At 67.0% G+C, this 57,671-nt stretch carries 35 protein-coding genes and 1 tRNA gene (2 of these 36 running past the window's edge); 18 read left to right on the forward strand and 18 right to left on the reverse strand.

Annotated elements, in window-relative coordinates:
- A protein-coding gene (locus tag DESTE_RS06060) for a PAS domain-containing protein (protein WP_035066051.1) crosses the window boundary here: on the reverse strand, positions 1–1,458 show its 5' end (the start). 1,701 nt of this gene lie to the left of the window's left edge; 1,458 of the gene's 3,159 nt are visible here — the first part of the coding sequence; the start codon lies at positions 1,456–1,458; its stop codon lies beyond the left edge, outside the window.
- A 255-nt stretch (positions 1,459–1,713) separates the two neighbouring features.
- Complete coding sequence (locus tag DESTE_RS06065) at positions 1,714–2,364, reverse strand: DedA family protein (protein ID WP_035066053.1); 651 nt, start codon at positions 2,362–2,364, stop codon at positions 1,714–1,716.
- Positions 2,365–2,937: 573 nt separating this feature from the next.
- Between DESTE_RS06065 and DESTE_RS06070 the strand changes: the two genes are divergently transcribed.
- The 5 genes from DESTE_RS06070 to DESTE_RS06090 all read left to right on the forward strand — a co-directional run bounded on the left by DESTE_RS06070 (position 2,938) and on the right by DESTE_RS06090 (position 7,628).
- Positions 2,938–3,384 carry a flavodoxin gene (locus tag DESTE_RS06070; protein WP_035066055.1) on the forward strand — a complete coding sequence of 149 codons (447 nt, stop codon included), beginning with the start codon at positions 2,938–2,940 and terminating at the stop codon, positions 3,382–3,384.
- A 136-nt stretch (positions 3,385–3,520) separates the two neighbouring features.
- Positions 3,521–3,781, forward strand: a complete 261-nt coding sequence (locus DESTE_RS18175) for a hypothetical protein (protein WP_035066057.1) — start codon at positions 3,521–3,523, stop codon at positions 3,779–3,781.
- A gap of 601 nt (positions 3,782–4,382) precedes the next feature.
- Positions 4,383–5,087, forward strand: a complete 705-nt coding sequence (locus DESTE_RS06080; RefSeq protein ID WP_035066059.1) for a hypothetical protein — start codon at positions 4,383–4,385, stop codon at positions 5,085–5,087.
- A 421-nt stretch (positions 5,088–5,508) separates the two neighbouring features.
- A complete protein-coding gene (locus DESTE_RS06085) occupies positions 5,509–5,769 on the forward strand; it encodes a hypothetical protein (protein WP_035066061.1) in 261 nt (86 codons plus the stop codon).
- Positions 5,770–6,071: 302 nt separating this feature from the next.
- On the forward strand, positions 6,072–7,628 hold the full coding sequence (locus tag DESTE_RS06090) for an L-lactate permease (protein ID WP_035066063.1): 1,557 nt from the start codon (positions 6,072–6,074) through the stop codon (positions 7,626–7,628).
- Positions 7,629–7,718: 90 nt separating this feature from the next.
- On the opposite strand, the gene DESTE_RS06095 is transcribed toward DESTE_RS06090, so the two are convergent.
- Positions 7,719–8,630, reverse strand: a complete 912-nt coding sequence (locus DESTE_RS06095) for a sulfite exporter TauE/SafE family protein (RefSeq protein ID WP_051384343.1) — start codon at positions 8,628–8,630, stop codon at positions 7,719–7,721.
- Positions 8,627–9,091, reverse strand: coding sequence for a carboxymuconolactone decarboxylase family protein (locus DESTE_RS06100; RefSeq protein WP_035066065.1), 465 nt, complete (start codon positions 9,089–9,091; stop codon positions 8,627–8,629). The genes DESTE_RS06095 and DESTE_RS06100 overlap by 4 nt, the downstream gene beginning before the upstream one ends.
- A gap of 172 nt (positions 9,092–9,263) precedes the next feature.
- On the opposite strand from DESTE_RS06100, the gene DESTE_RS06105 reads away from it, so the two are divergent.
- Positions 9,264–10,292 (forward strand): LysR family transcriptional regulator, encoded by a 1,029-nt coding sequence (locus tag DESTE_RS06105; protein ID WP_035066067.1) that lies wholly within the window; start codon positions 9,264–9,266, stop codon positions 10,290–10,292.
- A 222-nt stretch (positions 10,293–10,514) separates the two neighbouring features.
- On the opposite strand, the gene DESTE_RS06110 is transcribed toward DESTE_RS06105, so the two are convergent.
- Together DESTE_RS06110 and DESTE_RS06115 are read right to left on the reverse strand one after the other, a co-directional pair.
- Complete coding sequence (locus DESTE_RS06110; RefSeq protein WP_245590752.1) at positions 10,515–11,951, reverse strand: cytochrome c peroxidase; 1,437 nt, start codon at positions 11,949–11,951, stop codon at positions 10,515–10,517.
- 358 nt (positions 11,952–12,309) lie between these two features.
- A tRNA-Leu gene (locus DESTE_RS06115) sits at positions 12,310–12,396 on the reverse strand.
- A gap of 392 nt (positions 12,397–12,788) precedes the next feature.
- Between DESTE_RS06115 and DESTE_RS06120 the strand changes: the two genes are divergently transcribed.
- The 6 genes from DESTE_RS06120 (at position 12,789) to DESTE_RS06145 (ending at position 20,473) form a co-directional block, all read left to right on the forward strand.
- Positions 12,789–13,952 carry a DUF1786 domain-containing protein gene (locus DESTE_RS06120; RefSeq protein ID WP_156925279.1) on the forward strand — a complete coding sequence of 388 codons (1,164 nt, stop codon included), beginning with the start codon at positions 12,789–12,791 and terminating at the stop codon, positions 13,950–13,952.
- A gap of 115 nt (positions 13,953–14,067) precedes the next feature.
- Entirely contained in the window at positions 14,068–15,372 is a 1,305-nt protein-coding gene (locus tag DESTE_RS06125; protein WP_035066070.1) for a phenylacetate--CoA ligase family protein, read from the forward strand.
- 172 nt (positions 15,373–15,544) lie between these two features.
- Positions 15,545–16,054 (forward strand): DUF456 domain-containing protein, encoded by a 510-nt coding sequence (locus tag DESTE_RS06130; protein ID WP_035066072.1) that lies wholly within the window; start codon positions 15,545–15,547, stop codon positions 16,052–16,054.
- 274 nt (positions 16,055–16,328) lie between these two features.
- Positions 16,329–17,129: an RNA methyltransferase gene (locus DESTE_RS06135; protein ID WP_051384344.1), complete on the forward strand. Its 801-nt coding sequence runs from the start codon at positions 16,329–16,331 to the stop codon at positions 17,127–17,129.
- Positions 17,130–17,432: 303 nt separating this feature from the next.
- A complete protein-coding gene (locus tag DESTE_RS06140) occupies positions 17,433–19,853 on the forward strand; it encodes a methyl-accepting chemotaxis protein (protein WP_035066074.1) in 2,421 nt (806 codons plus the stop codon).
- 173 nt (positions 19,854–20,026) lie between these two features.
- Positions 20,027–20,473, forward strand: coding sequence for an arsenate reductase ArsC (locus tag DESTE_RS06145; RefSeq protein ID WP_245590753.1), 447 nt, complete (start codon positions 20,027–20,029; stop codon positions 20,471–20,473).
- A 157-nt stretch (positions 20,474–20,630) separates the two neighbouring features.
- On the opposite strand, the gene DESTE_RS06150 is transcribed toward DESTE_RS06145, so the two are convergent.
- The 4 genes from DESTE_RS06150 to DESTE_RS06165 all read right to left on the reverse strand — a co-directional run bounded on the left by DESTE_RS06150 (position 20,631) and on the right by DESTE_RS06165 (position 28,264).
- The gene (locus DESTE_RS06150) at positions 20,631–22,838 is read right to left on the reverse strand and encodes an HD domain-containing phosphohydrolase (RefSeq protein WP_035066077.1); all 2,208 of its coding nucleotides are present in this window, start codon (positions 22,836–22,838) and stop codon (positions 20,631–20,633) included.
- Positions 22,839–22,982: 144 nt separating this feature from the next.
- Positions 22,983–24,125, reverse strand: a complete 1,143-nt coding sequence (locus DESTE_RS06155; protein WP_245590754.1) for a transglutaminase-like cysteine peptidase — start codon at positions 24,123–24,125, stop codon at positions 22,983–22,985.
- A gap of 296 nt (positions 24,126–24,421) precedes the next feature.
- Positions 24,422–25,711 carry an HlyD family type I secretion periplasmic adaptor subunit gene (locus DESTE_RS06160; protein WP_051384586.1) on the reverse strand — a complete coding sequence of 430 codons (1,290 nt, stop codon included), beginning with the start codon at positions 25,709–25,711 and terminating at the stop codon, positions 24,422–24,424.
- Positions 25,712–26,023: 312 nt separating this feature from the next.
- Entirely contained in the window at positions 26,024–28,264 is a 2,241-nt protein-coding gene (locus tag DESTE_RS06165) for a type I secretion system permease/ATPase (protein WP_035069860.1), read from the reverse strand.
- Positions 28,265–30,210: 1,946 nt separating this feature from the next.
- On the opposite strand from DESTE_RS06165, the gene DESTE_RS06175 reads away from it, so the two are divergent.
- A complete protein-coding gene (locus DESTE_RS06175) occupies positions 30,211–37,761 on the forward strand; it encodes a Calx-beta domain-containing protein (protein WP_084559377.1) in 7,551 nt (2,516 codons plus the stop codon).
- Between the two features lie 461 nt (positions 37,762–38,222).
- The gene (locus tag DESTE_RS17150) at positions 38,223–43,220 is read left to right on the forward strand and encodes a beta strand repeat-containing protein (RefSeq protein ID WP_198015331.1); all 4,998 of its coding nucleotides are present in this window, start codon (positions 38,223–38,225) and stop codon (positions 43,218–43,220) included.
- An 88-nt stretch (positions 43,221–43,308) separates the two neighbouring features.
- On the opposite strand, the gene DESTE_RS06185 is transcribed toward DESTE_RS17150, so the two are convergent.
- The 5 genes from DESTE_RS06185 to DESTE_RS06205 form a co-directional block, all read right to left on the reverse strand.
- Positions 43,309–44,034 carry an ABC transporter ATP-binding protein gene (locus DESTE_RS06185; RefSeq protein WP_035066084.1) on the reverse strand — a complete coding sequence of 242 codons (726 nt, stop codon included), beginning with the start codon at positions 44,032–44,034 and terminating at the stop codon, positions 43,309–43,311.
- Entirely contained in the window at positions 44,034–44,801 is a 768-nt protein-coding gene (locus tag DESTE_RS06190) for an ABC transporter ATP-binding protein (protein ID WP_035066087.1), read from the reverse strand. Before DESTE_RS06190 ends, DESTE_RS06185 begins: the two co-directional genes overlap by 1 nt.
- A 12-nt stretch (positions 44,802–44,813) precedes the next feature.
- The gene (locus DESTE_RS06195) at positions 44,814–45,890 is read right to left on the reverse strand and encodes a branched-chain amino acid ABC transporter permease (protein ID WP_035066090.1); all 1,077 of its coding nucleotides are present in this window, start codon (positions 45,888–45,890) and stop codon (positions 44,814–44,816) included.
- A 30-nt stretch (positions 45,891–45,920) separates the two neighbouring features.
- Positions 45,921–46,841 carry a branched-chain amino acid ABC transporter permease gene (locus DESTE_RS06200; protein WP_035066092.1) on the reverse strand — a complete coding sequence of 307 codons (921 nt, stop codon included), beginning with the start codon at positions 46,839–46,841 and terminating at the stop codon, positions 45,921–45,923.
- Between the two features lie 285 nt (positions 46,842–47,126).
- Complete coding sequence (locus tag DESTE_RS06205; protein ID WP_035066095.1) at positions 47,127–48,290, reverse strand: ABC transporter substrate-binding protein; 1,164 nt, start codon at positions 48,288–48,290, stop codon at positions 47,127–47,129.
- Between the two features lie 349 nt (positions 48,291–48,639).
- On the opposite strand from DESTE_RS06205, the gene DESTE_RS06210 reads away from it, so the two are divergent.
- The 3 genes from DESTE_RS06210 (at position 48,640) to DESTE_RS06220 (ending at position 54,293) form a co-directional block, all read left to right on the forward strand.
- Positions 48,640–49,596, forward strand: a complete 957-nt coding sequence (locus DESTE_RS06210; RefSeq protein WP_245590755.1) for a histidine racemase CntK family protein — start codon at positions 48,640–48,642, stop codon at positions 49,594–49,596.
- A gap of 297 nt (positions 49,597–49,893) precedes the next feature.
- Complete coding sequence (locus tag DESTE_RS06215; RefSeq protein ID WP_035066101.1) at positions 49,894–52,953, forward strand: hypothetical protein; 3,060 nt, start codon at positions 49,894–49,896, stop codon at positions 52,951–52,953.
- A 335-nt stretch (positions 52,954–53,288) separates the two neighbouring features.
- Positions 53,289–54,293, forward strand: a complete 1,005-nt coding sequence (locus DESTE_RS06220; protein ID WP_035066104.1) for a quinone oxidoreductase family protein — start codon at positions 53,289–53,291, stop codon at positions 54,291–54,293.
- A 31-nt stretch (positions 54,294–54,324) separates the two neighbouring features.
- On the opposite strand, the gene DESTE_RS06225 is transcribed toward DESTE_RS06220, so the two are convergent.
- The 3 genes from DESTE_RS06225 to DESTE_RS06235 form a co-directional block, all read right to left on the reverse strand.
- Positions 54,325–55,140 (reverse strand): C-GCAxxG-C-C family protein, encoded by an 816-nt coding sequence (locus tag DESTE_RS06225; RefSeq protein WP_051384346.1) that lies wholly within the window; start codon positions 55,138–55,140, stop codon positions 54,325–54,327.
- A 132-nt stretch (positions 55,141–55,272) separates the two neighbouring features.
- On the reverse strand, positions 55,273–55,794 hold the full coding sequence (locus DESTE_RS06230; protein ID WP_035066107.1) for a rhodanese-like domain-containing protein: 522 nt from the start codon (positions 55,792–55,794) through the stop codon (positions 55,273–55,275).
- Positions 55,795–55,864: 70 nt separating this feature from the next.
- Positions 55,865–56,377 carry a MauE/DoxX family redox-associated membrane protein gene (locus DESTE_RS06235; protein WP_245590756.1) on the reverse strand — a complete coding sequence of 171 codons (513 nt, stop codon included), beginning with the start codon at positions 56,375–56,377 and terminating at the stop codon, positions 55,865–55,867.
- A gap of 178 nt (positions 56,378–56,555) precedes the next feature.
- Here DESTE_RS06235 and cbiD point away from each other — a divergent pair, with 178 nt between their 5' ends.
- Positions 56,556–57,671, forward strand: partial view of a cobalt-precorrin-5B (C(1))-methyltransferase CbiD gene (cbiD, locus tag DESTE_RS06240; protein ID WP_084559379.1) — the 5' portion only. 369 nt of this gene lie beyond the right edge of the window; 1,116 of the gene's 1,485 nt are visible here — the first part of the coding sequence; the start codon lies at positions 56,556–56,558; its stop codon lies off the right edge, out of view.

A 57,671-nucleotide genomic window follows, 5' to 3' on the forward strand; every position in this document is an offset into this window, starting at 1 on the left:
CAGATGCGACCACAGCACGCCGTCCGCCGTCACCCGTCCGTCGTCCACCAGGGCAAGGTAGCCCAGTTCGCTGCCGGTCAGGCGCACGGCCTGCTCCAGGGCAAAGCGCATGATCGACCGTTCTGGCGCCGCGTCCATGCGCGACAGGCGGTGCAGGGCCGACAGCCGCGCCGCGCTCAGCCTGCGTTCGCGCCGGGCGTTGCGGCGTTCGGTGACGTCTGCGGCAATGATGGCGAACTGGCGTTCGCGCACCCGGTACACGGTCATCTCCAGCCACTTGCCCATGTTGCGGGAATAGCGTTCGGTATGCAGCGGCTCGCCGGTCAGGGCCACCCGGCCCAGCACCGCGATCCATGCCGGATCCTGCGGACCGAACAGTTCGCTGGCCGTGCGCCCCAGCACTTCTTCGGCCCGGCGGCCAGCCATGGCCTCGAAGGCCGGGTTCACCGTCAGAAACCGGAAATCCACAGGCCGCCCGGCGTCGTCCAGCAGCGCCTCGTGCACGGCGAAACTGGTGATCAGCTTGCGGAACAGGGTACGGAAATCATGCTCGGTGGAACGCTGGCGGGTCACGTCGCGCAGCAGACTGAGCACCGAGGCCACGCCCCCGTCCACCCCGCGCTCGGGCACCAGCCGCCAGTCGAACAGCACCCGCCCGGCGGGCCCGTGAAACACGTAGTCGGTCTGCACCGGACGGCCCGATTCCAGCACACCGCGCAACTGGCGTGCCCAGAATTCCGCCACCTGGGGGGCAAGGCCCAGTTCCGCCACCCCGCGCCCCATGAGCGCTTCCGGCGGCCCCAGGTAGGGACTGATGGCGGCGTTGACGTAGGTCAGGCGCAGGTCGCCGCCAAAGCGCATGATGATGTCCGGGGTGTTTTCCACCAGGGCGCGGTACTTTTCTTCTCCGGCGGCAAGGTTGGCCAGGGCCATGTAGCGTTCGGTGACGTCCTCGTAGATCAGCAGCAGGTCGCCCGAATCGGCACGGCTGATGAAGTAGTGACGCCAGCAGCCGCGTATCTTGTCGCTGTACAGGAAGGAGGGAAGATGCTCGGCAATGCCGCTGCGCCACGCACGGGCCAGGGCCTCGCGCAGGGTGGCGGCCACCGGGGCGGGCAGCAGACCGGACAGCAGGCTGCCGGTGCACTCCGCGCGGGTCAGGCAGCTCAGCCGTTCGCCCGCGGGGTTGATGTCCAGCAGGGTGAAGTCGGCGCAGTCGTCCCCATGGGCATGCACGGGGCGCAGCACCATCACGCCCGCGTTCATGTTGCGGAATACGCCGCGAAACAGTTCGGCGTCCCGGCGCGCCTGCTCCAGCGAACCGGCGGGCTGCCCGTCCGGACCAGCCGCCACGTTCTGCCCGGCCTGCCCCGACTGTTGATCGGCCAGTTCCGTCAGTTCCGCCAGCTCCGTGCCTTCCGGACATTCGCGGCTGCCCGCGCCATTTCCAGCCTGCATTGCATCGGCCCCTTGCGTCCTGCCGCGCCCGATTCCCCCCGAAACCGGCGCAGCCATATCCGACGATGTCACACTACTCAAAAGCCATGCAGCGTCAACGGGAAAACCGCACCAGTACGATGCGGTCCCGCAACATCACCCGGCGCACGCAAGGCAACCGACTGGCATCATGACGAACGCCGCACCCCGCCCATGCAGGCAGGATGCGGCGCAGGCAAGTAAAGAAGCATTCACTTACACACTGTACCCATGCCGTCAGCGTTCCCTGCGCAGCCTGGCCCGGACGTATTCCACCACGATGGGCAGCACGGACACTGCAATGATGCCGTAGACGACCAGACTGAAATTACGCTGCACCAACGGCATGTTGCCCAGGAAGAATCCTGCCGTCACCAGCAGGCCGACCCACAGCAGGGCGCCGCTGGCGTTGAACAGCAGAAATCGCCGGGCGTCCATGGCCGCCACCCCCGCCACGAAGGGCGCAAAGGTGCGCACCACCGGCACGAAACGGGCCAGCACGATGGCCTTGCCGCCGTGGCGTTCATAGAATTCGTGCGCCCGGTACAGGTGCTGGCGGTTGAGCAGTCGATAGTTCCTTTCGAACACCGGTGGGCCGATGTACCGTCCGATGCGGTAGTTCACGCCGTCGCCGATGATGGCGGCGGCCAGCAGCGTGATCGCCAGGGGGAAGTATTCCAGGTGCCCGGCCCCGGCGATGGTGCCCGCCGCGAAGAGCAGCGAATCACCGGGCAGGAACGGCGTGACCACCAGCCCCGTCTCGCAGAACACGATCAGGAACAGGATGGCGTAGGTGTACATGCCCCAGTTCGAAACCAGTTCGAACTGGTGCTTGTCCACGTGCAGCAGGAAGGAAGCAAAGGCGGAAAGAATGCCCAGGATGTCCACGGAAGGCTCCGGTGCCGGTATTTCGGCGCGTTGCGGTCTGGCCATGGCCGCGGGGATGCGGCCATGCCTCTCTACGCCACGCCGCGACCCCGCGCAAGCAGCGCGCAACATCCTCCAACAATTTGGAAAAACTTGCAAAATATGACTGCCCGCACCCAGTATGGCGTGGCGACCGAAAAGGAGTCCGCACGGTATCCGGCCTTTTTCACGAGGCGTTGCGCTTTTTACTTGAAAAGGATTTTCATTTTCACTATGATCCCTTCAACGAACAACCCACAACGACGCCCCACACATGCCCATGTCACTCCCACGCCTTCCAGCCTCCGGCCTTTCCCGCCCGTTCCGGCCTTGCAAACCGGGGCGGGCGAGGAATGCCATCCCCAGCGCGAACGCGGCGCACTCCGCGAGAGCCACGCGATCCGCACGTTGCGCACGCCCCCTCCGGCCCGCCCTGTCCACCCGGTCCGTCCTGTCCACCGGTCCCCACCTCCAGGCGGCACAGTGTAGTCGGGCCGCCTGACGGGTGGCCCGACACGGACACGCACACAGATACCATCCATCCGGAGGATTCCCATGGCCAACGTGCTCATCGTCTACGGTTCCACCACCGGCAACACCGCCTGGGTCGCCGAAACCGTCGGCCGCGACATCGCCGAAGCGGGCCACAGCGTCGAAATCCGCGACGCGGGCCAGGTAGAGGCGGAAGGCCTGTGCGAGGGCCGCGACCTCGTGCTGTTCGGCTGCTCCACCTGGGGCGACGACGAAATCGAACTGCAGGACGACTTCATCCACCTGTACGAATCGCTGGAAGCCACGGGAGCGGGCAAGGGCCGCGCGGCCTGCTTCGGCTGCGGCGACAGCAGCTACACCTACTTCTGCGGCGCGGTGGATGCCATCGAAGAGCGCCTGTCCGGCCTTGGCGCGGACATCGTGGCCGATTCGCTGAAGATCGACGGCGACCCGCGCACCATGCGCGACGACGTTGCCGCCTGGGCCGGGCGCGTGGCGGCCGCCCTGTAGGGCAGCCCGCGTTCGCACGCCCGTCCATCGTCGCGCCGTCCATCGTCACGCCCATGGCCCGGCTGTGCCCCGCCCGTCACCATGCCGGCGGGGCCAGCACGGCCCGCTGCATAGCAACCCCACGGAGGACCATGCCATGACCCTTGCCTGCTCCATCGGTTCCGGCCGCGTGGTGGCCCGGCGTTTTGCCGGTTCGCTGCGCCGCCTCATCACCAGTGACGACCGCAGGGAACACGATCTCGCCCTTACGGGGCGGCTCGGCCTTAACAGGGCGGACAGGGCGGACAAGGCGGACGGGGCGGACGGGGCGGACGGGGCTGACAGTGCCGACGCCCCCTGCGGAGCGGACGGGACAGCCCGGTCCTCCACGGCGGCCATGGCGCGCCACGGCGCGTGACGCGACAATACGGAACGGGCGGGACGGGACAGGCGGAACGGGGCGGCGTCTTGCCACCCGCCTTCCGCGCAGCACACCAGCCCATGACCGAGCCGGACGGGCGCAATACCGCACCGCCCGGCACCGGAGACACGCCATGAAAGACCTTGCCCTGCTCATCACCGCCGCGCTGCTGCTGGAAATCACCGTGGCCACCCTGCTGATGCGCTGACCCGCATCGCCCCTTCCCTGCGCCTGCCCTCCTCTCCCCGAACCATGGGGATGGCGCCGGGACCTTCTCCATGCACGCGGGGCACGGCCATTTCGCCCCAGTGGCGGCAGCCTTGCCCTTGTCGCCCGCACCAGCCTACCTCTGCCCCCTCCATATCCGTCCCACCTCGCCGACGGCACATCGCCGTCGCGCTCTCCGCCCGTGCCCGCCATTCCAACCGCTCCAGATCCCCAACATCAGCTTCTTTACATTTCTTAACCAAATCACGGGTTGAGCCGCGCCGGATGCGGACGATAGCATCTTCATGCACCGGCCCTGCGCGCCACGGGATGCGGCGGAGATCCGCACATGCCGACGCCCTTGGCGTGGCCGGGTATCCAGGAGATGAAAATGTTGCCAGCCACTGTCCGCACCGGAACCTGCGTGGCCCTGCTGCTGGCGGGCATGGCCCTTGCCGCCGTGACCGCCCGTGCCGTGGGGCCGTTGCACGCCGTCTTTAGACCCGACGCCCGACTTGACGCCGGGCACGACTACGGGCCCCCGCCCCCGCCGCCCCCGGCTTTCCTGAGCATGGGGCTTCCCCCGGCGCCGCCGCCCGCCTTCTCGGCAGGCGTTCCCTATGGCTCCCCGCCACCGCCAACGCCGCCCACGGCGGAACAGCGTTCGGTCATCCGGGACATCCGCGCCGCGTTCGCCGCACGCTTCGACGCCTTGCGCCAGGAACAATACGCCGCATGGGTTGCGCTGGAAGCCGCGCTTACCCGCGACACACCCGACCCGGATGAAACCGCCCGCAACGCCAGCACCCTGCGAGACGTGACCGCAAAACAGCAGGATCTGGCCATTGAAATGCGTCAGCGCATCATCCGGGAAACGGGCATCCGCACTCCGCTGCCCGGCCACCTGCCCCCGCCGCCGCCCGCGGGCATGGCGGGCAATGTCGCCCCTTCTGCGCACCGAGGTCCTGCCCCCGGCATGACACCGGACGGGACGCCCGCCCCCGGCGCCAGCCCTGATGCGGCCACAGACATCGGCGCGCCACCCACCGGGCCTCAGGGCGCACAGCCGCAGCATCCCGCCCCGCCACCGGCGTAAGGCCCGGCAGACATTTGCCGTCCGGCACCCCGGCCCCACCGTGCGGGGCCAGTGCCGGATACGGCCAAGGCGCGGCGTTCCGGTGGTCGGAACGCCGCGCCCCATTCTCACGCGCCCCATTCTCACGCATCCGTCACCCGGCGCGATGCACCAGCGGCAGCACCCCGCCACCCCATCCCACAGCGCTCACGTTTTTGTGATTTCAAAGCTTTTCCGCTTGCCTTCCCACCCGGTCCCGCCTATTCTCGCTCCCATCCCGCCGAGTAGCGCTTCGCATGTTTGCAGCGCCGCTCTCGGAACAAGCCGCAGCCGCCCCACACCCCGCGCCGCACGACATGGCCCGGGCGCAAAGGATGGCGCGGCCCCATGGAAGACATGGCCACGCCATGTCCTGGCCCCCGACAGCGTACGCAGGTACCGCATGACCGCCAGCACCGAACACCGCCCCGCAACGCGGCCCACCATGGCCGCCGCGCCCAATGCCCCCCTTCGTCCGGCGCAGGACCCCGCCGACGCGGGCCGGGGATCGGTTTCGGCTTCCGTGGCCCTTTCCGCCCCGTGTGCCAAACGCACCGTGACCGCTTCGTCCCGCCAGCCCCTGGCCGCCACTCCTGAAGTATTCCTGGCGCCCCGTTCCACCGGGGCGTTTTTTTACTTCTATTACGTTTGCCGGGCAGCTTAGGCGGGCGTCTCGCATGGCATGCATGGCCGGGCGCACCGCAGGTGCACCCGGCTTTTTTCATGCCGCGCGGCAGCCATGACCGTAACGCCACGAAAGGAAAGGTACATGACCACAAGGATTCGGCCACAGCAGCCCGCACACCCCGCCAGCGGCAGGCGTCGCCCCATGGCCGCCGCAGGCACGGGACGCGGGACACCGCAGGCCGACCGGCCCGCAACGGCACGCCGCACCGGACATGTTCCGGCAATGCCGCTCCGCCGCCGGGACCGGTAGGAACATTTCACGAGGAGGTCCAGCACCCCATGTATGCCCTGTCCGTTCTGCTTGCCTTCATGCCCGTCATCGCCATTTTCGTGCTGCTGCTCGTGTACCGGGTGGCGGCGGACACCGCCGGGTACATCGGCTGGGCAGTGGCCGCCGGCATCGCCTGGCTGTACTTCGATACCGCGCCCACGGTCATCCTGCTGTCCAGCGTGGCGGGCCTTGTGGCCTCGCTGCCCATTGCCCTGGTCATGTCCGCCAGCATCCTGCAGATCACCGTCATGCAGGAAACCGGGGCCGTGTCCCGCGTGGTGGCGCTGATGAAAAGCGTGGCCCCCGGCCAGCAGGCCGTGCAGATCATGCTGATCAACGTGGGCTTCGGCATCCTGCTCACCTCGCTGGGCGCGGTGACGGTGTCCATCCTGCCGCCCATCATGCTGGCGCTGGGCTATTCCACCTTCGCGGCCATCATCCTGCCCGCGCTGGGCTACGACGCGCTGTGCACCTACGCCCTGCTGGGCATCCCCGCCGTGGTCTACGCCAACTTCGTGGGCCTGCCGGTGACCGAGGTGGGCGGCTACTTCGCCCGGTTCATGCCCGCCATCTCCACCTGCATCGCCCTCGGCATGCTGTACCTTACCGGCGGCATGAAGATGGTGCGCGAAGGCATCGTGCCCGCGCTCATCGCGGGCGTCACCGCCGGCGTGGTGGCCATCTTCATGGCCAGGCTGGGCCTTGTGACCATTACCGGCATTGCCGCGGGCCTTACCGTCATCGTGGCGCTGATGCTGTACATCCGCCTGACGGGCCGCCCCCTGCGCGACCGCACCCTGCTGAACGAGGCCGATCTGGCCGCCGAGCGTCGGCATTCGCTGGCCGCCGCCTGCTCGCCGTGGATCATCCTGACCGTGGTCTCGCTGATTCTCAATGCGCCGTTCCTGCCGTTCTTCGACCTGACGTTCAAGCAGTGGTCCATGCCGCTGGAGATCATCCCCAAGTCGCCGGAGCGGCTGCGCATCTTCTGGCAGGCCTACTTCTGGGTGCTGGTATGCACGGCGGCGGCGCTGCCCTTCCTGAAGGCCACGCGCCAGCAGGTGACCACATCGCTGGTCAAGGCGGGCAAGCGCGCCGGGCGACCGTTCATGTCGGCGTCGGTGTTCTTCGCCATCGCCTACGTCATGAACCATTCCGGCAAGGGGGCAGACTGGACCCTGGCCCAGCCACTGCACAACATGGTCTACGTCATGGCCGACGCCTCGGCCATGCTGTTCGGCAAGATGTACCCCTTCGTGGCGCCCTACCTGGGCCTGCTGGGCGGGTTCATCAGCGGCTCGGAATCGTCGTCCATCGCCATGCTGACCAAGCTGCACCTGTCCACCGCCGAAAAGATCGGCGCGTCGGGGCTGGTCATCGCGGCGGCCAGCGGCATCGGCGGCGGGCTGGCCAGCGTCATTTCGCCCGCCAAGCTGCAGAACGCGGCGGCCAGCATCGACCGCATCCGCGAGGCGTCGCAGGCCATCCGGCCCGCGTTCGTCATCTCGGTGCTGATCACCACGGTGTGCGCGGTCATGACCCTGTTCTGGGCATTTCCGAGCTAGTCGCCCGCAAAGGCAACGACAAAGGCCGGGAGCGTTCGCGCTCCCGGCCTTCCTTGTTGCCGCCCCGGCGGCGGGCGGACAAAACCATGGCTACCCCAGCCCCGCCACGCGCCACAACAGTCCCGCTCCGGACACGGCGAACAGCCCCAGCAGCACCTTGCGGAAGGCGGCCTCGTCCAGGCGTCCGAAGCACAGGTGCCCCCCGTACAGTCCTGCCGCCAGCGCGGGCAGCCCGGCGCAGAACAGCAGCAGCACCCGCCCGGTGATCTCGCCATGCAGCCCCTGCGCCCCCACGATGCCCACCCCGGCCAGCAGGAAATACCCGGCCAGGGTAGCCTTCAGCGCGTGACGGCCCCAGCCCTGGCGCATGGCCCAGGCCACCACGGGCGGGCCGTTGATGCCCACCGCCGCGCCCAGCGCACCGCTGACCAGCCCCACCGCCACGGTGACGGCATGGCGCAACGGCCTGCCCGCCACATGTGCGGATGGGGCTGGGGCGCTCCCGCCGTCAGCTGCCGACGCGGTGCGGGCCGCGAATACGGTGAAGGCCAACACCATGGCCCCCAGCAGGCCTTCCAGCCACGCCTCCGGCGCCACGGACAGCAGCCTGCCCCCCACGGCCATGCCCGGCAGCGAGGTGAGCAGCAAAGCCATCAGCGGTCCACGCCGCACATGTTCGAACATGCGCCCCACCAACGCCACGTTGATGGCCAGCGCCATCAGGCAGCCCAGCGGCACGGCCACCCGCATGCCCAGCACGGCCACCAGCAGGGGCAGGGCAATGACCGTGGAACCGAACCCGGCAAAGCCCTGGGTGAACCCGGCGGCCATCGCCGCAGCGCTTACCGCGCCCAAGGTGCGCATGTCGCGCAGGCCCTGCAGGTCAGGCATGTCAGACAGTCCGTGCAGTCCGTGCAGATCGGGCAGCGCGGGAAAGGTGGCTTGCAGTGTGGCGGTCAGACCGCCCGCAAGGGATGCGGCCTGCGCGAGCATGTCGGTCATGCCGCGCCCTCGCCGCCGGATGCGGGTTGCCCGGCGCCCATGGCCGCGGCATCGGACGCGCCAGTCACGGCGCCCCCCCGACGCGCAGCGATGTCCGCCTTCACCCGCTCCGGCCATTGCGCCCCGAACAGATCGTCCATGACCTCCAGCGCGAAACGGGCCGACACGGTGGCCGGACCTCCGCCCATCTCGATGCCCACTTCCACCGCTTCCAGCATCTCGGCAGGGTCAGCGCCGGCGGCAGCCGCCTGTTCGATGTGCCACTGCATGCACGAGCGGCAATCCAGAACCACGGAAATTCCCACGGCAATCAGTTCCTTGTGGCGTTTCGTCAGCGCGCCGTCCGCATAGGCGGCCCGCTCCATGTCCAGAAAGGCGGCGTACACGGGCGCGCCCGATGCCGCAAGCCGCGCATGGGCGCGTTTGCGCTGCACGGTCAGCGCGCGCAGTTGGTCGTTCATGGCATGCTCCTTCAATTCGAATTCACCGAACACCAAGAGGCAGGCAAAGCCCCTTGCCAGTATTGATACGCCGTGCCACGATGCAGGACAAACGAATCGTCATGAAGCTTCGGTTCATGAAAATCGAACGGCATGTGCACGAGGACTGTGCGCACAATCAAAGGGACACCTCGTGGACATCCGCCACCTGAAGACCTTTCTGGCCGTGGCCGCCGGGCTCTCGTTCCGCAAGGCGGCGGAGTCGCTGCACTACGCCCCTTCCACCGTCACCGCGCAGATTCGTGCGCTGGAAGAGGATCTGGGCGCGCCGCTGTTCGAACGGACGGGCCGCCGGGTGCTGCTCACCGACCAGGGGCGGCGGCTGCTGCCCCGCGCCCGGCGCATCGCCGAAATGGCCGATGACACCCGCCGCGCCGTTACCCACGACGCCGATTCCGGCGAGCTTTCCGTACGCATGTCGCAAAGCCTCGGCATGCTCTGCCTGCCGGAGGCGTTGCGCCGCTTCCGCGCGCGCTTTCCGGCCACGCGGGTGCGCGTGGCCACGGCCTCGCGCCACGGCCTGGCGGCAGACCTGCGCCACGGCGAGGTGGATCTGGCCCTGCTGCTGGGCCGCCCCTTTGCCGCCGATGGCGTGGACATGGAAACCCTGCGCCGGGAACCGCTGGTGTGCATCGCAGCGCCCGGATCGCCCCTTGCCGCGCTGGACCGGGTGACGCCCGCCGACCTGGACGGCCAGCCGCTGGTGCTCACCCGGCACGTATGGAGCCTGCGCCCCGCCATCGAACAGGCCCTGGTCGCCGCCCACGTGCAGCCGGGATCCGTGCTGGAATGCTCCAGCATCGTCATCGTCAAACGATGCGTGGCGGCGGGGCTGGGCGTGGCCGTGGTGCCGCTGTGCGCCGTGCGCGACGAGGTGGACCGGGGCGAACTGCGCGCGCTGGACGCTGCCGGGCTGGCAGATACGGCATTGGCAGATACGACATGGACGGATACGACACGGGCGGATGTGTCCCCAACGGATGTGTCCCCAACAGATGCGGCCCAGGCGGATGCGGACGTGGCGGATGCGGCCCAGGCGGCTATCCCCGGCACGCGCGCCACCCTGACCGTCCCGGTGCTGCTGGCCCTGCCATCCCGGCGGCAGGTGCCCGCCGCTGCCGCCTTTTTTGCCGGGATCCTGCGCGACCTGTTCCGGCCCTGACCACCCACCTGACCGCCCGCCTGACCGCCCACCTGACCGCCCGCCTGACCTGCCCGATCCACACATTGTCCGGCGCATCTGGTGGCACCCCCGACAGTACCCCGGCGACGCACCCGCCGCCTCCTCCTCCCTGCACCACGCGGAAAGGGCGGAACGGGATGTCCGTTCCGCCCTTGTTCGTCTTGCTCCGTTCCGCAGCCGTCGACCTCCTGCCGCCAGCGGCTACTTGGCCACGGCAACGCCGGTCAGCGGCTTGCCCTTGTATTCGCCGGTCAGCGTGCGCAGAAAGGCCACGATGAGCGCGCGGTCGCCTTCGGGAATGGGCATGCCGGACAGGTAGGTGCCCATGATGCGCACGGCGTCGTCCAGGGTGGTCACGGTGCCGTCATGCATGTAGGGCGAGGTCAGCTCGATGTTGCGCAGGTTGGGCACCTTGAAACGGTGCAGGTCTTCGGGCTTCTTGGTGAAGTCCTTCAGGCCCGAGTCAGAGCCCAACGGATTGCCACGGTCCTTGAAGTAGTCGGCCTTCAGGTCCGTATATTCGAACGACTGGCCGCCCACGGCCTTGCCGACGTGGCAACTGGAACAGCGGTACGCCTTGAAGCGCTGGTAACCATCCAGTTCCGCCTGGGTCAGGGCCTTGTCGTCACCCTTCAGCCACTTGTCGAAGCGGCTGTTGGGGGTGATCAGGGTCTTTTCGTACTCGCCGATGGCGTCGGTGATGCCCGCCGCGCTCCAGCCACCGGGATACAGGGCCGCGTATTCCGCCGTCAGGTCCGCATCGGTCGCCAGCTTGGCGATGATCTCCTGCCAGTCCTTCGACCCCATCTCGATGGGGTTCAGCGGCGGGCCGCCCGCCTGTTCCTGCAAGTCCGCCGCACGTCCATTCCAGAACTGGCGGGTGTTGAACACGGCGTTGAAGGTGGTGGGGGCGTTGATGTCGCCGAACTGCTTGCGAATGCCTTCCGCGAAGCGACGGTTGTCGGTACCCGCCTTGTCCTCGGCGTGGCAGCCGGAACAGGCCAGAGTGTTGTCCGACGACAGGCGCTTGTCGTTGAACAGCCGCTCGCCCAGGGCCACCTTGCGGGCATCGGTGGGCAACGATTCGGGCAGGGGCTGCAACGGCTCGTTGGCACGGCTGGGCGCGGCGCCGGTGGCATAGTGGGACGCACGCGTACCCGCCACCCATTCCAGGATGGCCTTGCGGTCTTCGGCGTTCAGGCGGCTGCCCCAGTGCACCGCCGTGAACTTGGCCGGGGGCATGGTTTCGTTCAGCACCACCCATTCCATCTTGGCGATGGTGGCCTCGCCCACGGGCTTGACCGCATCAGCCCCTTGGCCGGAACCCGGAACGGCGTCGACCAGTTCCAGGTTCAGGTCCATGGCGCGCAGCCCGTCGCGAAAATCCTTCTCGATCATCTGCTTGATGCCGGGCACTTTGGCGTAGAACGGCAGGTCGTAATCGCGGCTGTGGCAGGCCATGCACTTGTCGCGCACCACCTCCGACACCTGCCTGAACTTGGCCATTTGCGGCACGCCCTTCACCGGCTGCTTGTCCCCAGCCCCCTTTTCGACGGCCGCCGCGTGCGCACCGGGCACCGAGTACAAGGTGGGCGCGGCAAACCCCATGGCCGCCGCAATGGTCCAACCCGCCAACATCCATGCTGCTCCCTTTCGCATCATCGCCTCCTTGCGCGGACATCCGCATGCCCACGGTCTGTGCGAAACCTCACGAGCGTCGCCATCTTCCAGGCCTGTGCCGCGAGGTCGCCGGGTTCGATAACACCCTGGATCATTTGATGACCCCAGTCGTTGAGGGGACTATATCGAAAATCAGCATTTTAGCAATAGTAATTATTACCAATATTAGCCCACCACATTAATCAAACAACATACTGATATTAAAAAATAAAACTCCACATTGCCGCCAGCGCCTTGTTCCTTTTTTCCCACATCTGCGCGTCTGGGCGCAATAAAGAAGAGGCCGCAACGTTTCCGCTGCGGCCTCTTCGAAATATGGTGCCGAGGAAGGGACTCGAACCCTTACAGGATTTCTCCCACTACCCCCTCAAGATAGCGTGTCTACCAATTCCACCACCTCGGCACGGGGAACGACCGTATAGCGCTGGACAAGCCGGATTGGCAAGCACTTTCTGCCGTTTTTCCGCACCTTCGGTGCCGATGCGCGCCAAACCGGCGGCGCGGCACTGCCGCAGCCGTCCTCCCGCTGCCACGGGACGCGGCGAAGCGCTGCCCTCTCCCTTCCTCCTGCGTCTCCCCCCTGAGGCCCAGGGCTGTCCGGCCCCGGCATGCGACGTCGCGCGCCTCCCTCGCGCCCTCAGCGGCTTGCGGTGGTTGCGGGTTTGCATGTACTGTCGGGCCCTGCCTTCATCCGCCGCCGCAGCGGCCCTTTCCGGCAGCCCGCACGGGCCGCCATGCCGCGGCACGGCCTGCGTTGCCGCAGCCACCCCGAACCCACATGAACAATACCCGCGCATGAACATACCCAACTTTCACCCCGCCCCACAGGCCCGGAACAGTTTCGCCCCCGCCCAGACCGCGTCCACTCAGACCCCAGCCGGCGCAGCCCCCGGCCCCGGCAGCATCCTGTGCCTGGACATCGGCAGCGGCACCCAGGACGTGCTGCTGACCATGCCCGGCCTGAACCCGGAAAACTGGCCGCGTTTCGTGCTGCCCACGCCCGCCCGCCGGGTGGCCAGGCGCATCGCCGAGCTTACCGCCGAGGGCCGTCACATCTGGCTGCACGGCGAGAACATGGGCGGCGGGTTCTTCGGCTCTGTGAAGGCCCACGTGGCCGCCGGGCTGCGCATGGCCGCCCACCCGGAAGCCGCCCTGGCCCTGCACGACAACCCGGAGCGGGTGCGCGCCTTTGGCGTGGACATTGCCGATTCCTGCCCTGCCGGGTTCGCCCCGGTACGTCTGGCCGATTACGAACCCGGCTTCTGGCGCGCCCTTCTGGATACCTGCGGCCTGCCGCAGCCGCATCTGGTGGTGGCCGCCGCGCAGGATCACGGGCACCATCCGCAGGGGTCCAACACCGTGGGCCGCTTCGAGCTGTGGCGCGACTTTCTCAGCAACTCCGCCGACGGACAGTCCGGTGACGGCCAGGCAGGCGCCAACCCGGCCAGCCTGATCTACGACGTACCGCCCCCCCAGTTCACCCGCCTGGCCACCCTGCAGCGGGCCATCGGCGGCGGTCCCGTGGCCGATACCGGCGCAGCCGCCGTACTGGGCGCGCTGGCCCTGCCCGAAGTGCAGGCCCGCAGTGCCCGCGAAGGGGTGCTGGTGGTCAACGCGGGCAACAGCCACACCATCGCCTTTCTGGTGTTCCGCCAGCGGGTATGGGGCGTGTACGAGCACCACACCGGCATGCTGACCACCGAAAGCCTGCTGCACGACCTGAACGAATTCCGCCTGTGCTGGCTGCCCGACGAACAGGTGCGGGCCGCCGGGGGCCACGGCAGCGCTTTTGCCCCGGACATCCCGCCGGAGACGGAGGGCTTTCGCCCCGCCTTCGTGCTGGGGCCCCGCCGCGAAATGCTGCGCGGGCACGGCCAGTTCATTGCCCCGCACGGCGACATGATGCTGGCGGGCTGTCACGGGTTGCTGCACGGCCTGGAACTGCGCGGCGGCGCATAGCCCCCGCGCGACAAGCTTGCCCCACCCGCAACACGCGCATTCGCAGCGCCTGCCGGGCACACGGATTTCTCGGCCAACACGGCCCGCCACGCGGGCAACCATAAAGAGGGGTGCCATGGAATTCTTCGACATCGCCGAAACCTGGAGCCGCGAGGCCATCACCGCCGCCCAGATCGTCCGCCTGCGCAACACCGTGGAGCAGGCCATGAAGTCGCCCTTCTACGGCCAGCGGCTGAAGGAGGCGGGCGTTACTCCCGGCTCCATCCGGTCGCTGGACGATGTGCGGCGCATCCCGCTTACCAGCAAGGACGACCTGCGCGCCCAGTACCCCGGCGGCCTGATCTGCGTGCCCAAGTCGGAACTGGTGCGCATGCACGCCTCCAGCGGCACCACCGGCACCCCCACCGTGGTCTATCACACCCAGGCCGACCTCAATTCCTGGGCCGACCTGATGGCCCGCTGCATGCACATGGTGGGCATCCGCCGCGAGGACGTGTTCCAGAACATGGCCGGGTACGGCCTGTTCACCGGCGGCCTCGGCATCCACTACGGCGCAGAGCGCCTGGGCTGCCTGACCATCCCCGCCGGGGCGGGCAACACCCGTCGCCAGGTCAAGCTGGTGCGCGACTTCAAGACCACCGTGGCCCACATCATCCCCTCGTATGCGCTGTATCTGGGCGCCGCCCTGCGTGACGAGGGCGAAGACCCCGCCGCCCTGCCCCTGCGCATCGCCCTCATCGGCGCAGAACCCCACACCGAGGAAGCCCGCCGCCGCATCGAGGACATGCTGGGCCTGAAGGCCTACAACTCCTACGGCCTGTCCGAGATGAACGGGCCCGGCGTGGCCTTCGAGTGCGTGCACCAGAACGGCCTGCACGTATGGGAAGACGCCTACATCGCCGAAATCATCGACCCCGTCACCGGAGAAGCCGTGCCCGACGGCGAGGTGGGCGAACTGGTCATGACCACCCTGTGCCGCCAGGGCATGCCCGTGCTGCGCTACCGCACCCGCGACCTGACCCGGTTCCTGCCCGGCGAATGTCCCTGCGGCCGCGTGCACCGCAGGCTCGACCGCATCCTGGGCCGCGCTGACGACATGCTCATCGTCAAGGGCGTGAACATCTACCCCATGCAGGTGGAGCAGGTGCTCATGGGCTTTCCCGAAGTGGGCCAGAACTACCTCATCGTGCTGGAGCGCGACGACTTCCGCGACGTGCTGCGCGTGAAGGTGGAAATCCGCGACGAATACTTCGAGGAAGACATGCGCAAGCTGCACGGCCTGCGCGAACGCATTACCCGCCGCATCCACGACGAAATCCTGGTCACCCCCAAGGTGGACCTGGTCCAGCACAACAGCCTGCCCAAAAGCGAAGGCAAGGCCCAGCGCGTGCAGGACCTGCGCGAACGCCCCGCGTTGTAAGGCTACGATACTTCTGTTGAAAGCAATGCGGGGGAGGGGGGGAAACTTTTCCAAAAGTTTCCTCCCCTCCCCCGCACCCCCACCCCTCCTTCAAAACGTTTCAATTAGGGCGCATTGATAACGGCATGGCCTGCCGGTTGCCCCGATCCCATACCTTAACAACCAAATCACCATGGACTACATTCTCGCCACCCTGTGCATCATCGTGCTGTTCGGCATGATCGGCCTCAACGTGTTCGGGCTGCCGGGCAACTGGCTGGCCGTGGGCGTACTGGCGCTGTGGAAGCTGCTGGCTCCCGCCGCGCCGGGCATGGACACGTGGTTTTTCGTCACGGTCATCGGAGCGGCCGCCGTGGGCGAGGTGCTGGAATTCGGCGTGCAGCTGCTGGGCGGCAAGCGGTACGGCTCCACCGGTCGGGGCAACCTGGGTGGCATTCTGGGGGCCATCGCCGGGGCCATTCTGGGGGCACCCTTCCTGTTCGGCCTGGGCGCGCTGCCCGGCGCGCTGGCCGGGGCGTGGTTCGGCTGCTACCTTGCGGAACTGAGCCACGGTCGCCCGCGCGATGCGGCCCGGCAGGCCGCCTGGGGCGCGTTCGTCGGCAAGTTTCTGGGGCTGTCGCTCAAGTTCGCCGCCGGGGCCGTGGTTGCGGTCATGGGCTCGGGGCAGGTCTGGCCCGCGTAGCCCCCTTTGCTCAACGGGCCAAATATAAAGTTTGAAGAGGGGAATGGGGGTTTGGGGGAAAGGGGGATAAACTTTGCGGAAGCCGTTAGGCGAGCGCGAAGATCGACCCAAAGGGCGCGAAGCGTGGCCGTTGGCGAGCTTTCGAGCCGTACGGCCATCGTACGCAACGCGCGAGGCTTACGGATGGCGACCGCAACGCGCAAAGTTTCTCCCCTTTCCCCCAAATTCTCCCCTATCCTGTCTTTCCCAACCCAACCTTCTTCCCCAAACAAAAATGCTGCACAACCTGACGGTGGTACTGGTAAAGACCCGGTTTCCGGAAAACGTGGGCATGGTGGCCCGGGCGTGCGCCAACATGGGCGCGCGCGACATCGTGCTGGTGGACCCGGAACGCTGGAGCGAAGACGCAGGCGACCCGGCCAAGGCGGTGCCGCTGGCCACGCCCAAGGGGCAGGACATCCTGTCCGGGGTGCGCGTGGTGGCCACGCTGGCCGAGGCGGTGGCCGACTGCGCGGTGGTGTTCGGCACCACGGCGCGCACGGGCGGCTGGCGGCGCGAACTGCTTTCGCCGGAGCGCGCGGCGGCAGAGGCCTGCCCGGTGCTGGCCGGGGGCGACCGGGTAGCCGTGGTGTTCGGCCCGGAAGACCGGGGGCTGACCAATGACGAAATCGAACACTGCCACCGCCTGCTGACCATCCCCACTGCGCCGGAGGCCTCGTCGCTGAACCTGGCCCAGGCGGTGCTGGTGGTGCTGTACGAATGCCTGAAGGGCGCATCGGCGCATCCCTTCCGCCCCGGTCCGGCCCCGGATTCGCGCCTGGCCAACCATGCGGAACTGGAACTGCTGCACGACACCCTGCGCGACACCCTGCTGGCCATCGACTACCTGCGCGCCGACAATCCGGACTACTTCATGATGCCGGTCCGCCGCTTTCTGGGCCGCACCCGGTTGCGCCGCCACGAATTCGACCTGGTCATGGGCGTGTGCCGCCAGGTGAAGCGCATGGCCACCCTGGCCCACACGCACCTCGCCACGAAAGGCCCCGCCCTGGACGATACCGGCGCCACGAGCTGACCCTGCCGCCAAGGCACCCTTCCGGCGCTCTGCGCATTCCTCTTTTCAGACACGCCCCACATAACGGCCCGGCACCCCACCGGGCCGTTGTGCGTTGGTTCGATACCGTACATAGCCGCCCTACCCTGGCTCGCGGCACCGCATCACTGCGTGTTTACCCTTTAATTCAAGTATATTGAAAGCTCACTCAAATATCCACGTACGCAAAAATCGATTGACCTCTTGTGAAAAATGGTGCAACCCCCCATCGGAGAAGTGGGGCCTTACGTACCTATGGGGGACCGTCAACGGGAGGCGACGACAATGCGGCTAGACACACTCAGGATTACCACCAAGATGTATTCCGGAGTCATCGTGGTGGTGTTGTGCACCATCGTGTTTCTGTCCGGCCTGGTGGCCTGGCGCACCCAGGGCACGCTGGACAGGCTGGGGCACGACAATCTTGCCGGGTTCATGGACACCATGTGCGACGTGGCCGCCATGCAGGACCGCATTGGCGGCGAAGCCCTGCACAACAGCCTGGAAGCGCTGGCCACCTCGTTGCTGGGCCAGGGCGAACTGCACGTCAGCATGTCCAACGCCGCCACGCATACGGTGGCGGACCAGACCACCGGGGCCACATCCAGCGTAGCCGTGCCGGACTTCGAACTGAGCAGTGACGGCATGCCCCTGCCCTTCTCTCCCAACGCGCTGGTCGAGCGGCACAAGCGCACCGTGGGTTCGGACGCCACGCTGTTCTCGCTGCTGCCCGGCAAGTTGCTGCGCGTGGCCACCACCATCACCGATGCCCAGGGCAAGCGCGCCATCGACACCTACATTTCCGATTCCAGCCCGGTGTACAAGGCCATTGCCGCAGGCAACGACTACACGGGCCGGGCCACGGTGATGGGCAAGGCCTTCCGCACCCATTACCGCCCCATAAAGGACGCCTACGGCAAGATCGTCGGCGCGCTGTTCGTGGGCGAGCCCCTGCTTTCCGAATCCTTCCGCACCTTGTTCGGCCAGGCCAAGGTGGGTGGGCGCGGCTACACCTTCATTTTCACCCCGGACGGCACCCGCGTGCTGCACCCCACCCGCACCGGCACCAACATTCAGCAGGACGCCTACGGCAGGCAGATGATGGAAACCCGCAACGGGTTCCTGGAATGGGAATACCAGGGCCACAAGGTGGGCTACGTGCGCTATTTCGAGCCGTGGGACATGTATCTGGCCGTGGCCATGACCCGCGACGAGATGTTGCAGGGTGCGGATACCGACATGCTGCGCTGGACGGCGGGCGGCGGCGTGGCCGCGCTGGCGCTGGCGGTGCTGTTCGTGTGGCTGCTGGTGCGCGAACTGATGAAACCCATGGGGCAGCTGGCCGCCTATGCCCGCACCGTGGCGGCGGGCGATTTCTCGGCCACCATGCGCTACGCGGCGCGCGACGCCGTGGGCGACACCATTGCCGCCGTCAACGCCATGGTTGCGGAAATGAAGAACAAGCTCGGCTTCACCCAGGGCGTCCTGAACGGCATGACCATGCCCTTTGCCATCAGCGCGCCGGACGAGAAGGTGCTGTTCACCAATGACGCGCTGGTGCACCTGCTGGAGCGGCCCGGCACCCCCGGGGACTGGGAGGGCAAGCAGCTGGACCGCTTCGTGTACGGCCGCGACGTTGACGACATGGCCACCCGCCGCTGCCTGAAGAACGGCAGCGCCGAATGCAACCTGAGCGTGGACCTGACCACGGAGACCGGCAAGACAGTGCACGCCCAGGTGGACGTGGCCCCGCTGTACGACCTTGACGGCACGCTCATCGGGGCTTTCACCATTTACGCCGACGTCACCGACCTGCGCACCCAGCAGACCCGCACCGAGGCCCAGCACGCCGCCATCACCCGCGTGGCGGAACAGGCCGACGCCATAGCCCGCCAGGTGGCCACCGCCGCGGACGAACTGGCTACCCAGGTGCAGGACGCCAACGGCGGCGCCGACAGGCAGCGCGCCCGCGCCTCAGAGACGGCCACCGCCATGGAACAGATGAACGCCAGCATGCTGGAAGTGGCCCACAATGCCTCGCAGGCGGCGGCCAATGCCGAGGGCGCACGGGCCAAGGCCGACGAGGGCGAACACCTGGTGGCCGACGTGGTGCAGGCCATCACCGGGGTGCGCGATCTGGCCGTGGACCTGCGTTCCAACATGGAAGGGCTGGGTCGCCAGGCCGAGGACATCGGCCGGGTGATGCAGGTCATCGAGGACATCGCCGACCAGACAAACCTGCTGGCGCTGAACGCCGCCATCGAGGCGGCCCGCGCCGGTGACGCCGGGCGCGGATTTGCCGTGGTGGCCGACGAGGTACGCAAGCTGGCCGAAAAGACCATGGGCGCCACCCGCGAGGTGGGCCAGGCCATCGCCTCCATCCAGTCCGGCGCGCGCGACAACGTGCAGGCCACGGCTGCCGCAGTGGAGGCGGTGATGCGTTCCACCGAGCTCACCGAAAAATCCGGCGGTGCCCTGAAGGAAATCGTGGCCATGGTGGACCAGACCGCCGACCAGGTACGCTCCATCGCCACTGCGTCGGAAGAACAGTCCGCCGCCAGCGAACAGATCAGCCGGTCCACCGAAGAGGTGAACATGATCGCGCAGGACACCGCGCAGATCATGTCCCGCTCGGCCACGGCAGTGAACGATCTCGCCGGGCTGGCGGGCGACCTGCGCCGCCTGACCGCCGAAATGCGCGCCTGATCACGAAAGGGAGCAGGCTCGCGAACATGCCCCCGACGGGGGACATGCACGGGGAGCAGGCACAGGCATTGCCGATTCCAGCGCCGGAGCTTCAGGCCCCGGCGTTTTTTCCTGGCGACACCGTTTCGTCACGCAAGCATGCCATTTTGCCAAAAAACCAAATGGAGGCCGCCATGCATGCCGTCCGAGTCCTGTTCCTTTGCGTGCACAATTCCGCCCGCAGCCAGATGGCCGAAGCCTTTCTGCGCAAGCACGGGGGCGAGGCCTTTCTGGCGGAAAGCGCGGGGCTGGAACCCGGCCCCCTCAATCCGCTGGCCGTGCAGGCCATGCAGGAAGTGGGCATCGACATCTCGAACGCCACGGCCCGCTCGGTGTTCGAGCTGTTTCGCCAAGGCCGCATGTACGACCATGTGGTCACCGTGTGTGCAGAGGGTGAATCGCAGTGCCCCCTGTTTCCCGGCGCAGTACGCCGCCATCACTGGCCCTTTGACGACCCTGCCGCGCTCGTCGGTGATGAAGAGCAGCGCATGAAGGCCGCCCGCATCATACGCGACGCCATCGAAGCGCGGGTGAAGGAATTCGTGGCATCGCTGCCCCCCACGCCTCATTCCCAGGCCTGATTCCGTCCAGCCTTCACAACGTCGGGGCGCGCCCAACGACAGCCTGCCCCAGCCGTGGACGCTGGAACCGTGTACGCAACATGAAAGGGGGACGCCGCATGGCGCCCCCCTTTCCTGCTGTTTCCTTCCGCCACGCGGTGGGCGGAACGCGTTTTCTCTAAGCCTCGCCGTTGCTTCCGTTGGTGGCCGCACCGCCAATCTGGCCCAGCAGGCGCTCGCCCGCCGGGGTGTCCAGCATATCGCGCAGGGCGTGCACCACGTTCACGTCGTAGCTGTCGGTCTGGCTTTCCAGGGCGTCCAGCACCTTTTCCAGCGGCAGGGCCGGACGGTACGAACGGGGCCGCAGCATGGCGCAGAAGGCGTTGGACACGGCCAGGATGCGGGCGTGGGCGGATATCTGCTCGCCGGAAAGGCCCTCCGGATAGCCCTTGCCGTCCTGCCGTTCGTTCATCTGGATGATGGCGGGCAGTACCGGCAGATCGAATTCGATGGAGGACAGCACGTCGCGCGCGTATTCCACGTGGCGCTCCATCTCCTGCTTTTCCTGCGCCGTGAGCTTGCCGGGCTTGTTCAGGATGTCGCGCGGCACGAACATCTTGCCCACCTGCGAGAGGTTGGCCGCCGCTTCCACCGTGGCCACGTCGCGCTCGCCAAGGCCCATGGCCCGCGCGGTCAGGCTGGCCGCAATGCCCATCAGCCGCGAATGGCCCGCCAGATACGGGTCGGTCTGCTCGATGGCCCGCACCAGCGCGTCGATGGTCTGCTGCACCACCCGGCGGTTGCGTTCCTGCGCCTCGACCAGTTCGGTGATGTCGTGGAACACCGAAACCACGCCGCGCACCTGCCTGCCGTCGGGGCCGAACAGCGGGGCCTTGACGATCTGGAAGTGCCGCTTGCGCGATTGCAGGTACACCACCTCGTTCACCGTGGCCGGGTCGCCGCCCATGAGCACCTGGGCGTCGGGCGCGGTGATGCGCCGCGCGGTGTCGAAGCCGAACACCGCCTGCATGTCCATGCCCAGCAGTTCTTCGAGGCTGCGCCCCACGGCACGGGCAAAGGCCCGGTTGACGTACTGGAACACGCTCTGGTCGTCGGTAAGCGAGACGGGGTGCGTCATGGCCGAGTTGATGCCGTCGAGAAGCTGCTTCTGGTCGTCGATGACCTCAAACAGCGCCTTGAAGTCACGGGCGATCTCCCGCTGCTCGCGCCCCACCAGCCACCACCACAGCGAGGCCAGCATGACCACCAGCAACAGGGTGCACAGCACGGCCAGCCCCACCACGGTGCGCTCGCGCTCGGCCAGGCGGGCCAGTGCGAGATCGGCGGGAATTTCCTCCACGGTCCACCATTCGAGGTTGGGCACCTTGCGCCCGGTGGAGTACACTTGGGTGCCGCTGTCCACGGATGCGCGCCGCATGAAGGGCAGGTCGCCGGTTTCGGCAAAGGCGGGCGCGGGCACGTTCTTCAGCCCTTCCTGGGCCGAAGGGGCGATTTCCTCGAAACCGTGCGGAGTGCGCTGCACCAGACGCGACACCTGCCCCTTCTCCACCAGCGGCGAGGCAGCCAGAAACTCGCCCACCTTGCCGGAGATGATCTTGGACAGCATCAGCACCGCCACGGGCCGCGCGCCGGTGGCCGCCTCGAACTGGGGCGGCAGGATGGGCATGAACAGGTCCAGCACCAGCCCGGTCTGGGTGGAGCGGGCGTGCGAGAAGAGCATCCTGCCCGTTTCCAGCACGGTGCGGATGGCGGCCTGCTGGTCTTCGTTCAACGGCACGGGGGTGGCGTCGGTGGAAATGTAGGTCTGGGCGCGGGTGTTCACGATACGCCCGGACACGAAGTCGGAATAGGTCACGAACTCGCGCAACAGATTGCGCATCAGCGGCAGTTGCGCGGCCAGTTGCGAGATGTCGTCATCACCCTGGGGGGCGTCCGGCTTGCCGCCGCTCTTGCCGGGCTGGGTGCTGCCCGCGTCCTGACCTGGCCCCTGACCTGGCCCCTGACCTGGCCCCTGACCTGGCCCCTGACCTGGCTTATTCAGCAGCAGGCCCACGTCGCCTTCCAGCTGATTCACTTCCGAAGCGAACAGCCGGAACAGGTCGGCATTGATCAGCCGTGCGCCCTGTTCGGTCATGGAATCCAGCCACAAGGTCACGGATTCCACGCGGGCCAGCGTGAGCACGGACTGGCGCTGGGCAATGTCCGCCTCCAGCTTGTGCCGTGCGTCGGAGATGTTCCAGTAGGCGCCCACCGTGGCGGCTGCCACGGTAACCCCAAGCACCACGATGCCGAACCACAGAAGCCGCGAGCGGCCGGCTGGTCTGTCGCGGTCCGGCGTGCCTGTCGATGCGCTGTTCTCTGCCATGGGTCCTCCGCGGTCTAGAGCGAATTTTCAATCGGGGCGGGCGACGCATTTCGCGCCACCTGGGATTTTCGACAGACGTTTTCAATGCTGAAGCACTCCAGGGAGTGTTTCCAAAATACGGCGAAAGGACAATTCGGGACTGCCCTACTGCATTCTTCGGGTGCCCGGGCCACCTCTGGTCGGAATATGCGCCCACCGGTATTGTTCGTTTATGGAGTACTGCGGCACGTAGTGCCCGTAACGCTTGTGCGACAGCACCACGTTGGACAGGTTGTCCAGCACGTAGGCGTCGCCACCCGTGTATACCACCAGAATGGCATGGGCCAACCGGCGGATGGAATCCAGCAGAATGACGATGCGCATGTCCGAAGCGGGCACGCCAAGCTGCTTCAGGGCGAAATACTTGGTTATGGCGTAGTCTTCGCAGTCACCCGACTTGCGCAGGAACTCGATGGGCGCCGCCCAGTAGTCCACCACGCCCCATACTTCGCTGTCCAGCCGGTAGGGCCACTGGTTGAACAGGGAATTCACGTTGCGCAGCTTGTCCATGGTGGACAGGTCACGCCATTCGGCCTTCAGGGCGCCCCACAGGGCGTTGCGCCCGCCCAGTGCCCGTTCCGGAATCAGCCCCGGCGTCTTGCGGTCCACGTTCAGCACCCGGTCCCACTTGGGCAGATTCTTCAGCGGCCCCCGGAATTCTATGGTGTTGAACAGCCGGATGCCGCGCGACGCCGACGATGTGCCCTGCCGGGGTTCGGCGGCCTGGGCGGATTCTGCCGCCTGTCCGGCCTGTCCGGCCTGTCCCGCCTGTCCCGCCTGTCTCGCCTGCCCGGCCTGTCTGGCTTGTCTGGCCTGTTCCGCCTGGGCCACCAGGGGCGCATCGGGCAGACCCACCGGAGCCGTTTCCGCAGTCTCCGTGTCCGCCGTTTCCGCCGTTTCCGCCGTGTCCGCCGTGTCCACAGCCACCGGGGGCGTTCCCTTTCCGTCGGCGGCATCGGCTCCGTCCACCTTCGGGGTTAGCGGAAGCTCGTCGGGCCTGTCCCCCACTTCGGCCACATCCGCCACATCGGCCACATCCGCCACATCGGGCCTGTCGGGCCTGTCGGGCGTATCGGCAACAATGCGCGTTGCCTGTACGGCCGTGTCCGCACGGGCTCCGTCCCGTGCCGGTTCGACGGCATCCCGGGTGGCCTCTGTCACCGCACCGCGCACCTCACGAGTGGCGGGCACCTCGGGAGTAACGGGCGCACCGGCGCGTGCGGCGGTATCCTCATTCTTCGCCTGCATCGGTGCGGCCTTGGGGGATGCGCCCCCCGCCATGGCCGCGTCGGGCTGTGCTGCGCCCCACGGTCCAACGCCCGCCGCCAGGCTCAAAAAACAGACGACAAGCAGGGCAAGCACCGGCAACGTCCGCAGGCGGCGTCCCAAAAGGAACCATGCCGGGCCATCTGCGCCGGGCTTGCAGGGGACGCGGGGCCTGCGGCGCGCGCACGCCCCCCCGGCCCCGCCCGCCGCAACCGGCGGACCGGGATGATGCGGCGCGTTGCCCGCGCCGTTTCCCTCATCCCTGGCCCATTGCCGCATCAACGCTCCCGCAGGGCATTCTGCTGCGCCTTCAGGATGGGCTTCAGCAGATAATCAAGCACCGTCTTCTTGCCGGTAAGGATATCCACCGTGGCGGTCATGCCCGGCATGATGGGCAGGTTTTCGCCGCGATAGGTAATGGCGTTCTTCTTGGTGCGCAGCTTGACCAGATAGTAGAACTCGCCCTTGCGGTCCTCTATGGTGTCCGCGCTGATCTGCTCCAGCCCCGCCTCCAGGCCGCCGTAGATGGAGAAGTCATAGGCGGTGATCTTGACGATGGCCTTCTGACCCGGATGCAGGAAGGCGATGTCCGCCGGGCGGATGCGCGCTTCGATCAGCAGTGTGTCGTCCAGCGGCACCAGTTCCAGAATGGATTCACCCGGCTTCACCACCCCGCCCTGGGTATTGATGATGATGCGCTTCACCGTGCCGCGCACCGGGGCGCGCAGGTCGGTACGGGTCACCCGGTCTTCACCGGCGGACAGGGTTTCGCGCAGCGAATTCAGTTCCACGCGGCGCTTGTTGATTTCTTCCACCGCCTGCGAGCGCACCTCGGCCTTGCGGTGCGACAAGCGCTGCTCCACCTCGTGCACCGCGCTGCGGGCCTTGGGGATGTTCACGGCCAGCGAACTGATGTCGCCGCGCAGCTGGATGACGCGCTGTTCAAGGCTCAGGTAGTCCACCTTGGAATAAATCTGCTTTTCCACCAGCGGGCGGGCAATGTCGCGCTGTTCCTGCGCCACGCGCAGGCTGGCTCCCAACTGGCCCTGCCGCCCCACCATTTCCTCCACTTCCTGGCGCTTCTGCGTAAGCTGGCTCTCCAGCACGCTCAGTTCCAGTTCCAGCTGACGCTTGCGGGCATTGTGGATGGAAGTCTGGTCGGCCACCACCTGCGGGGCATTCTCCACCACTTCCGGCGGGTACACCGGATCCTTGCCCGACAGTTCCGCCTCCAGCCGGGCGATGGCGGCCATGTGCTCGTACGATTTCGCCACTGCGTCGCGGAAAAAGCTGGCCGCCGATTCGTTATCCAGGCGCACCAGCACCGTGCCCTTTTCGACGATCTGCCCTTCGCGCACGAATATTTCGCTGATGATGCCGCCTTCCAGGTTCTGGATTTCCTGGATGCGCTGCGAAGGAATGACCTGGGCCTGGCCGCGCGTCACCTCGTCCAGCGAGGCAAAGGCCGCCCAACCGATGAACACCAGAAAGAACAGCCCCAACGAGGCGGACAGCAGAAAGGCCAGCGGATGCCCCTTGCGGTGCAGGGCCGCGTCCACCTCGCTCATGAATTCCAGGTCATCGCGATGCACGCCGTGCGCCCCGCCATTGCCCAGCGCGCTGGTGCGGCTGGCCTCTGCGATGCGCTGGCCCAGGGTCGCACCGGCAGGCGCGCCCATGCCGGGTTGTGCGTCCCCGGGTCTGTCCGGAGCCATGCCCGGAGCCATGCCCGGCGGCATGCCGGGCGGCATGGACAGGGGCGCGCCCTGAGGGGGCCCGAGCGGGGCGCCCGAAGGAGTGCCGGGAGTGGTCGCGGGCCCCGGCTCGCCCGTTGTGGTCTTGTCGTGTTCCATGGTCATGCTCCGCTGGTGCGCCGCGCATCAGCCCTGTTGCGGTGGTCGCGGTGGTCGCGGTGGTTGCGGTGATTGCGGTGATTGCGGTGGTCTGGGCGCCTGGGCGGGCGCGCCCGAAAAGCGCGCAGGCCCCGCCGCGCGCACCTGATCGCCGCGCAACGCGGCAAGTACGGCCTGCTTGGGGCCGTCAGCCACCACCCGGCCATGGTCGAGCACGATCAGCCGGTCCACCAGGTCCAGCATGCTCACCCGGTGGGTGACCAGAATCAGCGTCTTCTTGTCCAGTATTTCCGCAAGGCGCCGCTTCAGCGCCATTTCCGACGAATTGTCCATGTTGCTGGACGGTTCGTCCAGTATCAAAACGTCAGGGTCGTGCAACAGCGAACGGGCCAGGGCCACGGCCTGACGCTGCCCGCCCGAAAGGGCCATGCCCCGCTCGCCCACCGGCATGCCGAAACCCGCCGGGTGCCCCCGCACGAAGTCGACCACACCGGCGATGGTGGCGGCGCGCAGGATCATCCTGTCGTCGGCGTTGGGCACGCCGATGGCGATGTTGTCGCGCACCGAGCCGTAGAACAGGTAGTTGTCCTGGGCAAGGTAGCCCACGCGCGAGCGCAGGTCGGCCATGTCCATCTGGCGGATGTCCACCCCGCCGAAGCGCACGGCGCCGTCACGCGGCTGGTACAGGCCGATGGCCAGACGCCCCAGGGTGGATTTGCCCGACCCCATGCGCCCGATGATGCCCACCCGCTCGCCGGGGCGAATGGTGGCGTTGACGTTCTCCAGCGCCAGCCGTTCCGAGCCCGGGTAGGCGAAGGAGACGCTTTCGAAAACCATGGAATGTTCCAGCGGGCCGAAGTCGACATAAGGACGATCTTCGGGCCGCTCGGTGGGCAGGTTCATGAGCATGTCCAGCGACTTCAGGGCCATGCGCGACTGTTGCAACCGCGCCAGCATGGCCGCCACCTGGCTCAGCGGGGCCATGGCGCGCGAGGCCAGCATGTTGCAGGCGATCAGCCCGCCCATGGTCAGCAGGCCGTCCGAAATGCGGTACACGCCCCAGATGATCACCGTCACGCTGACCAACTGGGTGAACAGGATGGACATGGTCACCGAGATGTTGGCCAGCCCCTTGGTATGGGCATTGGAGACGGCGCTCATGCCCACCACCTTTTCCCAGGCGTGCTGCATGCGGCCTTCCGCCAGCGACGACTTTACCGTTTCCAGCCCGTTGATGATCTCCACCAGCAGGGCGTTCTTCTGCATGCCTTCCTTGTAGCCCGCCTCGGCCACCCGCTGGAACGGCAACTGGAGCAGCATGCCGATGCCCACCACGATGGGCACCGCCAGCATGGGCACCACGCCGATGGGGCCGCCGATGAAGCACACGATGAGCACGAACAGCACCAGGAAGGGCAGGTCCACCAGCGCCAGCAGCGTGGTGGAGCCGAAGAACTCGCGCAGCGATTCGAACTCGCGCAGGTTGTTGGCCAGAGACCCGGTGGAGTCGGGCTTGGCGTCCAGGCGCAGGCTCATCAGCTGGTTCATCAGGCGGCTGGCCAGCACGATGTCGGCGTTGCGGCCCGCCACGTCCACGAAGTAGCTGCGCAGGTTGCGCAGCAGAAAGTCGAACACGTAGGCGATGCCGATGCCTATGGCCAGCACCCACAGCGTTTCCGTGGCGCTGTTGGGCACCACGCGGTCATACACGTTCATGAAGAACAGCGGGCTGACGATGGTCAGCAGGTTCACCACCACGCTGGCGAACAGCACGTGCTTGTAGATGGGCAGGAAGTGCAGCAGCGTATCCCAGAACCAGCGCTTGGCCTTCAGCAGCTTTATCTCGCTGACCCGGCGGTCCAGCTTGCCTTCCAGCCGGGCGAACATGGCGTAGCCGGTGTATTCCTTGGTCAGTTCGTCCACGGGCACGCTGCGCGGTTCCATGCCCGTTTCGGGAAACAGCACCTCGGCCTTGTCGCCGTTCAGGCCCAGCAGCACGCAGGCCTTTTCCTGCCGCAGCAGCAGGATGCATGGCAGCGTCAGCGCGGAGATGCGGTCCAGGGTGGGGCGGTACACCACGCTGGAGGCCATGCCTGCCGTGCGCGCGGCGCGGATGCAGGCGGAGGGATGCACCGGCCCGTCCGACATGGGCAACCCGGCGACGAGAAACCGCGTGGACACGGGCTTGCCGTGCAGGCGGAACAGAAAGGCCATGCATTCGATGAGCGGCGGGGTGTAGTCCACGTCCGCCGGGTCCAGCCCGCGCATGTCGGGAATGCCGCCCTGCGGCACCGGGGGTTCCAGCGCGGCGTCAAGCTGCGGGCCTTCCAGCGCCGCGGCTGCTGCGGCAGCCGCAGCGCGCGGGATGGCCGAAGGCGGCGGGGGCGGCACGGGGCGCGGCGCGCCCACGGCGGGGATGGGCTCTTCCCGCGCGAAGGCGGCGGCGCGGTCAGGGTCCGGCGTCATGACCGCACGCGGCGCCGGGGCGGAAGGTCCGGGCACGGTCCCCTTGGGTGCGCCAGCCGGACCGGAAGCGGGAGCCGCCCCCCCTGGGGCAGCGGGGCTGGCGGGGCGGGCCGGATTGGCCAAACTGGCCGGATTGGCAGGATTGGTAGGACTGGCCGGATTGGTTGGATTGGTTGGATTGGCAGGACTGGCCGGTGCCCCCGGTGGGGGGGGGGCAGCCGCCGCAGGCCGGGGATGTTGCCCTGCTTGCCCGGCTTGCGCGGCTTGCCCGGCTTGCCCGGCTTGCGCGGACGGCCCTGCTTGCACGGACTGCCCTGCTTGCCCTGCTTGCACGGACTGGGCGGTCGTGCTGCCCGCGGGCTTGGCGGGCACATCGGAAATCTTGCCGCCACTCTCGGCAGGCCGGGCACCGGGTGGCGGGGTGGCGGGCCTGGAGGTTCCAGCCGGAGCAGCCGGACTGGCAGGACTGGCAGAGCCTGCGGCGCCAATCGGCGAAGCCGATCCCGCTGGCCTGGCGCCGTCGCTGCCCACCGTCTTGCCGGACTCGCCGTCGCTGCCCGTGCCGGAGCGTCCGGCAAAGCCGTACGAAGGCCTCGCGGGCCTCTCGCCAGATCTTTCCGAATTCTTTTCCGGGGTCCGCTCGGCAGGTCTGGACGCCGGAGCGTCCGCCGGTTTGCCCGCAGCCCTGTCCGATGCTTTGTCCGGTGTTTTCTCGGGGTTCCGCTCCGAAAAACGCGACAAGGGGCGCTCCGCAGGCCTTGCCGCATCGGGGCCAGCCGGACGCTGGGACGCCTTGTCCAACGGGCCGTGAGCCCCCTGGGAACCGGACGTCCCGGGGGTAGCGGGAGAACCGGCGCCGCCTGCGCCGACCGGAGAAGGCCGTTCGCCAGGCCGAGCCTCCGGCCGCGCCGCGGAAGACGCACCCAAGGTTCCCGAAGGCGAAAGCCCTGCTGCTGGTGAAGACTCTCGACCGGATGTCGCCTTGTCCGGCTCCTTGCCGGGCTGCGTGGCTTCGGGGCGGGCGGAGGGCGGGGAGGAAGACTTGTCTGACACGGCGGAACCCCTCATGAGGTGAATGACCAACGGCGCGGCGAGGGGACGGCAACTGCCCCCTCTTTCCGGACATTTCATCATATACGCGCGGGCACCCTGCCGCGCAACCGGATTATGGCGGCCTTTCCTGGTCGTTGCACCTGTTCCGCGCATGACGGCGCCCCGCCATGCGCGGCCACCGCCCCGCCACTCCCGCCGCGCCCTGCCCCTCCCAAAGGATAGGGAATCCCCTGCCGTTCCGCCGTGCCCCAAGACGGCAGGCCAATCCGGAAAAACCGGATTCTCCGCGCCATTCAACAATCCTGTGCATCGTCTTCACAGTGCGACGTAGGAAAAACCCTACCTCACAGCATCATGCATTTCATCATTCCCCCATCAAAAACTGTGCGCCATTACAATATTTCGCAACACGGTCACCGTCCCCGTGGGAATCGCTGCACATTTCCGTTCACGCAACTGCATGTTTCACCACGTCTCCCCCCATTTTCACTACACTGGCGTACATTTCCTTGCCGAAGTTTACTCAAACGCATATATGCCCAGAATCGGTCTTCCAGATCTTTCCACTGCATGACGGTGCATCGTGCATCGCCTACGCGAAAACGCGTCTTGGAAGTCCGCCCTGATGACTCCGGGCAGTCGCACCTGCCCGCCCAACCTGTGCCCGTACGGCGCGCAGATATCATGAGGTAGCGATGACCCGTTCCCCGCAGGGTGCCGCCGGGCGCGGCACCGCCCCCGCCACAGAGCCTGTCACGTTGCTCCTGCCCTCTGCCGGGCAGGAGCTTCATTTCGACGCCAACGCCGACTCCCGTTTCGCCCTTGGCTTTCCCACCGATGCCGCCAGCCTTGACCGCAGCGGCGACGACCTTGTCTTCAGCTTTCCCGATGGCGGCCGCATCGTGCTGTCCGGGTTCTTCGAAGGCAACAACGCCGACCTGCTGCCGGAATTCAGCCTTCCCGAAGGCGGCACCATTTCCGGCTACGACTTTCTGGCCGCGCTGGAGCCCGACCTGCTGCCCGCCGCCGGTCCGGGTGCGGGCACGGGTGCTGCCGGTGGGGGCGTCGGCGACTACAGCGACGACCCCGGCAGCCTCATCGCCGGGGTGGACCGCATGGATCCTTTGTCCCCGTTCTTCTGGAACAGCGCCGTGGAACCCACCCTGGACGCCGAAGGCCCCCTGGACACCGCGTCCGGCACGCTGGGCTTCACGCTGCTGCCGGTAAACCCCGACGGCAGCCTGGCCACCACCCTGGGCGGCTATGAGGACAACCGGCCCGACCAGCACCTGGACCCCACGGGCGGTCCCGAGCAGCCGTTGCAACTTACCGTGGCCTTCACCCCGGCGGACAACGAGGAACTGACCCAGCTCACCCTCACCGGCTTCCATGAAGGCACCACCATCAGCATCGGCGACCCGTCCTTCGGACCCGGCAGCTTCGTGGTGACCGGCCCCGGCCAGACCGTCACGCTGACCCCGGCCCAGATCGCCGCGGGCGTTTTCGTACGGCCGCCGGAAGACAGTTCCGCCGACATGAATCTTTCGGCCACCGCCGACATCCGCGACCCGGATTCCGGCATGACCAACGCCATCTCCGGCACCTTCACGCTGGTCATCGACGCCGTGGCCGACAAGCCCGGCCTGGAGGCCACGGCGCAGTCCGCCCCGGCTGCCGAGGAAACGCCCGTCACCGTGCATGCCACGGCCACCTTCACCGACCTGGACGGCTCGGAGCGCCACTACATCGAAGTGCGCGACATCCCCACCGACTGGGTGCTCACCGGCACCCTGCCGCAAGGCTGGGTGATCGTGGACCCGGTCACCCACCAGCCGGTCACCACGCCGCTGCACGCCCTGGGCGAAAACGCCACCTACACCCTGGTCATCGAGGTGACGGACGCCACCACCGCCAGCTACGGCGGCATCAATTCCGGCGACAGCGCCAGCATCGGCGCGGACCTCACCTTCGACCCGCGCGACTGGTCCGACGAACGCTGGGGCGACGGCACCCCGCGCGAAGGCGATGGCGGCGCCACCCTGACCGTGGCCGCCGTGGCGCAGGAAACCGTGACCGATGGCGAACTGACCACCGCCAACAACACTTCCGAAACCACGGACACCGTGGTGGTCTCGCGCACGGAGGACCACCCGGACATCACGCCGGATGGAACCACCGGCCATGCCCTGACCCTGGTGGCCGATGAATCCGCCGGGTTGCAGCAGTACGGCGGCAAGGGCGACGTGGACCCCTCTACACTGTCCGCCCCGGTCAATGCCGTGCTGGCGGGCCTTGACCTGTCCGCCGCCGATGCGCTGTCGGCCACGCGGGGCACCGTGACCTTCGACCTGCATTCCGACGGCAGCGCAGAGGCGGCTGGCAACCAGGCCACGCCCTCTGCCGTGTCCATCGCCTGGGACGCCACGCAGGCCGTGCCGGAAGGCACCGTGCTGCGCACCGCATCGGGCGCGGACATCACGCTGACGGTGGATGAAAACGACCCGCACGTGCTCCACGGCGTGTACACCGAGGACGACGTGCAGCACACCGCCTTCGTGGTGGTCATTGCCGATGCCAACCTTTCCGGCGCGGGCACGGCCACGGTCACCTTCGTGCAGTATGCCCCGCTGGCCCACGGAAACACCGGCAACCACAATGAAGGGCAGGAGTTGCCCGCCTTCCGGTTCACCGTCACCGACGACGAGGGCGACACCACCTCGGCCACGGTGCAGGTGACCGTGCACGACGACGGCCCCACCGCCAACGCGGACAACAACACCTTCGACGAGGCCACGGTGACCGCCATCGACGGCAACGTGCTGACCGGTGAAAGCTCGCACGGCACGGACAGCACGCCCGACGCCTCCGGTACTGATGGCTGGACGGGCAGCGGCGGCCCGGTGACCGGCTTTTCCGTGGTGGTGGGTTCCACCACCTACGGCGGCCTTGCGCTGGACACCCCGGTGACCATCTACAACCCCGGCAGTTCGGTCCCGGCGGGCACCTTCACCCTGCACGCCGACGGCAGCTACACCTTCACCCGCGTGCCGGGGCAGGACATTGCCGATTCCTTCACCATGAAGGTTAACTACACGGTCACGGACGGCGATGGCGATTCCGCCTCGTCCTCCCTGACCCTGCACCTGAACGCCGCGCCCACCCTGCAACTTTCGCTGACCGGCGATTCGCAGGTGTACGAGGACGCGGCGTACGGAGCGCGCGTGAACCCGGCGGGGGGCGGCAACGATGGCTGGAACGCCAGCGGCGACAACAGTCACGACATCGCCACCTACACGGTCAGCTGGGCCTACGCGGGCGGGCGCGCCACCGACGGCACCTTTGCCGCGGGCTCGTTCAGCTTCGACGTGACCCTGAAGGACGGCTCCGCCAAATTCGACGCCGACACCACCGACAACACCACCATGGCCAACACCGGCGACGTGACCTGGGCCGTGGCCGACGGCAACGGCGGGTGGACGGCCATGACCTTCAACCTGACCACCGCCGACGGGCGTGCCGCGCTGGTTGCCGCCCTCAACGCGGAACTGGCCGAACGCTACGGCAGCAATGCCGAAGGCGAAAGCTACGTGCGCGTCGCATCCGTATCCGCCGACGGCAGGACCCTGACCTTCACCGTGCTGGACGGCTGCCCGCTGGACGACGCACTGCCCGTGCGCGTGGCCGCCATCGACGACAGGCTGGGCGACAACGGCGAAACCTACTCCGTACAGATCGGCAACATCCACCCGGTGGAAGACACCCCGTCCACCATGGACGTGGTCATCGCCGGGCAGCGCAACCAGTCCACCACCGTGTACGATGAAGGCAACGCGGCGGAAGGCGACGGCTTCCGCGTGGGGCTGGAAAGCCCGGTACACGTGCAGGAAAGCGACGGTTCGGCCCAGCTCACCGTGGTGCTCTACGAAAAGGACGGCGACCTGTACACGGTGGACGAAGGCCCCGTGCAGAACATCACCGTGTCGCTCAAGTTCGGCGCCACGGGCGACACCGCAGGGGCCGACCAGGACTACTTCACCACCACTTCGTACACGCTGAAGCCCTCCGACTGGACGTGGAACGCCACGGAAGGGCGCTGGGAAGCCAAGCTGCCGGTGAAGCTGGCCGACGACCGCCTGAGCGAGGGCAGTGAAAGCTTTACCGTGAAGCTTACCGGCGTGTCCGGGCACGAGGCCGGACTGAACGACGCCAGGACCACCGCCACGGTGACCATCACCGACGACACCGCCGCCGGACACGAAGCGAAGCTGGACGGCCCGTCGCTGGAATACTTCGGCCCGGAAACCGTGGTGCGCGAACCCGTGGCCCCTGGCGAATCCGCCGAGTTCGCGGGCGGCGTCAACACCACCGACACGGTGAACACCGTGGGCTACACCATCATCCTCACGGAAGTTGCCGCGCAGGACGTGGTGGTGTGGCTGAAGCTGGGATCTGAAGGCCTTGGCACCGACTTCCGCACCGGCACCGGCCTGCACGCGGCGTCGGAAACTTCGGGTCTGCCCGGCTACGCCGACAGGCCCGAAGGCGCCGACTACTACGTCATCGTCAAGGCGGGCGAGGCATCGGCCCGGTTCACCGTGGACATCCTGCACGACCACGACACCGCCGCGGACGGCCATGGCGTGGACGCAGGCACGGACACCGTGTCGTGGACCATCGTGGACATGCAGGGCAGCGAGGTGCGCTTCACCCCCGGCGAATCCGGATCCACCAGCACGGAAACCATCGCCGACGACATGCACGGCCCGGTGGTCTCCATCACCGAACTGGACGTCACCCAGAACACCGCCGACGCCACCACCACCATCAAGGTGGGCCTGGGCAACGACGCCGAAGGCCACGCCACGGCCAACGAGGACGTCACCGTCACTGTGCAGATGGTATACAGCGACGGCAGCGTGCACGAATACACCGTGACCATCCCCGCCGGGCAGGACATGGGCAGCCTTACCCTGCCCATCCCGCACACCGACTACTACCACGTGCGCGTGGTGGGCGCCGATGGCGGCGAAACCCGCTACGACGACGGGTTCCGCTTCGTGGACGTCACCGGCCCCGGCGGTGGCGGCGGCACGGATCATGGCCGCGTCACCCTGGGCCTTGCCGCGCACGACCTGCCGGAAAACGCCAGCCACGACGGGGTGAACCAGTCGGTGTACACCGTCACTGGCAGCCTGTCGGACAATTACCGGCCCCTGCAGAACGGCGACGTCAGCTTTACCCTGAAGACCTTCGACAACAGCGCGCACAGCCCCGACGACTACACGGCGGGCGACGTGACCGTGACCGTGGATTCCGGCCTGATGGTACTGGCCAGGATGTCCGCCACCGAGAGCTTCTCGGTGGATGTCATGGAGGACGGCACGGCGGTGTTCACCATCCCCGACCTGCAATTCCTGGGGGGGACGCACGCGGTGTCCATCAGCTTCGCGCCCGACGGCGCGGCGTCCATCGTGGTGGACGGCAAGCCCGCCGACGGGCTCATCGCCACCCTGATCGAAGACCACCTGCTGCACGGCGCGGTGACCGTAACCGGCACCACGCCCATCGTGAACGTGGTGGACGACAACCGCGTGGAAGGCGACGAAACCTATTCCGTGGTGCTGTCCAACCTCAGCGGCAACGCCACCGTGGCCGGTGACGGGCACGGCAGCATGGACACCGCCACCATCATCGACAACGACGCCCCCATGGTGCAGGTTACCATCACCGACCATACCGGCGCGCAGACGGACACCGCCACCGAAGGCCAGGCCCACCCGCTGACGGTCACGGTCAACCTGGTGGACGCCGACGGGCACGCCCTGGCCCTGGGCGACGGCCCGGTGACCTTCCAGCTGACCTTCAGCGGCACGGCGGAACAGGGCAAGGACTTCGCGCCCTACACCACCCTGGTCACCATTCCCGACGGCGGTTCCGCCGCTTCTGTGCAGGTCAGCCTGCCCGACGATTACATCAGCGACGGCAATCGCACGTTCGTCGTGACGGCCACCCCCGTGGCCAACGATCCGTACAACGGCTACCCCGCCGGGTTCATCGGCAGCGGCAGCAGCGTGGAAGTGACCATCGTCGACCACGTCAACGGGCCGGACGTCACGCTGACGGCGTCCACCACCAGCATCTCGGAAAACAACGGCACCGCCAGCTTCGGCATTTCCATGGACAAGGCCGTGGAAGAGGACGCCACCTTCACCGTGCGCGTGGACTTTGGCCCGGGCATGACCGAGGCGGACCTGGCCGGGGTGAAGATAGGCACCGGCACGGTATCCACCGACGGCATCGTCCGAATCTTGGGCGGCCCCGACGGCGCCACCGTGGTGGGCTGGGAATTCCAGGTCAGCGTGCCCAAGGGCAGCGCGGGGGGCGGGGCCTTCAGCGTGGTGACGCAGAACGACTACCAGACCGAAGGCAAGGAAACCTTCACCGTGTCGCTGGTGGACAGCCACGGGGGCGAAATCGGCTCCCTTGGCGATGCCCACACGGTCACCGTCAACGACACCCTGGACGGCCCGCAGGTGTATCTGGACACCAGGGGCGACTATGGCACGGCGGAAGAAGGCGGCAGCGCGGAACTGCACATCGGCATGACCAAGGCCGCCGTGGCCGACTTCAGCGTCGACCTTACCGTGCAGACGCCGGAACTGCTGACGCCCGGCTCCACCGCCACGCTGTGGATCAAGACCGCCAGCGGCGACTGGCAGGCCGTGGACACGGCGGTGGCCATCGGCGCGGACGGCTCGCTGCGGGTCACCGTGCCCGCCGGGGCCGTGGACGCCAAGGTCAGCTTCGACCTGGCAGGCAACGACGTGGTGGGCGACAGCCATACCCTCACCGTCACCCTGGACGGCGTTGCCGACGGCGAAAGCGCGGTGCGTTCCGTGGGCTCGCTCACCTCCACCTTTGCCGAGGAAAGCCACAACTCCATCACCTATCAGCTTGCGGGGTCCGCGCCGGACAGCAACGCCGTGGTCACCTACACCCTGAAGGGTGTGGCCTTCGCCAACGTTGCCTCGGTGACCGTGGACGGCCAGGCGGTGACCATCACCAACGTGGGCGGCAAGGCCACCTTCTCGGTGACGGGCGCGGCGGGCGCGGCCATATCCGACCGCATCACCGTCACCTTCAAGGATGCCGGGGCCGCCGCCGACAAGGCCGCCCTGACCATCGGCAGCAGCGTGCGCCTGAGCGCGGACATCGCCGTGGCGGACGCCACCCCCGGCCTCGTGGCGGCAGCGGCCACGCTCATCGCGCTTACCGGCGACGATGCCGCACTGGCGGCCACGGGCGTGCTGCATGTCAGCGACCTGCTGGCGGGCGTGGACGACCCCAGTCCCCACGCGGCGGGCATCGGCTTCGGTGACAACGCCTCGGCCAGCGACGGCATGGGCCACGCAGGTTCCGGCTGGACGACGGATACCGCCAGCGGCGAACTGCATTACAGCCTCACCGGCGACGGGCACTACACCTGGACCGCGCACGACCTGGGCGATGCGGCGGACAAGGCCACCTCCACCCTGACCACCCACGTGCAGACGGGCACCGTGTTCGACGGCTCCGACGATGCGCACGGCATCGGCCTCATCGTGGCCGGATCCAGCCATGGCGACACCATCACCGGTTCCAGCGGCGACGACCGTATCCACGGCGGCGCGGGCAACGACCACCTGTATGGAGGGGACGGCAACGACGTGCTGCATGGCGGCGATGGCAACGACCATCTCGACGGCGGCGTGGGGATGAACACCCTGTATGGCGATGCGGGCGACGACACCCTGGTGGCACGCGACATCAGCGGCGACGGGTTCATCACCAGCGACGACTTCGGGGGGCTGCACGGCGGCACCGGGCACGACACCCTGCTGGTGCAGGGCGAGGACGTAACCCTGGACTTCAGCCGCATCACGGCGGGCACGGTCACCGGCATCGAGGCCATCGACCTTACCGCCCACGGCGCGCAGCACGTCACCCTCAGCCTGGACGACCTGACATCCAGCGACACCGGGTCGCTGTCGGTGGTGTTCGGCGAAGCCCCGGTGCTTTCCGCCAGTTCGGCGGCCAGCTCGGACCACGCGGCCGACGGCTCGGTGACCTTCACGGCGGCGGGAGGCGATTCGGTGACCCTGACCGGCCTTACCGCCACCCAGATCGCCAGCATCGGCGACCTGACCGATACGCAGGACCACCAGTTGCTCATCCACCAGGTGGTCAGCTCCACGTCGGGCGGGTAACCGCAGACAGAACCTCACACCAGCAATGACGCGGGCCGCTCCGAAAGGGGCGGCCCGCTTGCGTTGTGACGGCGACCGGAAACCGCCCCACCCACCCTGCGAGCCCTTCTGCGCGCGCCCCTGCAAAATGCAGATCTCCACATGCAAATGCACCGTAACAGTTTGTTACACAGCGAAACAATTCACACAACAAGGTGCCATCAACCAACACATGGCGCTTAACACTTCTTTGCATGAATTGTTTTATTTTAGCGCATACTCCTATCGTATCCACTATTGAAATGCAGTACACAATGAACATCCATACCCTTGGCAAACAACCAAGGGCACATTTTCGCACAGCACCCTTCAGTTTTTACGACATTCAACACAACAATCAATCATAACAGTGTGGCATGTCCCATCTTGCCTGCCGCACCAAGCAATCCACAACCGTGGCAGTCACCACAGAGGGGGGAACCATGGAAACGTCAGCCAACATCCAGCCGTCAGGCCGCCAGGGTGGCGGAGCAGGCACGCCCCTGCACGCACCCGGCGCAGGACAGGTCCAGGTGGTAGAGGCGGCCGCCGGGTCGCTCTTCGAGCTGTCTTTCGCCGCCGAGGACGCCAGCCTGGCGCGCAGCGACAACGACCTTGTCTTCAACTTCGAAAACGGCGGGCGCATCGTGCTGGCCGGGTTCTTTGCTGCGGGCGATACCGACGCCCTGCCGCAATTCACCCTGCCGGAAGGCGGCACCATCTCCGGCTACGAATTTCTCGCCGCGCTGGACCCCGACCTGCTGCCCGCCGCCGGACCGGGGGCAGGGGGGGCGGGGGGCACGGCTGGCGGCGGCGTGGGTGAATACAGCGACGATGCAGGCAGCCTGATCGGCGGGGTGTCCGCGCTGGACCCGCTGACCACCACCGGCCTTGGCGCCGCCGCCCTTGTCGCCCTCACCGACGACGCCACCACGCCGGACATCGACTATGGTGTCAGCATCATCGGCTCTGCCGTCACCGTGGCGGAACGCGGCCTGCTGGCCGACGTGGAGGTGCATGAATCCTCGTCCGCCGCGCAGACAGGCACCTTTTCCGTATCCGCACCCGATGGCATCGCCACGGTGACCGTGGGCGGAGTCACCGTGGTTTCCGGAGGCTCGCTGGTGGCAGACGAGGCCGCGCGCACCGTCACCACCGAAAACGGCACCCTGGTCATCACCGGGTACGACGCGGCCACCGGCATCTTCAGCTATACCTACACCCTGACGGACACCGTGCTGGCATCGGGCGATGCGTACACCTTCGACGTGGCCGTCACCGCAACGGATACCGACGGGGACACGGCCTCGGGCGTCATTTCCGTCACCGTGCTGGACGACGCGCCCACGGCCGTTGCCGATACGGCCAGCGTCACCGAAGACACCTCCACCACCGCCACCGGCCACCTGCTGGACAACGACACCCAAGGAGCCGACGGGGCCACGGTGACCGCCGTGGGCACCACCAACGTGGCCGAAACGGGCAACACCATCATCGAGGGCGACTACGGCACCCTGACCATCGCCGCAGACGGCGCCTACACCTATACCCTGAACAACAGCCTTGCGGCGGTGCAGCACCTGACCACCGGCGAGACGCTGACCGAAACCTTCTCCTACACGCTTACCGACGGCGACGGAGACACCTCTGCCGCCGACCTCACGGTAACCATCAACGGCAGCGACGACGGGGTCACCCTGTCCGGCCTGGGCGAAAGCTGCGTGACCGTGCCCGAAAGCGCCCTGGCGGACGGCAGCCACCCCGATTCGGCTGCGCTGGTCCAGAGCGGCACCTTCACGGTCACCGCCGCCGACGGGCTGGACACCATCAGCGTGGCAAGCGTCACCGTCATCTCCGGCGGCGTGCTGGTGACCAACGAGGCCGACCGCACCATCACCACCGACACCGGCACGCTGGTCATTACCGGCTACGACGCCGCCACCGGCACCGTCAGCTACACCTTCACCCTCGCCGACAACCTGACCGTGGCCGGGGATTCGGCGGACATCTCCTACACCGTCACGGCCACCGACAGGGACGGAAGCTCGGATACCGCATCGCTGACGGTCACCGTGCTGGACGACGCGCCCACGGCTGTTGCCGATACGGCCAGCGTCACCGAAGACACCTCCACCACCGCCACCGGCCACCTGCTGGACAACGACACCCAGGGCGCCGACGGGGCCACGGTGACCGCCGTGGGCGCCACCAGCGTGGCCGAAACGGGCAGCACCATTATCGAGGGCGACTACGGCACCCTGACCATCGCCGCAGACGGCACCTACACCTACACCCTGAACAACAGCCTTGCGGCGGTGCAGCACCTGACCACCGGCGAGACGCTGACCGAAACCTTCTCCTACACGCTTACCGACGGCGACGGCGACACCTCTGCCGCCGACCTTACGGTAACCATCAACGGCAGCAACGACGGTGTCACCCTGTCCGGCTTGGGCGAAAGCTGCGTGACCGTGCCCGAAAGCGCCCTGGCGGACGGCAGCCACCCCGATTCGGCTGCGCTGGTCCAGACCGGCGCCTTCACGGTCACCGCCGCCGACGGGCTGGACACCATCAGCGTGGCAAACGTCACCGTCATCTCCGGCGGCGTGCTGGTGACCAACGAGGCCGACCGCACCATCACCACCGACACCGGCACGCTGGTCATCACCGGGTACGACGCCGCCACCGGCACCGTCAGCTATACCTTCACCCTGACCGACAACCTGACCGTGACCGGGGATTCGGCGGACATCTCCTACACCGTCACGGCCACCGACAGGGACGGAAGCACGGATACCGCATCGCTGACGGTCACCGTGCTGGACGACGCGCCCACGGCATTCCACGACACCGCCAGCGTCACCGAAGACACCTCCACCACCGCCACCGGCCATCTGCTGGACAACGACACCCAGGGCGCCGACGGGGCCACGGTGACCACCGCGTCTTCGGACTACGACACCGACGGCGCGTCCATCGCCCAGGACGGCACCATCACCGTGCAGGGCCAGTACGGCACCCTGATCATCGCCGCAGACGGCACCTACACCTACACCCTGAACAACAACGCCGCAGAGGTGCAGGCCCTGAACGCGGGCCAGAGCGTGGCCGACGTGTTCAGCTACACCCTTACGGACGCCGACGGCGACGCGTCCGCCGCCACACTCACCGTCACGGTGCACGGCACCAATGAAAACACGCCGCCCGTGGCCCTGTGCGACACGGCCACCATTCATGAAAGCGACGTGAACCCGACCACCGGGGCGGTGACGGTAAGCATCGGCAGCAGCGTGCTGGGCAACGACAGCGACGCGGAAACCCCCGACACCCTGTCGGTGGCCAACGCGGGCACCTACGACCTCGACTACGGCACCCTGGTCATCCACGCCGACGGCACCTACACCTATACCGTGGACATGACCGACCCGGCGGTGCAGGCCCTGTTCGCCAGCACCTCCACCAGTGCGGAATCGCTGTCCGACACCTTCACCTACACCGTCTCCGACGGCCATGGCGGCACCACGTCGTCCACGCTTACCCTGTCGCTGGTGCCGGACAAACTGGCCACCGGCACATCCGGTGACGACACGGTGACCATGGGCGGCGCGGGCAACGACGTTCTGGTGGGCGACCCCGGCGGAGTTACCGAAACCACGGTGTACGCCACCTACAACGTTGCCATCATTCTCGATTCGTCAGGCAGCATGTCCGAATCGCAACTGGAAAAGGCCATCGAGGCGCTGACCAACCTCATCCAGCAGCTGGAGGACTACGAAGGCACGGTGAACCTGAAGGTCATCGACTTCGATACCGGCATCAGCAACACCTGGAGCGGCGTGCTGACCGAAAGCACCATAACCGAGGTGCTGGCGGTGCTCGACAAGGTATCCAGCGGCGGCGGCACCAACTACGAAGCCGCGTTCAACGAGGCCGCCGGGTGGTTCGCTTCCTCCGGCATCTCGGACAACGGCGGCGAGAACGTGGTGTACTTCGTCACCGACGGGGAACCGACGTACTACTACAAGGACTCGGTCTCCTACACCTACACCACGGGTGGGCCGGGCCAGGGCGGCGGGCCGGGTGGTCACGGCCAGGGTCAGGGCCAGGGCCAGGGGGGCGGCCAGTCCACCACCTACGCCGTGGACGTGCCCGACGACTACGTGCTGGGCACGGTGGTGTACAACAGCGCGGGCACGGCGCGCATCAACGCCGAGGGGTACCTGGAATACTCCACCAACAACGGGACAACCTGGACCACCACCAACGTTTCCGTGCTTGGCGGCTCCGGCGGTTCCACCAGCGACACCGAGACGGATCAGTCGGAAGCGGCGTTCGCCCACCTGCTGGCCCAACTGGACAACGACGTGGCGGTGAACGCCATAGGCATCGGCAGCAGCTTCATGGGTGGCCCCGGCGGCGGCAGTACGACCACCTCGCTGCTTGACGCGTACGACAATACCGGCGGCGCGCAGATCATCACCGACGCCTCGCAACTGGCCGCCGCCCTGGATGCAGGCACCACCGACCTCAACCCCGAGGCCACTGGCTCGGATACCCTCAGCGGCGGTGCGGGCGACGACATACTGTTCGGCGATGCCCTGAACACCGACTACCTGCTGACCCAGACCGACTGGGACCACGGCTCGCTGACGTCGGGTGACTCGCTGGCCATTCTCAAGGCCTATCTGGCCGCCACCCTGGGGCACGAGGCCAGCAACGACGAGTTGCGCGCCTACATCACCGAGCATCAGGACGCACTGTCCGGCGGGGCCAGTGAATCACGCGGGGCAGCCGACGTGCTGCACGGCGGTGACGGCAACGATACCCTCTACGGGCAGGGCGGCGACGACACCCTGTATGGCGACGCGGGCGACGACCACCTGTATGGCCAGGGAGGCAACGACCACCTGTATGGAGGGGACGGCAACGACCATTTGTATGGGGGCGACGGCAACGACTACCTGGACGGCGGCATGGGCGTGGACACCCTGCACGGCGGGGCAGGCAACGATACCCTGGTTGTGCACGACACCAACGCGGACCTCACCATCAACGGCTCGGACTTCGCCGGGCTGCACGGCGGCGAGGGCTACGACACCCTGGTGATCGACGATGCCGGGGTGACCCTGGACTTCACCAGCATCGACAGTTCCACCGTCACCGGCATAGAGGCCATCGACCTCACCGCGTCCGGCGCGCAGACGGTCACCCTGTCGGCAGCGGACCTGCTGGATCTTTCCGCCACCATGGATGCGGGCAACTCGCTGACCATCAGCGGAACCTCGGACGACCACGTGAACCTTTCCGGTTCGGGCTGGACCAATACCCATACCAGCCAGACGGTGAACGGAGTAACCTACGACGTGTACACCGGCGCCTCGGGTTCGGAAGCCCACACCCTGCTGGTGCAACACGAGATCATCGTGAACACCACGGGGTAACCGGGCCACCCGGCCCGTACATGAACGCAAAACGGGCCGCCCTTTCGGGCGGCCCGCTGCATTTTCGTCGCAATGCCTGTCCGGCGTACTACCCGCCGAGATAGGCCTTTTTCACTTCCGGGTCGTTCAGCAGCGAATCGGACGGGCCTTCGGCCACGATCTCGCCGGTGTCCAGCACGTAGCCACGGCTGGCCACCTGCAAGGCAAGACGGGCGTTCTGTTCCACCACGATGATGGTCAGCCCCTCGCGGTTCAGTTCCTTCAGGGTGCGGAACATCTCGTACATCAGCAGCGGGGCGAGGCCCATGGACGGTTCGTCCAGCAGCAGCACCTCGCAACTGGTCATCAGCGCGCGGCCCACGGCCAGCATCTGCTGTTCGCCCCCGGACAGGGTATCGCTGCGCTGGGTGCGCCGCTCTGCCAGACGGGGGAACAGGTCGAAGATGCGTTCCAGGTCGCGGCTGATGGTCGGGTCGTTCTTGCGGGCGTAGGTGGCCAGCATCAGGTTTTCCATCACCGACAGGTTGCCGAAGATGTGCCGCCCTTCGGGCACCAGCGCGATGTGCAGCTTGCTGACCACGTCGTGCGGTTCCACGTTCAGCAGCGACTTGCCCTTGAACAGGATGTCGCCGCCGCTGACCTTGGGCGCCTCCGGCGGGGGCAGGCGCATGATGGACTTCAGCGTGGTCGATTTGCCCGCGCCGTTGGCCCCGATGAGGGTGACGATCTCCCCTTCGTTCACATGGAACGAAAGGCCGTGCAACGCCTCGATATTGCCGTACTTTACGTAGAGATTCTCGATGGAGAGCAGCATCAGATCGTATCGTCTCCCAGGTATGCCTTGATGACGACCGGGTTGGACTGGATTTCCTCCGGCGTCCCTTCGGCAATGGTGCTACCGAAATCGATGACCTTGATCCATTCGCACAGGCTCATGACCACCTTCATCTGGTGTTCGATCATCCAGATGGCGATGTCGAACTCGTCGTGAATCCAGCGGATGAGCTTGATCAGCCCGTCCACGTCCGCCGAGTTCAGCCCCGCCGCCGGTTCGTCCAGCAGCAGCAGCTTCGGCTTGATGGACATGGCCCGGGCAATCTCCACCCGGCGCTGCAACCCGTAGGGCAGGTTGCGGGGCAGTTCGTGCGCGGCGTCCTTCAGGTCCATGGCCTCCAGCATTTCCCAGGCGATGGCGTCGATGTTGCCCTCGCTCCTGGTAAAGCGGCCGGTACGCAGAAAGGCGTCCCAGATGGTATAGCCTAGGCGGTGGTGCTGGGCGATGCGGATGTTGTCGAGCACGCTCATCTCGTGCCACAGCCGGATGTTCTGGAAGGTGCGGGCAATGCCCCGCGCCGTCACCTGGTGTGGTCGCAAGCCCGCCGTGGGCTTGCCGTCGAAGATGATCTGCCCTTCGGTGGGCTGGTAGAACCCGGATATCAGGTTGAATACCGTGGTCTTGCCAGCGCCGTTGGGACCGATGAGCGCGATGAGCTTGCGCTCTTCCAGCGATATGTTGAAGTCGGAAACGGCCTGCAACCCGCCGAAGCGTTGCGTCACGCCTTTCATTTCAAGCAGCGGCATGTCCTCGTTCCCCTATTTGAACGTGTAGAAGCGGCGCAGCTTCGGGAAGACGCCCGAAAGCTCGCGGTTGCCCATGATGCCTTCGGGCCGGAACTGCATGAGCAGGATGAGGATGAGCGGGATGAGCACCCACTTCCACACCTGGCTCAGTTCGTATCCGTCGGGCAGCATGTGCACGGCGTGCAGGGCCGCATCGATGCCGGGAATGATGAAGCGCAGCGATTCGAGCAGCAGCGTGAACAGGATGGCCGCCATGACCGAACCGGACAGCGAGGCCATGCCGCCAAGGTAGACCATGACCAGGCCTTCCGTGGACTTCAGGATGTTGAAGGCCTGCGGGTTCACGTAGCCGTACACGTGGGCGTACAGCGCCCCGGCAACCCCGGCGAGGCCGGACGAGACCATGAAGGCCACCAGCTTCACGTGGTTGGTGTCCACGCTCATGATCTCGGCGGCCACCTCGTCCTGACACACGGCGGAAATGCCCTTGCCATAGGTGGAATTGACCAGGCGGCGCAGGATCCACACCGAGAACAGCGTGCCCAGAATCACCCAGATGAACATCCAGGGAATGTCCACCAGGTCGCGCATGCCGTTGATGACCCGCTTCATGCCGTGAAAGCCGCGCGGCCCGCCGATGATGTCCAGGTTCTCGATGACCGAGATGACGATGTAGTTGGCTGCGATGGTGATGATGGCCAGATAGTCGCCGCGCGTGCGGAACGAAGGCAGCGCCACCAGCAGGCCGAACACGGCGGAGATCAACCCCGCCGCCACCAGCACCAGCGGGAACAGCATGGGGGCCAGTTCCGGCGGCAGCAGCGCATCGCCCACCATCTTGTTGGAAGTGAACAGCACCACCGACAGCACGGAAGAGGCATAGGCCCCCACGCACATGAACCCGGCGTGCCCGCAGGAGAACTCGCCCATGTAGCCGTTCACGACGTTGAGGCTGCTGGCGAAGATGATGTTGATGCCCATGAACATGAGCACCGTCTGGGTGTATTGATCTATGAGATTGAACTGCGCCAGCAGCACAAGGCCAAGGCACAGCGCCGCCAGTGCGACGTTGAGGGTGTATTTCTGCATGCTCGGATATCCTCTGGCGTGCGTCGCGGGTTAGATCTTGGTGGTCTTTGCCACGCCGAAGAGCCCGGTGGGCCGTTGCCACAGGATCATCAGCAGGATGGTGAAGGCGAACAGGTCCCTGAAAGTAGAGGGCAGGAACGCCGCCACCATGATCTCGATGAACGCCAGCAGAAAACCGCCGATGAACGCCCCGCGAATGTCGCCGATGCCGCCCACCACCGCCGCGATGAAGGCCTTCCAGCCCACCATGGCGCCCATGTAGGGGTCGAGGATGGGGTAGGACATGGCAAAAAGCAGCCCGGCAAGGCCCGCAAAGCCCGACCCCAGCACGAAGGTGAACACGATGATCGAATCCAGCGGAATGCCCATCAGCGGCAGCGCAAACTTGTCCCACGCCACCGCGCGCATGGCCATGCCGATGCGGGTGCGCGTGACGATGAATTGCAGCAGGAAGAACACCAGGAAGGCCGCCACGATGACCCACAATTTCAGGTTGGTCACCGACACGGAACCGAAGGTGTATACCACCTTGTCCACCATGTCGGGCAGCTTGCGGCGGCTGGCACCCAGCAGGGCGAGGTTGCCGTTTTCAAGGACAAGGCCGCACATCAGGGCGGTAATGACCACGTACAGCCGGTGCGCGCCCTTGCGCCGCAACGGGCGGTAGGCGATGCGCTCCAGCGTCACGCCCACCCCCGCGGTGAGCAGCATGGTCAGCGGCACGGTCAGCGCCAGCGCGGCCCAGCCGGGCAGGTTGAACACGCCCAGCAGGTCACCCAGCAGCAGCGACGAGACGAAAAATGCAATGTACGCGCCCACCATGAAGATGTCGCCATGGGCGAAGTTGATGAGCAGCAGCACGCCGTACACCAGGGTGTAGCCCAAGGCGATCAGCGCGTAGAAGCTGCCCCACTGCAGCGCGTTGAACAGGTTCTGGATGAAGATTTCCACAGTCCCGAAACCCTCCGTGGAACGGTTCACCCCTTGGCGCACGCCGTACGCGCGTCAGGGGGGCAGAACACGGGCGGCGCGTCGTGCGCGCCGTCCGTGAAAGGTGATTCGTATGTTCCGCTTCACAGGTGCCAGGTTCCGGATGGGAACCCGCGCAGGGCGGCACCAGGGCCGGGCGGCAACCCGGCGCGCCGCATGGGCGGCGCGAGGTGAAAGCGGAAGCCGCAGTGTGCGTGCGGCAGGAAAGGCCCCGCGCGGCCAAGGGGCCGCGCGGGGCATCATGCATTAGTTGGGGCAGACCGATTCGGCGAAGGTGAATTCGCCCTTTTCGCTGATCTTGACGACCACGGCGCACTTGATGGGGTCGCCTTCGGCGTCGAAGCTCATCTTGCCGGTGATGCCGTCAAAGGTCTTGATGTTGGCCATGGCATCGCGGACGGCCTTGCGCATCTTGCGGGTGTCGGAATCAACCTTGCCCACATTCTGAATGGCCTGAAGCACGATACGGGTGGCGTCCCAGGTCAGCGCGGCCACGTCGTCGGGGATGTAGCCGTACTTGTTGTTGTACTTGTCGATGAATTCCTTGGTGGCGCCGGTGGCGCCAGCGGCGGCGTAGTGGGTGGAGAAGAACTGGCCCACGCATTCCTTGCCGCACAGGTCCATCAGCTCGGCAGAACCCCAGGCGTCGGAACCCATGAAGGGACCCTTGTAGCCAAGGTCACGCGCCTGCTTCACGATAAGGGCAACGATGTTGTAGTTTTCAGGCAGGAAGATGAAGTCGGGCTTGGCAGCGATGACCTTGGTCAGCTGGGCCGAGAAGTCCTGGTCCTTGGTGCCGTGCGATTCCATGCCCACCACGGAACCGGCGCCATGCTTCTTTTCCCATTCCGACTTGAAGAACTCGGCAAGGCCCTTCGAGTAGTCGTTGGAAATGTCGAACAGCGCGGCGGCCTTCTTGGCGTTGAACTGCTTGGAGGCGAAGTTCACGACCACGGGAGCCTGGAAGGGATCGAGGAAGGCGGCGCGGAACACCCACGGACGGCCCTTGGTGGTATCCGGGTTGGTGGACCAGGGCGAGATCATCGGGGTTTCGTTGTCGTTGGCAACGCCGCCGGCGGGCACGGCCTGCTTGGACGACTGCGGGCCGACCACGGCCAGGACCTGGTCGCGCTCGATGACCTTCAGCATGGCGTTGACGGCGGATTCGGGCTTGGCTTCGTTGTCCTCGAACACGAATTCGAGCTTGTACTTCTTGCCGCCCACGTCCAGGCCGCCCTTGCCGTTGATTTCTTCGCGCAGCATTTCGGCGGCGAACTTCGCGGCCTCGCCCACCTTGGGGATGTCACCGGTCAGGGGGATGACGAAGCCGAGCTTGATGGTGTCGGCGGCGAACGCCTGGCCCGACAGCACCAGCAGAAGTGCCAGCACGAGCAATACTGTCTTCTTCATCTTTGCCTCCTCGCAGGGAAACTAGGGTTTTTGATAGCGGTTTAGTATCGCAATCGGCCCATGAAGGGAACCGCTTTCTTCAATAATGTCTTTTTTGTAAAAGACAAATCATATAAGCATGTTGCGTTTTAACCATTTTGTCACCCTAATTTCTGCCGTCATACTGGACAGTTAGCTAACCATAAGGCATCATGCACAAGATGCAGCGCCAGCGGGGCAGCATCGCTTCCACGCTCCGCTCATTCCGCTGCTTGGCGTGGTAATCCGGCATGTTCCGGAATTTCGACAGCGTTTTCGCCCCGGCAGTCACCCTGCACCCGCAGGGCGGCGACCGCTTGACACGACAAGATTGTTCATTCAACCCATCCTCGTCATGCACCACCAGAGCGCCCTGCGCTTTCACAAGTTCAGCCCCGGCGGCAACACCACCATCCTCGTCACCGATCCGGTGCCCGCGCCCCTGCGCGCCGCCGTGGCGGCGGAACTGATGGGCGAGCATCACGTGCACGCGGAACAGGTGGGCTTTGTCACGCTGGCGGGCGTGTGCCCGCGCATAGACATGATGGGCGGCGAATTCTGCGGCAACGCGTGCCGCTCGCTGGCCGCGCTGCTGGCGCTGAAACATGTGCTGCACTCCGGTCCCGGCGGGCTCATGTCTGGCGTAATCGCCAGTTCCGGCGTATCCGGCCCCCTGCCGGTGCGGGTGGTGCACACCCCCCATGGCCCGGACGCCGCCGTGCGCATGCCCCTGCCGTCTTCCGGCAGCCCCGGCGCATCCGCTCTCCCGGACACGGCGGAAAAACCGGGCGCGGGCACGGATCGTCCAACCCCGGACGATACGACGTTCCAGTTTGTCCAGCCGCTGGCCGAGGGGCTGAAACTGGTGCGCCTGCCGGGCATCACCCATCTGCTGCTGGACGCCTCCGTGCACCCCTTTCCCGCCGATTGGCAGCCCCAGGCCCGTGCGCTCATTGCCCGCCATGGCCTTGATGACGAACCGGCAGCCGGGTGCATCTGGCACCACGGCCCGCTGGCCACCCCTTCCATCACTCCGGTGGTCCGGGTGCGCGACACGGGCAGCATCCTCCTCGAATCCGCCTGCGGTTCCGGCTCGCTGGCCTATGGCCTGCACCGGGCCGCCATGGCAGATGGCGAAATCGCGCTGGCGGTGCGCCAGCCCAGCGGCGCCGCCATCCGCGTTTCGGTCAACCGCCGCGACGGCCTGACGCCAGAGGCCTGGATAGGCGGCACGGTACGACACGTGGCCAGCGGCACCGCCTACCTGTACGGGGAGCCGCACGCATAGCCCCGGCGACGTGCCCCAGGGCGCCCCAGTCGTGACCCAGTCGTGACCAGTCGTGCCCCAGTCGTGCCAGCCGCACCCGCCCGCCCCGCTCCGCACGGCTTTTCCTGCATCAACGGTGCATTGCCGTGCGTCACCCCCGTGCCCCGATTGACGGCGTCGTAACCTTTCCGTAACAATGCATGCACGGGAACCTCCCGAAATCACGGAAGCTCGCCCCATCGTTTCCGGCACCGCCAGACCGCGCCTGCCGGAGGTACCGCAACCTTCACGGACGCACGGCGTCACTGCGACATATCCATGGCATTTCGCTCGCTTTTCTTCGACCAGCAGGACCACGAGCTGCTGCTCATGGTCAACAAGGTGCTGGAGAAGACCCGCACCCCCAGCCCCTTCGTGCGCAAGCTGTTCGATGCCAGCCTGCACCCGCACGGCATCAAGGAACTTTCCGTCTCGCGCGAACTGCGCGTGGCCTACGCGGTGATCAACCTGCTGGACTCGCTGGAGGCGGGGCTGGCGGAAGACCGCCTGCTGGCCTTGCAGACCCTGCGCGACGAGGTGCTGTACAGCGCGCAGACGGGCCTGCGCCGCAACACGGCGCGCGTGCTCATCCAGATCATGAAGGATCTCGTGCGCGCCCACGGCGACACCTGCCGCCAGCTCAAGCTGGCGCACGACTTCCGCCGCGCCGCATCGGGCAAGCCGCGCATCGTGCGCGCCCTGCTGGCCCAGTACCACCTGCTGGAAATGCCGGAAGAGTGGAACCAACTGGCCTTCGACAACCACGTGCACGACGCCAACACCAAGGGCCGCAAGAACCCCACGCACCTGATCATGGACGCGTGGATCAAGGGCATTCGGCACCTCACGGTGATCTACTACAACTTCGTGGAGTCCGCCGCCGCGCGCGAACTGATGCAGGCCGCCGACATCATGGGGGTTTCCGTCCGCATCGGGGTGGAATTCCGGGTACCCGTGCGCCACAAGTACGCGGAACTCATCTGGGTGCCGCGCGGCTTTTCCGACGCGCAGGGCTTCCTGTCCTTTCTGGCGGAAACGCCCACCCAGCACCTGATGCAGGAAGGCCGCAAGGCCTCGCAGTACCTCGCGGAATATGTGCTGCAGATATTGCGGCGCTACAACGAGCGCCACCGCCGCGCCATCAACGAGGAATTCGGCCTGACCCTGGAACCGCTGCACCGCGACGAGTTCCTGGCCTTCGTGGGCACCGGGCAGCCCTCGCTGCTGCATCTGGCGGAATTCATCCACAAGCGGCTGGTGCCCGCCCTGCAGGGACGCGTCGAGGAACTGCGCGACGAATGGGCCATCGGCACCCAGCCGGATCGCGACGCCATAGAAGCCCTGGTCCGGCGCCTGGACAGCCTGGATGCCGAGACCGTGCACGACCTGTGGCTGGCCCCGGACTGCAACCCGGACATTCCCTCGCCCTTCGTGCCCCACGAAGGGGCCGACGTGCCCGACATTTTGCGCACCCCGCCCCGCGCGCTGCTGGACTGGCTGACCAGCCTGCACAGCGGCTACCGCATCACCCTGAACCTCTCGGAACTTACCGTGGCCGACGTGCTCGAGCTGCTGTGGGACTGCGAGGGGCTGATCACCCACCTCGAACTGTTCAACCTCAAGGACTGGGCGGAAGGCGACGAGGCCCACGTGGCCAACATCCGCGCCATCAACGAACTGCAGCTGGCCATCAACAGCGGCAGCGCCCCCCGGCTGAAGCGGCTTATCCGCGCGCTGATCCGCGACTACGCGGAATCCGGCGTGGAAGACGCCTGCGAACGCTGCGAAAAATTCCGCCGCATCCTGCGCAACATCCCCCGGTTGCAGGCGTTCTACAAGTCGGTGCAGCTGAAATCGCGCATCGGCAGCGATTCCACCAGCCGCTCGCACCGGGTACACGGCATGGGGCTGGTGTTCCGCGAAACCCTGCCCCCGCGCGCCCAGAAGCAGATCGACGACCCGCGCGACACCATGCGCCAGATCATCCCCGTGCACACCGAGGTGTACCTGCGCGAAAGCATGCTGGAACGGCGCACCCCGGTGCTGCCCAGTTCCACGCTGGTCGGCCTGATACGGCGGCTGCCCGGCTGTTCGCGGTTCGGCTTTCGCCGGTCGCGCGAATGGGTGGTGCGCACCGACACCTCGCGCGTCACCCCGCGCGGCAACATCGCCACCCTGGGGGGCTTTGCGCGCAGCGGCGGCAACGGCCTTTCGCTGCACGTGCGCGGCGGAGCGGTGTGCAAGCGCTGGATGGGCATGCGCTACCTGAACACCGGCGTATCCAACGCGCTGAAGGTACTGGCCGGGTTCATTCCCGCCGTGCTCTCGTTCATGCAGACCCAGGACAGCCTGCTCACCGCCATGCTGTGGACCACCATCTGGTTCGGCATCACCGGGGTGCGCAACGTCATCCAGGCCGTGACGGGCGGCGGCGGAGTGAGCCGGTCGCCCCTGCTGCGCTGGAACGACTACGTAAGCTGGAGCCGCATAAGCGATTCGCTGCTGTTCACCGGCATTTCCGTGCCGCTGCTGGAAAACGTCATCCGCGTGCTGCTGCTGGAACAGGGGTTCGGACTGACGGTGAGCAACAACCCTGCCCTGGTCTATGCCGTCATCTCCGCGGCCAACGGGGCCTACATCGCCGCGCACAACATCTACCGGGGGCTGCCCAAGGAGGCGGTGCTCGGCAACATCTTCCGCAGCGTGCTGGCCATCCCCACCTCCGTGCTCTACGGCGAACTGCTGGTGGAACTGCTGGTGCTGATGCACATGCCCAACCCCACCATGCTCATCCAGCCCTATGCGGCGGTCATCTCCAAGATGGCGTCCGACACCATCGCCGGGGCCGTGGAGGGCTACGCCGACCGCAACAACAACATGCGCATCCGCCGCTGGGACTACGAAAGCAAGCTGTACCAGCTGTTCGACACCTTCTCGAAGCTGGAACTGCTGTTCCCCGAAGAAGACGTGCTGGAACTGCTCTCGCAGCCCAAGCAGCTCATCCGCGCCGTGGAGGCAGAGGCAGAGGACCTGGAGCGGACCATCATCATCAACGCCCTGGACCTGATGTACTTCTGGATGTACCAGCCACGTGCGCGCAACGTGCTTTCGTTGCTGGTGCGCGAGATGTCGCCGGAAGAAAAGGCCATCCTGGCCCGCTCGCAGATGGTGCTGACCCGCGAGCGCGAGGTGAGCCAGCTGTTCGTGGACGGCATCGTGGGCAAGAACTTCTCCAAGCCGCTGGCCTTTTTCCTGGACCGCAACGTGGAATACCTGACGGCCATGTCGCGGCTTACCGGCGTGGACACGGTGGGCAACCGGGTGGCTTCCCCCGTGTAGCCGCCCCCCTTGCCCGGCTTGCGCTTTCGTGCCATACAGGCCGCGCGAGCCGCGGCTTGTCCGCCTTTGCTCGCCCCACTGGCCCCGCTTCGGCGGGGCTTTCCTTTCCGGGGGGGCCGGACCGTGCCCCGTGCCCGGCGAGCCACCGTCATTCGCCGCCTCCCGCCATTCTCCCGCCTGCCTCTCGCCTGCCTCCCGCCAGTCCCGCTCCTTCCCGCCTGCCGCCCGTTTCCGCCAGGGAACCCGGTTACTTTTCCGGACCTTCTTGTGCGAACCCCCAAGCTGCCCTACCATACAGGACAAACACCCACCTCTGCCCCACGCGGGAGGCACCCATGTCCGCATCGACCGAAACATCCAAGGCCATCTTCTTTCACGAAACCGGCGGGCCGGAAGTGCTGCGCTGGCAAGACCACACCCCCGGCACGCCCGGCCCCGGCGAGGCGCTGGTGCGCCACGGGGCCGTGGGCCTCAATTTCATCGACGTGTACCACCGCACCGGGCTGTACCCGCTGCCCGTGCTGCCAGCCATCCCCGGCATGGAGGGTGCGGGCACCGTGGAGGCCGTGGGCGACGGCGTGACCGAGGCGACCGGGGTGAAGCCCGGCGACCGGGTGGCCTACGCGGGCAATCCCGTGGGGGCCTACGCCGAGCGCCGCCTGATTCCCGCCCACCGGCTGGTGGCGCTGCCCGACGACATCGACTTCGTCACGGCTGCGGGCATGATGCTGCGCGGCATGACCGCGCGCTACCTGCTGTACGGCTGCTACCCGGTTACGGAAGGCGCCACCATGCTGGTGCATGCGGCGGCGGGGGGCGTGGGGTCGCTGATAGTGCCGTGGGCGCGGCATCTGGGGGCCACGGTCATCGGCACGGCGGGCGACGAGGCCAAGGCCGATCGCGCGCGGGCCAACGGCTGCCAGCACGTGATCCTGTACCGGCAGGAGGACGTGGCGGCCAGGGTGCGCGAACTCACCGACGGGCGCGGCGTGGACGTGGTGTACGATTCGGTGGGGCAGGCCACGTTCATGGCCTCGCTGGACTGCCTGCGCCCCATGGGCACCATGGTCTCGTTCGGGCAGTCGTCCGGCAGCGTGGAGCCGTTCAATCCCGGCCTGCTGGCGGCCAAGGGCTCGCTGTTTCTCACCCGTCCCAGCCTGATGCACTACACGGCGAAACGCGACGACCTGCTGGCCCACGCCCGCGACCTGTTCGACGTGGTGCGCGCGGGCATCGTGCAGGTGCAGGTGAACCAGACCTTCCCGCTGGCGCAGGCCGCGGACGCGCACCGCGCGCTGGAATCGCGCCGGACCACCGGGTCCACGGTACTGCTGGTGTAGGGAACGGAAGAAGAGGCGCAATCCCGCCGGGTCAGCCCCGGCGGCGGAAGGGCAGGCGCAGCAGCGCCCGCAGGCGGTTGCGCCACAGGGTCAGGGCGGTGTCCGCCGGAAGGGACAGCGCCCCGTCACTGGGGCGTACACCCTCGGCCAGCAGTGCGCGGGCGGCCAGCACGGCCCCCTTGCCGGTCAGGCTGCGGCATTGGGCAAAGTGGGCCGCCTTGTCGTTGCGCACATGGCGGATGAGCACCCGGCAGCAGGTGGCCCCGCAGTCGGCGCGAAAGGCATCATGCATTCTCCGGGCCAGGGCGCGACCTTGTGCGCCCCCCGCGCCGCGCTCCGGCCTGCCCCGGAACAGCCCCACGGCGGCCACGGCACCGCTCAGCGCGCCGCAGGTGCACCCCGCGCCGCCCATGCCCTGGCAGAACGGCGTGCCCAGCGCGGCGGCCTGGTCCGGGGAAAGGGGACCGCCCAGCGCTTCGGCCACGGCATGCAGGACGGCCTCTGCACACAACAGCTGGCGGGTATCGAACAGGTTCTCGGCCCGGCGACGAATGGCTTCGACTACCGGATCGGACAAGACGGGATCGGCCTGAACGAAATCAGGCAGGACCAAATCAGACAGGGCGGGAGCAGACAGGGCGGGCTCGGGCACTTCGCCATCCGGCAGGGGGGACGTGATGCCGCGCGCACCGTCACCGGGCGAGGCGCAGCCACCGGACCCGCCATCGCCGCACGAAACACCACCGCAGCCTCCATCCCCGCTGCCGCAGGCAAGCTCGCACGCGTCCGGACAATCGGCGCGTGACGCGCCATCCGCGTCGGTATGGGGGGGAATGCCTGCCGTCATGCGTGTCCTGCCGTGCATCGTCAACGAACCAGATGGAGACGCGCGGAAAATCCGCCTGCGCCCGGGCCGGGGGAACCGGCCGGAAAAGGAAGAGGCGGGGCGCCGCATGGTGCGCCGCCCCGCCGGAATCGGCTAGTTGATGGTCTTCACGGGGTACTGGGCTTCCTTCCAGGCCACGATGCCGCCGGGCAGGCGGTACACCTTGTTGTAGCCCAGCTTCTTGGCCCACACCGCGCCGTTATGCGAACGGGTGCACTTCACGAAGCCGCAGTAGAACACCAGCGGGCGGTCCTTGTCCGGGCCGAGCAGCTTTTCGAAGTCCTGCTCGCTCTTGTCGCCGGTTTCGGTCATCTTCCATTCCGGCATGTCCGGGATGGGGAACAGGAACTGCACCGCATTGGGAATGTGGTTCTTCTTGTACGAGTCCTCGAAGGGCATGGTATCCACGATGAGCATGTCCTTGCCCTCGTCCTGCCACTTCTTCAGCTCCGCCACGGTAAGCAGCTCGTAGCCGCCCTTGACGGTGTCACGCGCCAGCTTCACGGCCTTGGCTTCCAGATCCACCTCGGACGGCCCGGCAAACGGATTGTTGCACCCGGCAAGGCCAAGCGCGGCAAGCAGCACCAACGGGGCAACCAGCTTCTTCATGGACATCGCAACCTCCTCAAGAGTTTATGGAACGAAACATTTTACCCGCCCGTCTTCACACCATGCCACCGGGCCTTCAGGCCATGCGGCGGCGCGGCCGGCGCAATCGGCGCCACGCATACAGGTAGGCCACACCGGCCAGCAGCGCGATGTCGCGCACGAACGCCCCGCGCAGGGCCGAACCGTCTTCCACCCCTTCCGGCAATTCGCCGGGCGCAAAACAGCCGCAATCGCCAATGGACAGCCCCGTGGCCAGCGCGTATCCCAGCACGCCGAGAAACAGCAGACACATGGCGGCGATGGCCGTCAGGCTGCCACGCACGGCGAACAGCAGACCCACCCCGGCGACAACCTCGGCCAGGGGCAGCAGCAGCGCCACCGGCCCCACGGTCCACACCGGCAGTATCCCGTAATGATGGATGATTTCGGCAAAGCCGCGCACATCTGCCAGCTTGGCACCGCCCGCCGCCACGAAGACCAGCGCCAAGGCCACGCGCACCACGCGCTGGCACCACACGCCGGACAGCAGGCGCAGCAGGGGGCTGTCGCTCGGGCCGGAAGCCCCAGGCCCGTCAGAGATGCCGGGCAAACCCGCACCACCGGACGGGACGGAAACGCCGCCCGTTACCGGCCCGGCGCACCCGCCTTCCCCACTGCTGCGTGACGAGGCGTTTCCTGATAGCATCTTCCGGTGCTTACAGAGCAACGCCCCCGCGTCAAATAGATTGTTCCAATATGCAAATATGAAAAGTATTTACACGGACAATATGCCGCCCGACACCTCCGGCGTATCCGGCACGCCCGGCGATCCGCCTGTCGACGCACCTGTCGACGCGCCTGTCGACGCGCCTGTCGACGCACGGCCGCAGGGCGCGGAACTGCGTGAGGGCTTCACCACCGGTTCCGCCCTGACCGCCGCGGCCATCGCCGCGTTGCGCCTGTTGTTGCGCGGCGAAAGCCCCGTCGGGGTGGCCGTTCCGCTGCCGCCGTTCTCCGCCGACGACCGTGAAGACAGGCAAAGCGGGAACAGCGGGGGCGATGCCGCCCCGGCTGGCTGGCTGGACGTGCCCGTAGAGAAGGTGGCGCGTTGTGATGGAGGGGGCGCGGACGCCCGCGCGGCACTGGGCGTGGTGATCAAGGATGGCGGCGACGACCCGGACGCCACCCACCGGGCGCGCATCGAGGCGCTGGTGGAGTGCGCCCCCGCAGGCATGGCCCTGCCGAAACCGGAGGCCGGTCACGTCCTGTCGGACGTCGATGCAGGGCTGACCGGATACGGCCCGCCCAATCTGCCCGATCTGCCCGATCTGCCCGACATGCCCGACATGCCCGATCTGCTCCTGCCGCGTCCCGGTTGCGATGCATCCCCCGGCACACCGGCCATTTCCCCGCCGCAGGCTGCGCATTCGCCCGCCGCCGGTCCCCGGCACGGCGGGGTTACCGTGCTGCTGCGCGGCGGTACGGGCGTGGGCCGGGTGACCCTGCCCGGCCTGCCCGTGGCCGTGGGCGAACCGGCCATCAACCCCGAACCGCGCAGGCAACTGGCCTTCGCCGTGCACCGCGAATGCGCGGCGGCGGGCTGGCGCGGCACGGTGCGCGTCACCGCGCGGGTGCCAGAGGGCCAGCGCATTGCCCGGCACACCCTGAACCCGCGCCTGGGCATCGTGGGCGGTATTTCCATTCTGGGCACGCGGGGCACGGTGCGCCCCTACAGCCATGACGCATGGCAGGCCGCCGTGGCCCAGGGACTGGACGTGGCCCGCGCCGCCGGGCTGACCGACATCTGCCTGTCCACCGGGCGCCGCAGCGAAACCCTGCTCATGCGCACCTACCCTGCCCTGCCGCCGCTGGCCTTCGTGCAGGCGGCGGACTTCGCGGCCTTC

It is taken from the genome of Nitratidesulfovibrio termitidis HI1 (genome assembly GCF_000504305.1).
Classification (GTDB): Bacteria; Desulfobacterota; Desulfovibrionia; order Desulfovibrionales; family Desulfovibrionaceae; genus Cupidesulfovibrio; species Cupidesulfovibrio termitidis.

What these genes read in the sequence shown, in the direction of transcription:
- DESTE_RS06070 (WP_035066055.1), top strand. Translation starts at nt 2,938, where the DNA reads ATGGCCAACGTGCTCATCGTCTACGGTTCCACCACCGGCAACACCGCC.
- DESTE_RS18175 (WP_035066057.1), top strand. Translation starts at nt 3,521, where the DNA reads ATGACCCTTGCCTGCTCCATCGGTTCCGGCCGCGTGGTGGCCCGGCGT.
- DESTE_RS06080 (WP_035066059.1), top strand. Translation starts at nt 4,383, where the DNA reads ATGTTGCCAGCCACTGTCCGCACCGGAACCTGCGTGGCCCTGCTGCTG.
- DESTE_RS06085 (WP_035066061.1), top strand. Translation starts at nt 5,509, where the DNA reads ATGACCGCCAGCACCGAACACCGCCCCGCAACGCGGCCCACCATGGCC.
- DESTE_RS06090 (WP_035066063.1), top strand. Translation starts at nt 6,072, where the DNA reads ATGTATGCCCTGTCCGTTCTGCTTGCCTTCATGCCCGTCATCGCCATT.
- DESTE_RS06095 (WP_051384343.1), bottom strand. Translation starts at nt 8,630, where the DNA reads ATGACCGACATGCTCGCGCAGGCCGCATCCCTTGCGGGCGGTCTGACC.
- DESTE_RS06100 (WP_035066065.1), bottom strand. Translation starts at nt 9,091, where the DNA reads ATGAACGACCAACTGCGCGCGCTGACCGTGCAGCGCAAACGCGCCCAT.
- DESTE_RS06110 (WP_245590752.1), bottom strand. Translation starts at nt 11,951, where the DNA reads ATGTTGGCGGGTTGGACCATTGCGGCGGCCATGGGGTTTGCCGCGCCC.
- DESTE_RS06120 (WP_156925279.1), top strand. Translation starts at nt 12,789, where the DNA reads ATGAACATACCCAACTTTCACCCCGCCCCACAGGCCCGGAACAGTTTC.
- DESTE_RS06125 (WP_035066070.1), top strand. Translation starts at nt 14,068, where the DNA reads ATGGAATTCTTCGACATCGCCGAAACCTGGAGCCGCGAGGCCATCACC.
- DESTE_RS06130 (WP_035066072.1), top strand. Translation starts at nt 15,545, where the DNA reads ATGGACTACATTCTCGCCACCCTGTGCATCATCGTGCTGTTCGGCATG.
- DESTE_RS06135 (WP_051384344.1), top strand. Translation starts at nt 16,329, where the DNA reads ATGCTGCACAACCTGACGGTGGTACTGGTAAAGACCCGGTTTCCGGAA.
- DESTE_RS06140 (WP_035066074.1), top strand. Translation starts at nt 17,433, where the DNA reads ATGCGGCTAGACACACTCAGGATTACCACCAAGATGTATTCCGGAGTC.
- DESTE_RS06145 (WP_245590753.1), top strand. Translation starts at nt 20,027, where the DNA reads ATGCATGCCGTCCGAGTCCTGTTCCTTTGCGTGCACAATTCCGCCCGC.
- DESTE_RS06150 (WP_035066077.1), bottom strand. Translation starts at nt 22,838, where the DNA reads ATGGCAGAGAACAGCGCATCGACAGGCACGCCGGACCGCGACAGACCA.
- DESTE_RS06155 (WP_245590754.1), bottom strand. Translation starts at nt 24,125, where the DNA reads ATGCAGGCGAAGAATGAGGATACCGCCGCACGCGCCGGTGCGCCCGTT.
- DESTE_RS06160 (WP_051384586.1), bottom strand. Translation starts at nt 25,711, where the DNA reads ATGAGCGAGGTGGACGCGGCCCTGCACCGCAAGGGGCATCCGCTGGCC.
- DESTE_RS06165 (WP_035069860.1), bottom strand. Translation starts at nt 28,264, where the DNA reads ATGCGCGGGCTGGACCCGGCGGACGTGGACTACACCCCGCCGCTCATC.
- DESTE_RS06175 (WP_084559377.1), top strand. Translation starts at nt 30,211, where the DNA reads ATGACCCGTTCCCCGCAGGGTGCCGCCGGGCGCGGCACCGCCCCCGCC.
- DESTE_RS17150 (WP_198015331.1), top strand. Translation starts at nt 38,223, where the DNA reads ATGGAAACGTCAGCCAACATCCAGCCGTCAGGCCGCCAGGGTGGCGGA.
- DESTE_RS06185 (WP_035066084.1), bottom strand. Translation starts at nt 44,034, where the DNA reads ATGCTGCTCTCCATCGAGAATCTCTACGTAAAGTACGGCAATATCGAG.
- DESTE_RS06190 (WP_035066087.1), bottom strand. Translation starts at nt 44,801, where the DNA reads ATGCCGCTGCTTGAAATGAAAGGCGTGACGCAACGCTTCGGCGGGTTG.
- DESTE_RS06195 (WP_035066090.1), bottom strand. Translation starts at nt 45,890, where the DNA reads ATGCAGAAATACACCCTCAACGTCGCACTGGCGGCGCTGTGCCTTGGC.
- DESTE_RS06205 (WP_035066095.1), bottom strand. Translation starts at nt 48,290, where the DNA reads ATGAAGAAGACAGTATTGCTCGTGCTGGCACTTCTGCTGGTGCTGTCG.
- DESTE_RS06215 (WP_035066101.1), top strand. Translation starts at nt 49,894, where the DNA reads ATGGCATTTCGCTCGCTTTTCTTCGACCAGCAGGACCACGAGCTGCTG.
- DESTE_RS06220 (WP_035066104.1), top strand. Translation starts at nt 53,289, where the DNA reads ATGTCCGCATCGACCGAAACATCCAAGGCCATCTTCTTTCACGAAACC.
- DESTE_RS06225 (WP_051384346.1), bottom strand. Translation starts at nt 55,140, where the DNA reads ATGACGGCAGGCATTCCCCCCCATACCGACGCGGATGGCGCGTCACGC.
- DESTE_RS06230 (WP_035066107.1), bottom strand. Translation starts at nt 55,794, where the DNA reads ATGTCCATGAAGAAGCTGGTTGCCCCGTTGGTGCTGCTTGCCGCGCTT.